The sequence below is a fragment of the Faecalibacterium sp. An121 genome (assembly GCF_002160915.1).
GTDB lineage: Bacteria > Bacillota > Clostridia > Oscillospirales > Ruminococcaceae > Faecalibacterium > Faecalibacterium avium.
The window spans coordinates 1-57,671 of sequence record NZ_NFLM01000006.1 but is presented as its reverse complement, the minus strand read 5'-3'; the positions used below and the strand labels follow the sequence as shown (position 1 = coordinate 57,671).

48 protein-coding genes, 2 tRNA genes and 7 pseudogenes (1 of these 57 running past the window's edge) are annotated in these 57,671 nt (G+C 54.3%); 52 read left to right on the top strand and 5 right to left on the bottom strand.

Going from position 1 to position 57,671, the window contains the following annotated elements; translation table 11 throughout:
- Both B5E66_RS04760 and B5E66_RS04755 read left to right on the top strand, forming a co-directional pair.
- A protein-coding gene (locus B5E66_RS04760) for an aminopeptidase (protein ID WP_087229356.1) crosses the window boundary here: on the top strand, window positions 1-1,334 show its 3' portion. Its footprint begins 70 nt before the window's first position; 1,334 of the gene's 1,404 nt are visible here — the last part of the coding sequence; the start codon falls outside the window, past its left edge; it ends in the stop codon at window positions 1,332-1,334.
- A 60-nt stretch (window positions 1,335-1,394) separates the two neighbouring features.
- On the top strand, window positions 1,395-2,537 hold the full coding sequence (locus B5E66_RS04755) for an SLC13 family permease (RefSeq protein WP_087229353.1): 1,143 nt from the start codon (window positions 1,395-1,397) through the stop codon (window positions 2,535-2,537).
- 119 nt (window positions 2,538-2,656) lie between these two features.
- Here the strand turns inward: B5E66_RS04755 and B5E66_RS04750 are convergent, their stop codons facing one another.
- Window positions 2,657-3,481, bottom strand: a complete 825-nt coding sequence (locus B5E66_RS04750; protein ID WP_087229350.1) for a polysaccharide deacetylase family protein — start codon at window positions 3,479-3,481, stop codon at window positions 2,657-2,659.
- 165 nt (window positions 3,482-3,646) lie between these two features.
- Between B5E66_RS04750 and B5E66_RS04745 the strand changes: the two genes are divergently transcribed.
- The 19 genes and pseudogenes from B5E66_RS04745 to B5E66_RS04655 form a co-directional block, all read left to right on the top strand.
- Window positions 3,647-3,729 (top strand) — tRNA-Leu (locus B5E66_RS04745).
- A 343-nt stretch (window positions 3,730-4,072) separates the two neighbouring features.
- Window positions 4,073-4,146: transfer RNA gene (locus B5E66_RS04740), tRNA-Arg, on the top strand.
- Between the two features lie 469 nt (window positions 4,147-4,615).
- The gene (locus B5E66_RS04735; RefSeq protein ID WP_087229347.1) at window positions 4,616-4,909 is read left to right on the top strand and encodes a hypothetical protein; all 294 of its coding nucleotides are present in this window, start codon (window positions 4,616-4,618) and stop codon (window positions 4,907-4,909) included.
- Window positions 4,902-5,120, top strand: a complete 219-nt coding sequence (locus B5E66_RS04730; RefSeq protein ID WP_087229344.1) for a hypothetical protein — start codon at window positions 4,902-4,904, stop codon at window positions 5,118-5,120. The genes B5E66_RS04735 and B5E66_RS04730 overlap by 8 nt, the downstream gene beginning before the upstream one ends.
- 81 nt (window positions 5,121-5,201) lie before the next feature.
- Window positions 5,202-5,960: a BRO family protein gene (locus B5E66_RS04725; RefSeq protein ID WP_087229341.1), complete on the top strand. Its 759-nt coding sequence runs from the start codon at window positions 5,202-5,204 to the stop codon at window positions 5,958-5,960.
- Window positions 5,961-6,018: 58 nt separating this feature from the next.
- Complete coding sequence (locus B5E66_RS04720) at window positions 6,019-6,897, top strand: DUF6017 domain-containing protein (RefSeq protein WP_087229338.1); 879 nt, start codon at window positions 6,019-6,021, stop codon at window positions 6,895-6,897.
- Window positions 6,898-6,931: 34 nt separating this feature from the next.
- The gene (locus B5E66_RS04715) at window positions 6,932-7,759 is read left to right on the top strand and encodes a ParA family protein (RefSeq protein ID WP_087229335.1); all 828 of its coding nucleotides are present in this window, start codon (window positions 6,932-6,934) and stop codon (window positions 7,757-7,759) included.
- A complete protein-coding gene (locus B5E66_RS04710; RefSeq protein ID WP_087229332.1) occupies window positions 7,716-8,633 on the top strand; it encodes a ParB/RepB/Spo0J family partition protein in 918 nt (305 codons plus the stop codon). The genes B5E66_RS04715 and B5E66_RS04710 overlap by 44 nt, the downstream gene beginning before the upstream one ends.
- Window positions 8,634-8,684: 51 nt before the next feature.
- Complete coding sequence (locus B5E66_RS04705) at window positions 8,685-9,137, top strand: hypothetical protein (RefSeq protein ID WP_087229328.1); 453 nt, start codon at window positions 8,685-8,687, stop codon at window positions 9,135-9,137.
- 93 nt (window positions 9,138-9,230) lie between these two features.
- On the top strand, window positions 9,231-9,701 hold the full coding sequence (locus tag B5E66_RS04700; RefSeq protein WP_087229325.1) for a PcfB family protein: 471 nt from the start codon (window positions 9,231-9,233) through the stop codon (window positions 9,699-9,701).
- Window positions 9,698-9,994: pseudogene (locus tag B5E66_RS04695) on the top strand (VirD4-like conjugal transfer protein, CD1115 family); the annotation flags it as partial. The gene B5E66_RS04700 and the pseudogene B5E66_RS04695, both read left to right, overlap by 4 nt.
- Window positions 9,995-10,026: 32 nt before the next feature.
- Window positions 10,027-11,901, top strand: a complete 1,875-nt coding sequence (locus B5E66_RS04690) for a recombinase family protein (protein WP_073113131.1) — start codon at window positions 10,027-10,029, stop codon at window positions 11,899-11,901.
- Window positions 11,902-11,979: 78 nt separating this feature from the next.
- Window positions 11,980-12,195 (top strand): transposon-encoded TnpW family protein, encoded by a 216-nt coding sequence (locus B5E66_RS04685; protein WP_002584971.1) that lies wholly within the window; start codon window positions 11,980-11,982, stop codon window positions 12,193-12,195.
- A 134-nt stretch (window positions 12,196-12,329) separates the two neighbouring features.
- The gene (locus B5E66_RS04680) at window positions 12,330-12,632 is read left to right on the top strand and encodes a hypothetical protein (RefSeq protein ID WP_002584970.1); all 303 of its coding nucleotides are present in this window, start codon (window positions 12,330-12,332) and stop codon (window positions 12,630-12,632) included.
- A 168-nt stretch (window positions 12,633-12,800) separates the two neighbouring features.
- Window positions 12,801-13,634, top strand: a complete 834-nt coding sequence (locus B5E66_RS04675; protein ID WP_002584969.1) for a methyltransferase domain-containing protein — start codon at window positions 12,801-12,803, stop codon at window positions 13,632-13,634.
- 121 nt (window positions 13,635-13,755) lie between these two features.
- Complete coding sequence (locus tag B5E66_RS04670; protein ID WP_002584968.1) at window positions 13,756-14,061, top strand: DUF3847 domain-containing protein; 306 nt, start codon at window positions 13,756-13,758, stop codon at window positions 14,059-14,061.
- A 239-nt stretch (window positions 14,062-14,300) separates the two neighbouring features.
- A complete protein-coding gene (gene mobQ, locus B5E66_RS04665; protein WP_131743550.1) occupies window positions 14,301-15,815 on the top strand; it encodes a MobQ family relaxase in 1,515 nt (504 codons plus the stop codon).
- A gap of 14 nt (window positions 15,816-15,829) precedes the next feature.
- A complete protein-coding gene (locus B5E66_RS04660; RefSeq protein ID WP_002584966.1) occupies window positions 15,830-17,731 on the top strand; it encodes an AAA family ATPase in 1,902 nt (633 codons plus the stop codon).
- 86 nt (window positions 17,732-17,817) lie between these two features.
- Window positions 17,818-19,287 (top strand): annotated as a pseudogene (locus B5E66_RS04655) (VirD4-like conjugal transfer protein, CD1115 family); the annotation flags it as partial.
- A gap of 37 nt (window positions 19,288-19,324) precedes the next feature.
- Here the strand turns inward: B5E66_RS04655 and B5E66_RS04650 are convergent.
- Window positions 19,325-19,897 (bottom strand): TetR/AcrR family transcriptional regulator, encoded by a 573-nt coding sequence (locus B5E66_RS04650; protein WP_087229316.1) that lies wholly within the window; start codon window positions 19,895-19,897, stop codon window positions 19,325-19,327.
- 120 nt (window positions 19,898-20,017) lie between these two features.
- Here B5E66_RS04650 and B5E66_RS04645 point away from each other — a divergent pair, with 120 nt between their 5' ends.
- From B5E66_RS04645 to B5E66_RS04555, 20 genes and pseudogenes are all read left to right on the top strand, one after another.
- Window positions 20,018-20,947, top strand: a complete 930-nt coding sequence (locus B5E66_RS04645; protein WP_087229313.1) for a poly(ethylene terephthalate) hydrolase family protein — start codon at window positions 20,018-20,020, stop codon at window positions 20,945-20,947.
- An 11-nt stretch (window positions 20,948-20,958) separates the two neighbouring features.
- Window positions 20,959-21,093, top strand: coding sequence for a hypothetical protein (locus B5E66_RS13510; protein WP_255396627.1), 135 nt, complete (start codon window positions 20,959-20,961; stop codon window positions 21,091-21,093).
- The gene (locus B5E66_RS04640; protein ID WP_242958089.1) at window positions 21,090-22,082 is read left to right on the top strand and encodes an alpha/beta hydrolase; all 993 of its coding nucleotides are present in this window, start codon (window positions 21,090-21,092) and stop codon (window positions 22,080-22,082) included. Before B5E66_RS13510 ends, B5E66_RS04640 begins: the two co-directional genes overlap by 4 nt.
- 197 nt (window positions 22,083-22,279) lie before the next feature.
- Window positions 22,280-22,432 (top strand): annotated as a pseudogene (locus tag B5E66_RS04635) (Maff2 family mobile element protein); the annotation flags it as partial.
- A 364-nt stretch (window positions 22,433-22,796) separates the two neighbouring features.
- A complete protein-coding gene (locus B5E66_RS04630; RefSeq protein WP_087229303.1) occupies window positions 22,797-24,758 on the top strand; it encodes an RNA polymerase sigma factor in 1,962 nt (653 codons plus the stop codon).
- A gap of 18 nt (window positions 24,759-24,776) precedes the next feature.
- Complete coding sequence (locus B5E66_RS04625; RefSeq protein WP_087229300.1) at window positions 24,777-25,445, top strand: hypothetical protein; 669 nt, start codon at window positions 24,777-24,779, stop codon at window positions 25,443-25,445.
- 145 nt (window positions 25,446-25,590) lie between these two features.
- Complete coding sequence (locus tag B5E66_RS04620) at window positions 25,591-27,111, top strand: OmpA family protein (RefSeq protein WP_158098329.1); 1,521 nt, start codon at window positions 25,591-25,593, stop codon at window positions 27,109-27,111.
- A gap of 700 nt (window positions 27,112-27,811) precedes the next feature.
- Window positions 27,812-28,768 carry a MobV family relaxase gene (gene mobV / locus B5E66_RS04615; protein WP_342394995.1) on the top strand — a complete coding sequence of 319 codons (957 nt, stop codon included), beginning with the start codon at window positions 27,812-27,814 and terminating at the stop codon, window positions 28,766-28,768.
- A gap of 13 nt (window positions 28,769-28,781) precedes the next feature.
- Window positions 28,782-28,976 (top strand): hypothetical protein, encoded by a 195-nt coding sequence (locus tag B5E66_RS04610; protein ID WP_087229291.1) that lies wholly within the window; start codon window positions 28,782-28,784, stop codon window positions 28,974-28,976.
- Between the two features lie 5 nt (window positions 28,977-28,981).
- A complete protein-coding gene (locus tag B5E66_RS04605; RefSeq protein WP_242958088.1) occupies window positions 28,982-30,649 on the top strand; it encodes a recombinase family protein in 1,668 nt (555 codons plus the stop codon).
- A 197-nt stretch (window positions 30,650-30,846) separates the two neighbouring features.
- Window positions 30,847-30,930 (top strand): annotated as a pseudogene (locus tag B5E66_RS04600) (Maff2 family mobile element protein); the annotation flags it as partial.
- A 264-nt stretch (window positions 30,931-31,194) separates the two neighbouring features.
- Window positions 31,195-32,061, top strand: coding sequence for a VirB6/TrbL-like conjugal transfer protein, CD1112 family (locus B5E66_RS04595; protein WP_087229285.1), 867 nt, complete (start codon window positions 31,195-31,197; stop codon window positions 32,059-32,061).
- Window positions 32,062-32,091: 30 nt separating this feature from the next.
- Entirely contained in the window at window positions 32,092-32,484 is a 393-nt protein-coding gene (locus B5E66_RS04590; protein WP_087229282.1) for a PrgI family protein, read from the top strand.
- A gap of 31 nt (window positions 32,485-32,515) precedes the next feature.
- Window positions 32,516-33,379 (top strand): annotated as a pseudogene (locus B5E66_RS04585) (VirB4-like conjugal transfer ATPase, CD1110 family); the annotation flags it as partial.
- Window positions 33,380-33,620: 241 nt separating this feature from the next.
- Complete coding sequence (locus B5E66_RS13095) at window positions 33,621-33,857, top strand: hypothetical protein (RefSeq protein ID WP_158098328.1); 237 nt, start codon at window positions 33,621-33,623, stop codon at window positions 33,855-33,857.
- A 79-nt stretch (window positions 33,858-33,936) separates the two neighbouring features.
- The gene (locus B5E66_RS04575; protein WP_087229279.1) at window positions 33,937-35,733 is read left to right on the top strand and encodes a reverse transcriptase domain-containing protein; all 1,797 of its coding nucleotides are present in this window, start codon (window positions 33,937-33,939) and stop codon (window positions 35,731-35,733) included.
- A 119-nt stretch (window positions 35,734-35,852) separates the two neighbouring features.
- Window positions 35,853-37,334, top strand: a pseudogene (locus B5E66_RS04570) (VirB4-like conjugal transfer ATPase, CD1110 family); the annotation flags it as partial.
- Window positions 37,331-39,088: a C40 family peptidase gene (locus B5E66_RS04565; RefSeq protein ID WP_087229276.1), complete on the top strand. Its 1,758-nt coding sequence runs from the start codon at window positions 37,331-37,333 to the stop codon at window positions 39,086-39,088. The pseudogene B5E66_RS04570 and the gene B5E66_RS04565, both read left to right, overlap by 4 nt.
- A 12-nt stretch (window positions 39,089-39,100) precedes the next feature.
- Window positions 39,101-39,373: a DUF4315 family protein gene (locus B5E66_RS04560; protein WP_087229273.1), complete on the top strand. Its 273-nt coding sequence runs from the start codon at window positions 39,101-39,103 to the stop codon at window positions 39,371-39,373.
- The gene (locus tag B5E66_RS04555) at window positions 39,357-40,100 is read left to right on the top strand and encodes a DUF4366 domain-containing protein (protein WP_087229270.1); all 744 of its coding nucleotides are present in this window, start codon (window positions 39,357-39,359) and stop codon (window positions 40,098-40,100) included. Before B5E66_RS04560 ends, B5E66_RS04555 begins: the two co-directional genes overlap by 17 nt.
- A gap of 55 nt (window positions 40,101-40,155) precedes the next feature.
- Here the strand turns inward: B5E66_RS04555 and B5E66_RS04550 are convergent, their stop codons facing one another.
- Window positions 40,156-41,088, bottom strand: coding sequence for an Abi family protein (locus B5E66_RS04550; RefSeq protein WP_087229267.1), 933 nt, complete (start codon window positions 41,086-41,088; stop codon window positions 40,156-40,158).
- A gap of 153 nt (window positions 41,089-41,241) precedes the next feature.
- Here B5E66_RS04550 and B5E66_RS04545 point away from each other — a divergent pair, with 153 nt between their 5' ends.
- From B5E66_RS04545 to B5E66_RS04510, 9 genes are all read left to right on the top strand, one after another.
- Window positions 41,242-43,332 carry a DNA topoisomerase 3 gene (locus B5E66_RS04545; protein ID WP_087229599.1) on the top strand — a complete coding sequence of 697 codons (2,091 nt, stop codon included), beginning with the start codon at window positions 41,242-41,244 and terminating at the stop codon, window positions 43,330-43,332.
- Window positions 43,332-43,814 carry a YodL domain-containing protein gene (locus B5E66_RS04540; protein ID WP_087229264.1) on the top strand — a complete coding sequence of 161 codons (483 nt, stop codon included), beginning with the start codon at window positions 43,332-43,334 and terminating at the stop codon, window positions 43,812-43,814. The genes B5E66_RS04545 and B5E66_RS04540 overlap by 1 nt, the downstream gene beginning before the upstream one ends.
- The gene (locus tag B5E66_RS04535; protein WP_446718501.1) at window positions 43,814-44,023 is read left to right on the top strand and encodes a transposon-transfer assisting family protein; all 210 of its coding nucleotides are present in this window, start codon (window positions 43,814-43,816) and stop codon (window positions 44,021-44,023) included. The genes B5E66_RS04540 and B5E66_RS04535 overlap by 1 nt, the downstream gene beginning before the upstream one ends.
- Before the next feature lie 9 nt (window positions 44,024-44,032).
- Window positions 44,033-44,581: a hypothetical protein gene (locus tag B5E66_RS04530; RefSeq protein WP_087229257.1), complete on the top strand. Its 549-nt coding sequence runs from the start codon at window positions 44,033-44,035 to the stop codon at window positions 44,579-44,581.
- A 790-nt stretch (window positions 44,582-45,371) separates the two neighbouring features.
- Window positions 45,372-45,725 (top strand): TnpV protein, encoded by a 354-nt coding sequence (locus tag B5E66_RS13335; protein WP_242958087.1) that lies wholly within the window; start codon window positions 45,372-45,374, stop codon window positions 45,723-45,725.
- Window positions 45,653-52,858 (top strand): DEAD/DEAH box helicase family protein, encoded by a 7,206-nt coding sequence (locus tag B5E66_RS04525; RefSeq protein WP_242958086.1) that lies wholly within the window; start codon window positions 45,653-45,655, stop codon window positions 52,856-52,858. The genes B5E66_RS13335 and B5E66_RS04525 overlap by 73 nt, the downstream gene beginning before the upstream one ends.
- The gene (locus tag B5E66_RS04520) at window positions 52,855-53,598 is read left to right on the top strand and encodes a DUF3849 domain-containing protein (RefSeq protein WP_087229252.1); all 744 of its coding nucleotides are present in this window, start codon (window positions 52,855-52,857) and stop codon (window positions 53,596-53,598) included. The genes B5E66_RS04525 and B5E66_RS04520 overlap by 4 nt, the downstream gene beginning before the upstream one ends.
- Window positions 53,598-53,927: a plasmid mobilization protein gene (locus B5E66_RS04515; RefSeq protein ID WP_087229249.1), complete on the top strand. Its 330-nt coding sequence runs from the start codon at window positions 53,598-53,600 to the stop codon at window positions 53,925-53,927. The genes B5E66_RS04520 and B5E66_RS04515 overlap by 1 nt, the downstream gene beginning before the upstream one ends.
- 105 nt (window positions 53,928-54,032) lie before the next feature.
- On the top strand, window positions 54,033-54,317 hold the full coding sequence (locus tag B5E66_RS04510) for a hypothetical protein (protein ID WP_087229246.1): 285 nt from the start codon (window positions 54,033-54,035) through the stop codon (window positions 54,315-54,317).
- Here B5E66_RS04510 and B5E66_RS04505 read toward each other — a convergent pair.
- Window positions 54,306-54,860, bottom strand: coding sequence for an SLOG family protein (locus B5E66_RS04505; RefSeq protein ID WP_087229244.1), 555 nt, complete (start codon window positions 54,858-54,860; stop codon window positions 54,306-54,308). The genes B5E66_RS04510 and B5E66_RS04505 overlap by 12 nt on opposite strands.
- A 145-nt stretch (window positions 54,861-55,005) precedes the next feature.
- Here B5E66_RS04505 and B5E66_RS04500 point away from each other — a divergent pair, with 145 nt between their 5' ends.
- Window positions 55,006-55,236 (top strand): helix-turn-helix domain-containing protein, encoded by a 231-nt coding sequence (locus B5E66_RS04500; RefSeq protein ID WP_087229241.1) that lies wholly within the window; start codon window positions 55,006-55,008, stop codon window positions 55,234-55,236.
- 137 nt (window positions 55,237-55,373) lie between these two features.
- Here B5E66_RS04500 and B5E66_RS04495 read toward each other — a convergent pair whose 3' ends face one another.
- Window positions 55,374-56,414: a PD-(D/E)XK nuclease family protein gene (locus B5E66_RS04495; RefSeq protein WP_087229238.1), complete on the bottom strand. Its 1,041-nt coding sequence runs from the start codon at window positions 56,412-56,414 to the stop codon at window positions 55,374-55,376.
- 180 nt (window positions 56,415-56,594) lie between these two features.
- Here B5E66_RS04495 and B5E66_RS04490 point away from each other — a divergent pair.
- A pseudogene (locus B5E66_RS04490) lies at window positions 56,595-57,548 on the top strand (relaxase/mobilization nuclease domain-containing protein); the annotation flags it as partial.
- Window positions 57,549-57,671: the final 123 nt, after the last annotated feature.

Genomic DNA, 57,671 nt, shown 5'->3' with positions numbered 1-57,671 from the left:
AGGACGCCCAGGTGCGTCAGGCTGCCGCCGCTTTTGGTGAGGGCTACAAGGATTTCCTGACCCGCTGCAAGACCGAGCGGGAAGTGGCTGTCTACGCCGAGAAGGCCCTGCAGGAAGCGGGCTACCAGCTGTACGATGACCGCAAGCAGTACGCTGCCGGCGACAAGGTCTACTGGATCTACCAGGGCAAGACGGTGCTCTGCGGCACCATCGGCACCCGCTCGATGGAGGAGGGCTTCCACCTGGTCATCGCCCACATCGACAGCCCCCGGCTGGACGTCCGGCCCAACCCTCTGTATGAGGCTTCCCACTTCAGCTACCTCAAGACCCACTACTACGGCGGCATCCGCAAGTACCAGTGGGTCACCATGCCGCTGGCCATCCACGGCGTGTTCACCCGGGCCGACGGTACCACCGTCACCCTGCAGGTGGGCGAGGACGCAGGGGATCCGGTGTTCTGCATCACCGACCTGCTGCCGCACCTGAGCGCCGAGCAGAACAAACGCGAGCTGTCCGACGGCATCCGGGGTGAGGAACTGAATATCCTGATCGGCTCGGACGCCGTGGAGGATGAGGACGTCAAGGAGAAGGTCAAGCTGAACACCATGATCCTGCTCAACGAGAAATACGGCGTCACCGAGAAGGACTTCACCCGCGCCGAGCTGGAGATCGTCCCCGCCAGCCCCGCCCGCGACATCGGCTTTGACCGGTCGATGGTGGGCGGCTACGGCCAGGATGACCGGGTGGACGCCTACGCCGCCCTGAAGGCCGAGCTGGAGGTCAAGGACCCCGCCTTCACCACCATCTGCGTTCTGGCAGACAAGGAGGAGATCGGCAGCTACGGCATCACCGGCATGGGCAGCGCCTACACCTTCGACTGGCTGCGCCAGCTGTGCCGGATGCAGGGGGCCGATGAGATCCGTGCCTTCCGCAACAGCCTGTGCCTGTCGGCGGACGTCACTGCCGCCTACGACCCCACCTGGTCCAGCGCCTTTGAGCCCCAGAACGGCACCTATGCCGGCCGGGGCGTGGCCTTCTTCAAGTACACCGGCAGCCGCGGCAAGAGCGGCGCCAACGACGCCACCGCCGAGCAGATGGGTTACCTGACCCGGATGATGGACCAGGCCGACGTGGCCTGGCAGATCGGGGAGCTGGGCCGCATCGACCTGGGCGGCGGCGGCACGGTGGCCACCGAAGTGGCCCACCAGGGGATCGCCGTGGTGGATATCGGCGTGCCCGTGCTGTCCATGCACTCGCCCTTCGAGGTGGTCAGCAAGAACGACCTGTACATGGCTTACCGCGCTTTCAGCACCTTCCTTGCGGCAAAGCAGTAAAAGTTCAACAAAACGGGGGAGCGGCGCGGTCAGTGCCGCTCCCTTTTGCGGGTGGGAATCATGACAAAGTTGATACGATTCATCAAACAGGAGGCCGTCCTTTCGGTGGCGGCGGTCCTGGCGCTGCTCTCGGCCTTTTTTGTACCCCCGGATGGGGCGTATCTCGGCTACATCGACTTCCGTACCCTGGCCATCCTCTTTTCGCTGATGACCGTGATGGCCGGGCTGCGGCAGCAGGGGATCTTTGACCGGATGGGCCGGGCCCTGCTGGCTCTGACGGGCAGTACTTTGCAGCTGGTCCTGGTGTTGGTGGGGCTGTGCTTTTTTGGCAGTATGTTCATCACCAACGATGTGTCGCTGCTCACCTTCGTGCCCTTTACCTTTGTAGTCCTGAACAGCCTGAGCGCCGAGGCGCGGGAAAAACTGATCCTGCCGGTGGTGTGTATGCAGACCATCGCGGCCAACCTGGGCAGTATGCTGACCCCCATCGGCAACCCCCAGAACCTCTATCTGTATGGCCGCAGCGGCATGGGGATGGGCGCCTTTGTGGCCCTGATGCTGCCCTATACGCTGGCCTCGCTGGCGCTGCTGGCCGGCTGGGCGGTATGGCTCTGCCGGGGCGGCAGTCCGGTCCGCAAGGGGACCGGCGGCCCCTTCCTGGCCCCGCAGCAGAGCGTTGCAGCGGACGGGCGGATCATCTGGATGGATGCGGCCCTGTTCGTGGTCTGCCTGCTGGCGGTGGTGCGGGTGCTGCCCTATCCGGTGGCGTTTGGAGCGGTGCTGGCGGCTACGCTGCTGGCGGACCGGGCCACGTTGGGCCGGGTGGATTACTCCCTGCTGCTGACCTTTGTGGCCTTTTTCGTCTTTATCGGAAATCTGGGCCGGGTGGAGGCTTTTTCGGACTGGCTGCGGCAGATCATCGCCGGACGGGAGGTGCTGGTGGCGGTACTGGCCTCCCAGGTCACCAGCAACGTGCCGGCGGCGCTGCTGCTGTCCGGTTTTACCCAGGATGTGCAGGCTCTTATCATCGGCACCAACCTGGGCGGTCTGGGTACCCTCATCGCGTCGATGGCCAGCCTGATCTCCTACCGGCAGATCGCCCGGGAGGAGCCGGCAGGGAAGGGGCGTTATTTTGCCCTGTTCACCCTGTCCAATCTGCTCTTTTTGGCGGTGCTGCTGGCGCTGTGGGCCATCCTGGCTTAGGATGGATCGGTAACGCCCTTCTGCCAAAAAGACATAGCAACAAAGAACGCCGGGCTGTCTGTGGGCAGTCTGGCGTTTTTTTTGCTGCGGGGGAGGGCGGCGGGTGGATGCAGCTCCTTTCAGCCGGTTCTGCCGTACAGCTGGGATACGGTGCAGAAGGTATAGCCGTTTTCCTTGTACCAGCGGATGATAGAAGGCAGCGCCTGGGCGGTGGTGGCCGTGGTGGCCGAATCGTGCATCAAAACCACACACCGGTCCAGCCCCTGGCTGCCCTCGGTCACATTGCGGCAGACCGCGTCGGCCGAGAGCTTTTGGCCGGTGGCATCTTCGGCGCAGACGTTCCAGTCCACCCAGCGCAGGCCCTGCTGCTCGGCCTGCTCCTTGAGCTGCTGCATGATGCCGCTGCCGCCGTATTTGTGGCTGACCGTGTTGGTGCTGCCCCCGGGGAACCGCAGGCAGCGGAGTTCTTCGGCGTCCACATAGGGGGCCAGGCGCTGGCGCAGCAGCTCGATGTCGGCCCAAAAGGCGTCGGCACTGCGGTAGATGTCGCTGTACTTATGGGAGGCGGAATGCAGGGCAATCTCATGACCCGCCTGCTGGGCCTGCTGCACCAGAGGCAGGTACGATTCGTTGGATTCGCTGGCCACTACAAAAAAGGTGGCGGGCACCCCTTCCGCGGCCAGAGCCTCCAGTACGGCGGGGGTGGTGCGGCTGGGGCCGTCATCGAAGGTCAGGCAGACCAGGCGCTGGGGCAGGGGCTGGCTTTGCGGCGGCGATGGCTGAGAGATGGCTGCGGGAAGAAGGCGGACGCTGGGCGCCGGGGCCTTCCCGGCAGAGGGACGCGCCGACAGCGCCGCGCCCAGGGCAAACCCCGCCGCTGCACAGGCGGCGCCCAGAAGAAGGCAGCACGCCGCAAAACGCCCTTTGGCAAATGAAAACTGCATACCAAAAGCCTCCTTATAAAAAGATCCAGTATCAGGATATGAAGGAAAGAAAATTCTATGAAAGCCTATAAAATCGCTTTCACGCCTTGACTTTGCGCCGGCGGTGTGATATTATATTCAAGCAGTTCAGCGCACGGTGCTTTGACGGCACCGCAAGACAGATATGCGAGGGTGGCGGAACTGGCAGACGCGCACGTTTGAGGTGCGTGTGGGTAACCTTGAGGGTTCAAATCCCTTCCCTCGCACCACAACGGGTGCTCTTGCAGCGTCAGCTGCAAGGACACTCGTTTTATTGTAATAAGCAGCGACTTTGTCTTCGTAGCTCAGCTGGATAGAGCACTCGCCTCCTAAGTGGTAGACGGTCAAGGACCTCTTTCCGCTGGGAAAAATGCAGATGGCAGTTCAAAATCTATCAAGCGCACCCCCGAAAAACCGGCTTCTGACGGCTGAAAGAGGTGCAAAAAAGCCCAAAAACTGGAAATTCGGCACCGGCTGGGACGGCTGAAAAGCCTCCAAAGGCAAAAAACACAAAATAAAGCGAAAACCGAAAACCAGTTAAGATTCAAACAAAAAATCATCAAAAAGCTATAAGTCTCCGTAGCTCAGTTGGATAGAGCGCGAGCCTCCTAAGCCCGAGGCCCCCGGTTCAAGCCCGGGCGGGGACATTCCTTTACGCGGAAAATTGGTAAGACGAGAAAGTCTTGCTCCAGTTTTCCGCGTTTTTTGTTGGGAAAACCAGGTTTTTCCAGCCCAAAACGGGAACGAGGCTAAATTTTAAAAAAGTTCTTAGCCGAAAACCAATGAAAAAGGGCCTGGGCCTAGAAGGAATTTTCGAGGTCCTTTTTCAGGCCGGACTAAAAAAGAACAAAGCTCCAATTCCCAACGATGTCATTTAACGATCATCCACCAAAAATTGGAAGCCCAAACAGGAAAAAATGGAAGATGCTTCCAGAAATGCGAAAAAACCTGCATCGGAAAATTAGCTCCCAGCCTATAGAAATCAGAAACATCCAGGAGACTGACGGCTTTTTTGGTCGGTCTTTGCGGAATATACATAGCGGCTCTGACTTGCCAGGGTATGGCAGATCAGGGCCGCTTTTTTTGTTTCCCGATACAATGAAAGGAGTCAGTACTATGGAAGATCGGAACTACATCATGATCGACGGTGTTCGCTACCACGCAGACCGCCCGGCCGACTGCCGGTTCTGCCAGTTCTGGAAAAACAGGAGGCGGGGCTGCATCCTGGGCAGAGAGAACTGCTACTACCTGGCCCAGGTAGTCATTACCGAAGAAGAACGGAAGTGTGAGGGCTGCCGGTACGCGGTGGGCACCCCCTGCGTCAGTGCCTGCTGCTATAAGGACCTGGAACGGGACCTGTGGAAGCAGCGTGAAGCAAAAGCAGCGAGGAGGAAGAACGGTCATGGGTAAGAAAACGGGAGACATCCGCCGAGCGGAGAAACTGGTTCAGAAAAAAGAGCGGCAGACCAAAAAGGCCAAGAGGCCGGCCTGCTGCGGCAGCTGTGAATACAACCAGCCCAACTTCAAGTACAGAACCTGTCTGTTTGTCCGGTGTCCGATGGACAAGACCCGGAGGACGCTGCGGGACAAGCCGCTGCGCAAAGATAAGTTCTCGGCATAACGGAAGAATGGACGGCCCCTTCGGGAAGGAGCGAAGGGGGCCTCTTTGATGAACCAGCAACAGAGTAAAGGAGACTCAGTTATGGAAAACATGATGGCCAGCTTCAGCAGCAAAGAGTTCGGACAGATTCGCGTGATTCAGGAAAACGGCAAGTGCCTGTTCTGTGGGTTGGACGTAGCCAAGGCGCTGGGCTACAAGAACAACCGTAAAGCTTTAACTGACCACTGCCGGTGCGTAACGAAACGTTACGCACCGCATCCCCAGTCGCCGAACAAGACCATTGAGATGGCGTTTATCCCTGAAGGCGATGTTTACCGGCTGATCGTTCACAGCAAGCTGCCCACTGCGGTGCGGTTTGAACGCTGGGTGTTCGACGAGGTCCTCCCCACCATCCGCAAGCACGGCGGCTACCTGGGTGAATCGCTGCTGGAGCAGATCGAGAGAGACCCGGAAATCCTTTTCCGCTTTGCCGACGCCCTGGTCAAGGAGCGGAGGGAAAACAAAGCGCTGCGGAAGGAGCTGCTGAACCTGAAGCCCAAGGCAGAGTTCTACGACGCCTTTGTGAATCCGGGTGACTGCACCAACATCCGGGCCACGGCCAAGGAGCTGAATGTGCCCGAGCGGCTGTTCTGCAAGTATCTTCAGCATAAGAAGTATCTCTACCGTGCCCCTGCCGGAAACCTGATGCCCTACGCGGGACCCTTCCGTCGGGGCTTTTTCATTGTTAGGGACTTCTACAACCGGGATACCGGTTTCTTCGGCTGCTACACCCTGTTCACCCCGGCCGGAAAAGATGAGCTGCGCCGGCAGCTGGCCGAGATTGAGGCATGGCAGAGGTAAGATTGCCTCCCTGCCCACAGAATGACAGACACGGATGAACTAAGAAAGGAGAAACATCATGGCGAACTACTTCACTGGCGGACAGGCTGACCTGTTTTCTTTCTATCGGCTGCCCAAGATCCTCATTGCCGACCCGCGGTTCCGCGGGATTTCGGCAGAAGCCAAGATTCTGTACGGCCTGCTGCTGGACAGGATGAGCCTGTCGGTGAAAAACGGCTGGCTGGATAGCACTGGCCGGGTGTACATCATCTTTACCGTTGAAGAAATTATGGAGAGCCTGGCCTGCGGCAACAAGAAGGCGGTGGGCCTGCTGCGGGAGCTGGAAGAAAAGGCCGGTCTGATCGAGCGCAGGAGGCAGGGCCTGGGGAGGCCCAATCTGATCTATGTGAAAAACTTTACAGAAGTGTCGGAAAGCCACTTCCAGAAGTGTCAAAACGACACGTCCAGTGGTGTCATTTCCACACGGCAAGAGGTGTCAAAAGGACACGGTAATAAGACGAATCAGAATAAGACTGAGATGAGCGAGACTGATCCCTTCTTTTCCGGCTCAGACGCCGGAATGGAAGCCGAAGGGAAAGACGACCGCGCTCTGTATCAGGATTATTTTTCTCAGGAACTGGGCCTTGATGCTCTGATGGAGGCCAACCCCGAAGACGAGGATATGCTACGGGAGATGCAGGAGCTGCTGGTGGATACCGTGTGCAGCCATCGGAAGATGATCCGAATCGCAGGAGATGATAAACCGGCTGAAGTGGTTCGAGGCCAGCTGATGAAGCTGAACAGCGACCATATCCGTTTTGTCCTGATGTGTCTGAAAGAAAACACCACCCAGGTGCGGAATATGCGGCAGTATCTGCTGGCTTCGCTCTACAATGCACCCATGACCATGCACAGCAGCTACGCGGCCCGGGTGCAGCACGACCTGAACGCAAAGTAACCGGCACCTGCCGGGTGTGAAAGGGGGTGATGATTTGGCCCAAAAAGCAACCGTAATCGCCATAACTAACCAGAAAGGCGGCACTGGCAAGACCACGACCTGCGAAAATCTGGGGGTGGGCCTTGCCATGGAGGGCAAAAAGGTGCTGGTGGTGGACGTAGACCCACAAAGTTCGCTTACCATCAGCATGGGCTGGCCCAAACCTGATGAACTAGAAACCACCCTTTCCACCCTTATGGGCAAGGTTTTGGAGGACAAGCCAATCCAGCCCGGAGAAGGAGTCCTCCATCACGCAGAGGGTGTGGACCTGATCCCGTCCAGCATCGAGCTGGCCGGGATGGAAGTGGGCCTTGTGAATGCCATGAGCCGGGAAAAGGTCTTGAAGCAGGTGCTGGAAGTCAACAAGCGATCCTATGACTATATTCTGCTGGACTGTACCCCCAGTCTCGGTATGCTCACGATTAACGCTTTGGCCGCAGCAGATAGTGCCCTGATCCCGGTACAGGCACAATATCTGCCCGCCAAGGGCCTGGAGCAGCTGCTACAGACCATCAGCAAGGTGCGAAGGCAGATCAACCCGCGATTGCGGATTGAAGGCATCTTGATGACCATGACCGACAGCCGAACCAGCTTTGGAAAGGAGATCGACGCCTTGGTCCGGCAGGCCTATGGGGGCAAAATCAAGGTATTTGCCCAGGGAATACCCCGGTCTGTGCGGGCAGCGGAAACCAGTGCCGAAGGCAGGAGTATCTATGCCCATGACCCCAAGGGGAAAGTGGCGGAAGCCTACCGGGCACTGACGAAGGAGGTGCTGCAAAGTGCCGAAAAACGGCGCAAACATCAGCTTGACCAGCTACGATGACATTTTTTCTACCGAAGAAAGCCGCCAGACCGAGCAGATTCAGCAAATCCCCATCGCAGACCTGCATCCCTTCAAAAACCACCCCTTCAAGGTGCTGGATGATGAGGCCATGCAGCGGACGGTGGAGAGCGTAGCACAGTTTGGCGTGTTGGCCCCGCTGGTTGTCCGACCGCGGGAGGAAGGAGGCTATGAGATTATTTCGGGCCACCGGCGGCAGCACGCCGCCGAGCTGGCAGGGCTGAAAACCCTGCCGGTGATTGTACGCAACATGGATGATGACCAGGCAGTGATTCAGATGGTGGACAGCAATTTGCAGCGCGAGAGCATTCTGCCCAGTGAGCGGGCTTTTGCGTACAAAATGAAGCTGGAAGCCATAAAAAATCAAGGTGCTAGGTCGGATTTAACTTCGGCCCAAGTTGGGCCGAAGTTGACAGCCGCAGAAAAAATAGCCTTGGATAGTGATGACAGTAAGTCTCAAGTCAAAAGATTTATTCGCCTCACCAATCTGATCCCCGAACTTCTGGAACTGGTAGACCAAAAGAAAATATCCTTCAATCCCGCTGTGGAGCTGTCGTACCTGACAACCTCCGAGCAGCGGGATTTTTTTGAGGCTATGCAGGATACCCAGAACGCTCCTTCCCTGTCCCAGGCCCAGAGAATCAAAAAACTGAGCCAGGCTGGACAGTGCAGCTACGATGCCATTTTCGACATCATGGGCGAGGAGAAAAAGGCTGAAATGGACCGTGTGACCATTAAGAACGACGTTCTGCGCAAGTATTTCCCCAAGTCCTACACCCCGCGTCAGATGGAGGAAACCATCCTGAAGCTCCTGGAACAGTGGCAAAAGAAACGTCAACGCAGTCAGGAACGCTGACCGGCTGGCAAAACAACCAGAACACAACTTGAAAATTTGGAGGTAACGCCTATGGCAACCAAGAAAACCGCAGCCACCATCACTACCCGGCAGATTTACGATAAAGTCTGCGCCATGGAAAAAATGCTGAAAGCATGCCTGGAAGGTCCGCCCCCGGCAGAGGAAGAAACCAAGCCCTATCTGGCCGCCGCGGCTCCCGATCTGCCCCTGTCTGTCATCCGTCTGGCAGATGCCCCGGACATCCTGCCCTGCTTCGATGAAACCGATATGCTCTACGGGTTCAAAGACATCCCCGTTATGATGAGCTACTGCCCGGAGCAGGTTTTGCGGATCGGAGAGGAATACTATCTGACCGGCCCCATGATCTTTTTCAGGATTGATGAAAAGGGATATACGGTATCCCTCACGGTGGATGATCTTTACCGGGTGGCAGAATTCCTCAAAGATCACACCGTCATCCTGATGACCGGCCCGGACAGCTTTATGGGCATCCGGCTGGACTGACCATGTGGGCGGGAATGGCACATTTTGCGGCAGGAACCTGGTTTGGGTTCCTGATTGCAGCCCTGCTGCAGGCCAGAAAGGATGGTGAAGCCCATGCAGGAAGATATAGAGAACAGAACGATCAACTTTGCCATCAGCACCACCAAACTGACGGGGAGGACACTTCTGGCGGCAGCGCGTAAATTCTTGCAGTGGAGAGCGGGCAAGGCGCACAGCAAGCCGGTGGGCAAACAGAGCGTCAAGCAGCTGCTGCGGCAGGATCAGGGAGCCACCAACATCGAGATCGAGAAAACCGGCATCCGGGACTTCAAGCGGATTTTGGACAAGTACGGCGTGGACTACGCTATCACCAAGAACCACGACACCCCGCCGCGGTATGTGGTTTTCTTCAAGGCGCGGGACGCCGATACCCTGACCGCAGCTTTCAAGGACTACTCCGCCAAGCTGGTCAACAAAGAAAAACGCCCCAGCGTTCTGGAGCGTTTGGAGCAGTTCAAGGCCCTGGCTGCTGAGTTGGTGCCTGGCAAAATGAGGGAAAAGAGACAGGAGCGTGCCGACCGATGAACCAGAACACAAAACGATTGGTAATCCTGAACCTGCCCTATATCCTGATGGGTCTGTATGCCACCAACCTGGGCTGGGCCTGGCGAATGGCGGCGGGTGCTGACATGACCGAAAAGATGCAGTCTCTGATGACCGTTCTCCCGGATGCACTGGGGCGGATTATTCCCAGCTTCCACCCGCTGGATTTGCTGGTGGGGCTGTGTCTCGGCGCAGGGCTGCGGCTGGCGGTCTACCTGAAAGGCAAGAACGCCAAGAAGTACCGCCACGGCAGCGAGTATGGCTCGGCCCGCTGGAGTGCATAATTTTAAGTGTAAAGGAAGCCTATATGGACGCACAGGAGGTTATGCACATGACTGATTATAGTAAAATTACAGCCCTTTACTCCCGCCTTTCCGTGGGCGACGAGGACAGGGACGGCGGTGAGAGTAACTCGATACAGAACCAAAAAATCTTTTTGGAGAACTACGCCAGAGGGCAGCACTTAACCAATATCCGGCACTACATTGACGATGACGAAAGCGGCAGATTTTTTGACCGTTCTGCCTACTCCCGCATGATGGACGATGTAGAGAACGGGAAAATCGGTGTCTGCATTATGAAAGACCTGACACGCTGGGGGCGTGACTATCTCCAAGTCGGCAATGCGATGGAGATATTCAGACGGAACAATGTGCGCTTTATCGCAGTCAACAACGGGATAGACAGCGAAAAGCCCGATACATTGGAGTTTGCGCCCTTTATCAACATCATGTCGGAGTGGTACGCAAAGGACATCAGCAAGAAAGTAAAGACCGGCATTAAGACGAAGGGCATGAGTGGAAAGCCGATTGCCACCGAAGCCCCCTATGGCTATGTCAAATCCCCGGACAACAAGGATTTTTGGATTATCGACGAGGAAGCCGCCGGAGTTGTTCGTTTGATTTTTCGCCTGTTTCTGGACGGAAAAAACCGAAACCAAATTGCCGTATATCTCACGCAGGCGCAAATCCCAACGCCCACATTCTACATGAAAGAGCGCGGGCGGGGAACCTGTAAAAACAGGGCGCTCAATGAGGCCAACCGCTATAAGTGGAACAAAGCCACCCTGACCCATATCCTCACACGGCAGGAGTATTGCGGTGATGTTGTCAACTTCAAGACCACAAAGCACTTCCGCGACAAGCGGAACCACTATGTAGACCGGAGCCAATGGCAGATAACCGAAAATGTGCATGAGCCGATTATTGACCGCACCGACTTTGAAACCGTACAGCGGATTTTGGAAAATGCGCCCGTCAAACGCCCCAACGGGGACGGGGAAATCCACCCTTTGTCGGGCTTGCTTTTCTGTAAGGATTGCGGTGCGAAAATGCACATTCGCATAGATTATCGGAATGGCGGCAAGCGTCATGTTGCCTATTGCAGCGAGTACCACAAGGGAAAAGCCAAAAACCCCAAATGCAATTCCCCGCACATCATTGACGCGGATTTGCTCATGCAGACCATCGCGGAAGTGCTGAAGAAAATCGAGGACTATTCTATCAGCAACTGGGCGGAATTTGAAGCCTTAGTGAAAAAGAACCTTGCCATGCAGCAGACCGACAAGACCAAGAAACAGCAGAAGCGTATCCCGCAAATCACGACGCGCCTTGAACAGATTGACAAGGTGCTGAACAAGCTCTATGAGGACAACGCCCTCGGCACGATCCCGCAAGACCGCTATGAGCAAATGTCGCAGAAGTATTCAGAAGAATACTATGCGCTGAAAGCGGAGCTTGCCGAGCTGCAAGAGCAGCTATCCGCTTTTGAGAACGCGGGCGGACGGGCGCAGAAGTTTTTGAAGCTGACGGAACGCTACGCTGCCTTTACCGACCTGACCCCCGCCATTCTCAACGAGTTTATCAGCCGGATTGAAGTGCATGAGCGCGACAAGAAAAGGGCAAAACAAGCCATTCAGCACATCGGGATATATTTCAACTATATCGGCAAATTTGAGAACGAAGTGACACAGCTTACAGAGCCAACGGAGCAGGAAATCCGGCAAATGCGGGAGGAAATCGAAGAAGCCAAAAAGGAAAAGAGCCGCGCCTATCACCGGCAGTATTCAAGGGAGTACCGGGCGCGAAACCTTGAAAAGCAGCGGGAGTATGACCGTATCAAGGCGCGGGAATACCGGGCAAGGAGAAAGGCGCAGACCGCCGCCGCACAGCCCGCACAGTAAAACAGAATAACCGACAACCAAGAGGGATTTTCCGGCTACGGGAAGTCCCTCTTTTGCGCCCGGAGAAAGGAGCCGCCTATGACAGAACAGAACGGGACGCCCACCGCGCCCCGGAACCCCGACAGTATTATCACGACGCAGAGAAACGGGCAGACTATTGTTGCGGAGTTATTTTTCAATCACAGCAGCACAGAAACATTCCGCGACAAGCTGCTCAAGACGATACTTGCCGACAGTTCGTGTTTATCTGCGTCTGACGGTCAAGAGCCGGAAAAATCGGAAATCTTGCGATAACAGCCGCCCCGACGATACATTCCACGTCCGGGCGGTTTTTATCGTCAAAAACGCCGTTTTCTCCAAGTCAAGAGCCGGAGAAAACACCCGAAAAATGCCCCTATTGCGTAACAGGGGCACAGAAAGGAGTTTGCATGAGAACAGGGCTTACCAAGCAGGAAAAGACCACCGATATTTGGTTTGACGAGAAAGACCCCCTTATCCATATCCGCACCCACAACACCGCCTTGAAAAAGCGTCTGCTTGCATACAGCCGCCGTTATCCGGCGATCTGCCAGCAGACTGACGCAGACCCGGAAACGGGCTGCATGGAGTTTGACATTGAGAAAGGCCGCTTCTCTTTCCGTCTGACCGCCCCATACAGCGAGGAACGGCGGGCGGTATGCCAGAGAGAGCAACGTCGCCGACAGGCTGAAATAGAGTTGAAATGTTCATAGTTTTGTGCTATACTTTTTCTAAAAGCAGAGTAATACTGCGGAATTGATTGGAGGACAACACAATGGTTACATTTATGAGATTAAGATAAAACCGCGAGTTATGTTGCGGTTATCCGTATTGCATAACTCGCTTATTGAAGCAGAGATGTAATTACGGAGGAAAAACAAATGAATAATAATTTATCACGCTTTGCAGACAGCAAGGTTTATTTTCAATGCCCAATTTGCACAAAATCAATGGATATACAAGGCAATAGCCTAATTTGTAGACATGGACATTGCTTTGATATTTCAAGATATGGGTATGTAAATTTGTTGTTAAAATCATCGCCCAAAACCAACTACAGCAAGCGGTCTTTTGACAACCGGCACCAAATTTTGGAGTATGGCATGTATGATGTTGTGTTGGAGAAAATCATACAGTTTATTTCTGATACGCCATCTATAAGAAACATTTTAGATGTTGGTTGCGGCGAGGGTTTCTATGCAAGGCAGATACAGCAAAGAACAGAACGAAACATCTTTGCCTTTGACTTGTCAAGGGAGGCAATACAGATTGCATCAAAAAAAGACAAGCGCAAAGCAGTGAAGTGGTTTGTTACTGACTTATCAAAAATCCCTTTGAAAGACGGAAGTATGGATTGTATTTTAGACATATTTTCGCCTGCACACTACAAAGAATTTCAGCGATTGCTATCTCCTAACGGATATGTTGTGAAAGTAATTCCTACGAAAAATCATTTGAGGGAAATCAGGACTAAAGTGCAAGCACACTTGAAAAATCCAGATTATTCAAATGAGTCTGTCGTTGAATATTTTGAGAAATATCTTAAAACCATTTCAAGAGAAACGGTTTCAGCCACCGTACAGTTGTCATCAGAACAAAGAATGTCGTTTATTGAAATGACGCCGCTTCTCTTTTGCGTTGAAAAAGATTGCGTTGATTGGCGTACTCTCACACATTTGACAATCGAAGCTGATGTTTTAATAGGAATGTATTAAAGGGCGTATTGATATTTAATATTCCCATTTATTGAGCAGAACGGAGTAAACCAAACACCCTAATCAAAAGGACAGCCGAGGAAATCGACTGTCCTTTTTCTATGCCGACAGGTAGAAAGGAGTGACCACCCATGACGAAACCGAGAGAAAAAAACGCGAGGAATTGCAAGCCGAGATTGAGGACGGGAAGAAGAAAATCCGGCAGCTTGAAAATCGGGAAAAGGTGTTGCGGCAAAAGTTATCCCAAGAGGAACGCAGGACGCGCAGCCATCGGCTGATCGTCCGGGGTGCGGTCTTTGAGAGCATTGTGCCAGAAGCAAAGACCATGACCGACGAAGAAGCCGCCGCCTTTCTCCGGCTTGCCCTGACGAGCGAGGAAGCGCGGGGCTATCTGAAAAAACGCACCGAGGGCGGGAAAAGCGAATAATCCCTTTGGTACAAAGGGCGCACTTATACACCCTTACGGGTGCGTGCGCTCTGCCGAGGGCTTGTCGGCACAGAGAGAAAGCCGCTTGCTTCCCTCTCTGACCGACATTGGCGGCTTTGCCGCAACAAGGGGCTGCACCCCTTGCGCCGCTTACGCGGCTATCCCTGCACACCCACAAAAACAGTATACCCGCCTTTGGCGTCTGTACCATTTTTGCGGGTTTTCATTTTATCCGGGAGGTGATACCCATAGCCATCTATCATTGTAATATCAGCATTGTCAGCCGGGGCAAGGGCAAATCAGCCGTTGCCGCAGCCGCCTACCGAAGCGGCGAAAAGCTGACAAATGAGTGGGACGGAATGACACACGACTACACCCGCAAAGGCGGTGTTGTCCATACGGAAATTATGCTGCCACCCCACGCCCCGCCCTCTTTCTCTGACCGTTCAACCTTGTGGAACAGCGTGGAGCTTTACGAGAAAGCCGGGAACGCCCAGCTTGCCAGAGAGATTGACGCGGCGCTCCCCATAGAGTTATCCAGAGAGGAACAAATCCGACTTGTCCGGGAATACTGTTCCTCTCAATTTGTTTCCAGAGGAATGTGCGTTGATTATGCCATTCACGACACCGGCAAGGGCAATCCCCATTGTCACATCATGCTTACCATGCGCCCCCTTGACGAGCGCGGCGCATGGGCGGCAAAGTCCCAAAAGGAATATGACCTTGATGAAAACGGCGAGCGTATCCGCTTGCCAAGCGGCAGATACAAGACGCACAAAGTTGACCTGACCGGCTGGAACGACAAGGGCAACGCCCTCTTGTGGCGTAAGGCATGGGCGGATATTTCAAACGCCTACCTTGAACGAGCCGGAAGCCCGGAGCGTATCGACCACCGCAGCAACGCCGAGCGCGGCATTGGCGAGATACCCACCGTCCACATGGGCGTGGCGGCTTGCCAGATGGAGAAGAAAGGTATTGCCACCGAGAAAGGCGAACTGAACCGGAATATCCAAAAGGCAAACCGCCTTATACGGGAAATCCGAGCGCAGATTGGAAAGCTCAAAGAATGGATTGCCGACCTGTTCAAAGCGTGGGAAACCGCCCCGGAACAGCCGCAACAATCCCCCGGCCTTGCAAATCTGCTGATGAAGTATTTGAGCGTTCAGAGAGAAAAGAGCCGGAAGTATTCGCAGCGTTGGCAACAACAGCACACAGCCGATGAACTGAAAACCATAGCGGCAGCGGTCAACTATCTGACCGAGCATGGTATCTCTACCCTTGATGAGCTGGACGCAGCCCTTTCCTCTGTCAGCGAACAGGCCGACACTATCCGGGCAGGAATGAAAACCGCCGAGGAACGCATGAAGAAGCTGCAAAAGCTGATTGAATACGGGAAGAACTACACCGAGTACAAGCCCGTTCACGATGAGCTGAAAAAGCTGCAAAACGGCTGGACAAACAAGCGCGACAAGTACGAGGAAGCCCACCGCGCCGAGTTGACCCTATGGAACGCAGCAAGCCGCTATCTCCATGCAAATCTGCCGAAAGGAACAAAGACCTTGCCTATTGCGGAATGGGAACAGGAATATGCCGACCTCAAAACACAGAGGGACAGCGATTATGCCAAACTGAAAGATACCCGCGCCGATGTTTCCGAACTTCAAAAAATCCGCAAATGCGTGGATATTGCACTCCGCGCCGACCAGCCGGAGCAGACACAGACCCGCACAAAGCGGCACGACATAGACCGATGAAAGGAGTGAGTTTTTTGTACTACACCCAAGAACAGATAGACCGGGCGAACCAAGCCGACCTTGTTTTGTTCCTGCAATCGCAGGGGGAACCGCTGGAACGCGCCGGACAGGAATACCGATGGAAACGGCACGACAGCTTGACCGTCCGGGGCAACAAGTGGTATCGCCACAGCCAGAGCAAGGGCGGCGGCCCCATTGATTTTGTCATGGAGTTTTTTGGCAAGAGTTTTACCGAAGCCGTTGAACTTCTCACAGGAGAAAAGGGAGCCGCACCGCCGCCGGATAGACCAAGCTCCGCGCCCCTCTCCGACTTCCGGCTACCGCCCCGCAGCCCCGACAACCGAACAGCGAGGAACTACCTCACAGCCGCCCGCCGCATTGATGAAGATGTGACGGGCTTTTTCTTTGCCAGCGGCGATATTTACGAGGACGCAGCCCACCACAACGCCGTATTTGTGGGGCGGGACGAGGACGGAATACCGCGCTACGCCCACAGCAAGGGAACGGCGGGAAACTTCCGCCTTGATGTGAAAGGCAGCGACAAAGCCTTTAACTTCTGCTACCGGGGCGAGGGCGAAAGAGTGTTTGTCTTTGAAGCCCCCGTTGACCTGCTTTCTTTCCTCTGCCTGTTCAAAAAGGATTGGCAGAAGCAAAGCTACCTGTCATTGGGCGGCGTGGGAGAAAAAGCCCTGCTCCGCTTTCTCTCTGACCGTCCGAACATCAAGACCGTTTATCTCTGCCTTGACAGCGACGAAGCCGGAAACGACGCTTGCAGCCGCCTTGTGAAGCTCATGCCGGAGGGCTACACCGTCCACCGGCTTATCCCTCTTTTCAAGGATTGGAACGAGGTATTGCAGCACCGGGCAGAAATCACAGACGGGAAGTATTTGCGAGAAGCGGTCTACGGCTTGAAAGAGCCGCCGCAGGAAGAAACCGTTGAGATTATCCGCATGAGCGAGGTGGACACGCAGACCGTCGAATGGTTATGGGAGCCGTATATCCCCTTTGGGAAAGTAACCATTGTGCAGGGCAACCCCGGCGAGGGCAAGACCACCTTTGCCCTACGCCTTGCCGCCGCTTGTACCAACCGCAAGCCGTTCCCCCACATGGCAGTGCATGAGCCGTTCAATGTGATTTACCAGACTGCCGAGGACGGTTTGGGCGACACCATCAAGCCCCGCCTTATGGAAGCCGAAGCAGACCTTGACCGCATTCTTGTCATTGACGAGAGCAAGCAGGGGCTTTCCCTGTCCGATGAGCGCATAGAGAGAGCTATCCGACAGACCGGGGCGCGGCTGATTATCCTTGACCCCATACAGGCGTATGTGGGCGAGAAAACCGACATGAACAAGGCCAACGAGATACGCCCCATGTTCCGCCGCCTTGCCGAGATTGCCGAGCGTACCGGGTGCGCCGTTATCCTAATCGGACACCTCAACAAAGCCGCCGGAGGACAGAGCGCCTACCGGGGTTTAGGCTCCATCGACTTCCGCGCCGCAGCAAGGAGCGTCCTGCTGATCGGGCGCGTGAAACGGGAACCGAATGTGCGCGTTATCGTCCATGACAAATCTTCTCTTGCGCCGGAGGGTAAGCCCATAGCCTTTTGCCTTGACCCGGAAACGGGCTTTTCGTGGATAGGCGAGTATGACATTACCGCCGACGAGCTGCTGTCCGGCGCGGGCGGCAACACCGCCACCAAGACCGAACAGGCGGAACGGCTGATACTTGACCTGCTTGCAGACGGGAAAGAGCTTGCCAGCGAGGACCTTGTAAAGGCCGCAGCCGAAGCCGGAATATCCGAGAGGACGGTACAGAACGCCAAGCGCAACATGGGCGGTGTTTTGGGCGCAAGGCGCGTCGGCGGTCAATGGTACAACTTCATCAAGAAGAAGCAGCCGCCCGAACCCGCAAGCTGAAAACGCAAAGTGCAGACCCTTTGCGCTTTGCACTTTCGCGCTTTCGCCTTGATTGTGCGTCAATAACTCCAAATAACACTTGACAAAACGCTTCATGGGGCAATGCCAAGGACATTGAGCCTTTTATGGACCCCAAGTTCGAGGAGAACATCATCCTGACCAAAACGGAACGGCTGATGCTTTCCAGCCGGCCCCCTGATCCCAAGAATGCCCGGAACAAGAACGTGCTGATTGTGGGCGGCTCCGGAAGCGGCAAAACACGGTACTTCATTCTCCCTAATCTGCTACAGCTGCATTCTTCGTATGTTCTCACCGACCCGAAGGGAACTACGATTCTTGAGGTCGGCAATGCGTTTGTGAAGAAAGGCTACCGCATCAAGATTTTTAATTGTATCAACTTCAAGAAGTCGATGCATTATAATCCATTTGCGTATATCCACTCGGAAAAGGACATCTTGAAGCTGGTGACAACCCTCATGACCAATACCCGAGGCGAAGGCAAAGGGGGCGATCCGTTTTGGGACAAAGCGGAAAAACTCTTGCTTACGTCGTTAATTGCCTATATCCACTATGAGGCACCAGAAGAAGAACAGAACTTTGCGACGCTGCTGGAATTTTTGAACGTCATGGAAGTCCGGGAGGATGACGAGGAGTATCAGAACCCGGTGGACCAGATGTTTGAGAAGCTGGGAGAGCAGCAGCCGAACCATTTCGCAGTACGCCAGTATCGTCTGTATAAGCTGGCCGCCGGCAAGACCGCAAAGTCGATCCTCATTTCCTGCGGTGCCCGGCTGGCACCATTTGATATCGCGGAACTGCGGGAGATTACCGCCTATGACGAGCTGGAACTGGACACCTTGGGTGACCGCAAAACGGCACTGTTCCTCATCATGTCGGACACGGATTCAACCTTCAATTTCTTGATCTCTATGGTGTACACTCAGCTGTTCAACCTGCTCTGCGAAAAGGCCGATGACGTGTATGGGGGGCGGCTGCCCATTCATGTGCGCTGTCTGATCGACGAGTGCGCCAACATCGGCCAGATTCCCAACCTAGAGAAGCTGGTGGCTACCATCCGCAGCCGGGAAATCTCGGCCTGCCTGGTGCTGCAGGCACAGTCTCAGCTCAAAGCACTGTACAAGGACAATGCCGATACCATTATCGGCAATATGGATAGCCAGGTGTTTCTGGGCGGCTCCGAAAACACAACCCTCAAAGAACTAGCTGCAGCACTAGGGAAAGAGACGATCGACCTCTACAACACATCGGACACCCGCGGCAACAGCCCCAGCTATGGCACATCGTACCAAAAAACCGGCCATGAACTCATGAGCCGGGATGAACTGGCCGTCATGGACGGCGGTAAGTGCATCCTGCAGCTGCGCGGTGTCCGGCCTTTTCTCTCCGACAAGTACGATCTGACCCAGCACCCAAACTATAAGCTGACCGGGGACTACGATAAGAAGAACACGTTTGACATCGAGAAGTTCCTCGATCACCGCCTGAAACTCAAACCTTCGGACACCTACGATGTAGTGGAAGCGGACGAAGAATGAAAAGCCCCCGGTTAAGGGGGCATACATAAAACTTATTTCATACCAGAGGTGGATTCTCGGTTGCATCATGGATTTTTTCTGCTTGAGATGCTGCAATCATTTGGGCCAGTTCGGTCCCGCTCTCCTGCATTCCGCGTTTGAACCATTCCACCACCCATCCGTAGAGCATATAGGCCACCGAAGATTTCAGATATGCTACAGGATTGGGCAGTTCCGGCGTGATGTCCGACTGGGCGAGGATGGTATCCAAAACGATCTGGGAAAGGCCGGCTTTGTACAGGGAAAGAAAAAATGGCGTGTGCAGCTTATAGAAGTCCAGAAGGCTGATCAGGACCTCGTTGAAGGCAGCGTGGTCTTGCGCTTCGTATTCCGCTTTCCATGCCGCGGTCAGCCGGTTTGCTTCCTGGCGAAGGACATCCTCTTTGCTGGAAAAGTTGCGGTAAAAGGAGGCTCGTCCTACACCTGCCTGTTCACAAATCTGGCTGATGGTGAGATCGGACAAATCCTGCTCCTGCATCAAATCCAAAATGGCCGCGGTAATGTGCTGAACCACATAGAGGTTGCGGCCTTCGTTGCTCATCGGTGATACATTCCGCTCTGTTTGTCTCATTTTTCTTCCTCCTGTTGACAGAAACCGGTTTTGCTGACACAATAGTAACGCCGATACAAATGTGTCTGCATCTGTGAATACTATACCCGATCATTGGAAAGAAGTCAACAAGGAAGGAATATGAAAAAAGTGTTGAAAGTAATGGGAGTCGCACTCCTGGTCATGGTGATTCTGATAGGAGTATTTCTCTTTTGGCTCACCCATAGGGATGCTTCATTAAAGGAAAACTATCGGGATGAGATCCAAACGGGAGGCGCCCTGGAAGCCTCTTATTTGAAAGATGGTCCCTATGCTGCGTCTTATTATGAAGATCCGGCGTTCCAGGTGTTTGAAAAATACGAGATCAGCTATCCCGCTGAACTGGAAACGGAAAATAAAAAATACCCTGTGATTGTGGTATGCAATGGGACTGGGTGGAAGGGGTCCCTCTCCAAGGCACAGCACAAGTTCTATGCCTCTTACGGTTTCATTGTCATCGCAACAGAGGAAACCTATTCCTGGAATGGGTTCGGTGCAGAGATGTGCATTCGCCATTTGGAAAGGCTGAACAACTATCAGAGGCTAAACGACAAGGAAAATGTTTTCTATCAAAAAATTGATTTTGACCATGTAGGGATCATCGGCCATTCTCAGGGCGGTGTTGGTGTGCTCAACGCCATTACCAATACGGAACATAAGAGCATCTACAAGGCTGCTGTGGCCCTCTCTCCGACCAATCAACAGCTTGCGGAGGCATTGGAGTGGCCTTACCATGCCGACCAGATCACAGCTCCCATCCTGCTGGTGTCAGGTGCCGGCGGGGGAGATGACTGGGTGGTGACAGGGGAAGGCCTGAAGGAAATTTACGACCAGATTCCTGGCGATAAGGTGATGATGCGGCGGACAAATACCGATCACGGCAGAACCGCCACCGCTGAGGATGGCTATATCATGGCGTGGTTTATGTGGCAGCTTCAAGATGACGAAGAGGCGGCCAGAGCCTTTGCGGGCAAAGACGCAGAGATCCAAAGAAATCCGCTCTATCAAGATATCCAAATTGATTTGAAGTAAAGGAGAAAACAATGTCTTTGCAAACGAAACAGATCGTCCTTTTGGCAGTGATCCTCCTGGCCGGCTTTGTTTTAGGACGACTTGCCGTCCGGGCGTTTCTCAATCTCCTGCTGGGCGGGACCATGTTCGGAGGGAATTTCTTATGAAGAATGCTGGAAGAACTGTAAGAAAGAGAGGAAAAAAGATGTCTGTGCTCCTTTATGCGGCAGCCTTTGCGATTGCCTTTGGTGCAGGTATAGCCAGCAAGACCGTCAAGCCCGCCTGGGCAAAAGAATATACGGTACCCAAGGATCGCGAGATCGGCACCGTTCACCGGGATATTGCCTATGGAAAAGCTCCCTCCAACAAATTCGATCTCTATCTCCCGGCAGACAACACGAAAGAAAGCTATGGATTGGTGGTCTATCTTCATGCCGGCGGCTTTACCTCAGGAGACAAAAAAGAGGATGAAGAAATGCTCCGCTGGCTGTGTTCCAAGGGGTATGTAGCAGCCGGGATTAATTATACCCTCCGGGATGAAGCACATCCGGATGCCAGCGTTTATTCCCAGTCTGTTGAAATACGGGAAGGCATTCCTTTTGTAGTCGCTGAGGCAAAAGCCCGGGGATACTCTATTGATGGGATGGCGATTGGAGGCGGCTCAGCAGGCCACTGTCTGGCCATGCTCTATGGGTATCGGGATGCCGATGCTTCCCCTGTGCCAGTAAGAATGGTGTTTGGCGCAGTAGGCCCCTCTAGCTTTTACCCGGAGGACTGGAGATGCTATGGGTTTGACCAGAATACGCAGGAGAGCAACCAGGCGGCAGCCGTTTTGTTCGGTGTTATGGCCGGAAAAGAAATTTTCCCCCAGCTGTTTGGGACACCCGCATACGACCAGGCCGTGAAAGAGATTTCCGCCTTGTTGTGGGTGGATGAAAACACTGTACCCTCCCTGATGGCCTATGGCAGCCTGGATCGTGTTCAGTCGTTTGAGGCGTCGATTCGCTTGGATGAAGCGCTGTCGGCCTGCGGCGTTCCCCACGACTACATTGTTTTGCCCCATTCCGGCCATGGGCTGCAAAATGACGATCGAGAGCTTCGGCGTTATTATCAGAAACTGGAAGAATACTTGAAAACTTATCTTCCGATCAAATGAAAATAGATTGAAAAATCTATTTCCTTTAAAGGGCAATACATATTATTTGATCCTCCCAATCTCGGGAGGATTTTTTATTATCCAGGCCCCAGGTGCACCGGCAAATCAACCCTGCTGCGGTTAGCAGCCAAAAGAATGATGATTTCAGGTGTGTACCGACCGGCCGCAAGTTCTTTTTAATTTAGGAGGAAACGACTATGGATTTTTTCAATTCGGCCATTGAGGTTCTGCAGACCCTCGTTGTTGCCCTGGGCGCTGGTCTCGGCGTGTGGGGCGGCGTCAACCTGCTGGAAGGTTACGGCTCGGACAACCCCGGCGCAAAGAGCCAGGGCATGAAGCACTTGATGGCCAAGTAGTTGTAACAAAAATGAGAAAGGAAAAGCACAATCCAGACGGGACAGATATGCCAAAAATGACGATTACAAATAAAATTTTGCTTGAAAGGAAGCCAAAGCAGACGAATCAATGAGCCATTCATCGAATAAGACAATTGCTCTTTTATAAAGTGCGATTTCAATGAATTGGATTGCGTTACAGATTGAAATTTGTTATAATTGCATAAAAAGGCGACCGTATTGTGCAAAATAATAATTTTTAGAATTCTTACAACCTGTCTGCGCGTCTGGTCGTTCTATAGATAAGAGGAACGAACTGAATGGAATCGTCTGAACTGACAGCGAGATTTTCAATCCGCAAAAGGAGGCAACAGGAAAAATGGGTCAATCCGATCAAAATATCCCGGATCTGGTTTTAAAGGCAAAGCGCGGCGATCAACAAGCCATGGAACGGCTGTACGAAATGACCTACAGCAGAGTCTATTGCACGATTCAGGTTATGGTCAAGGATGAGCAGGAGACTTTGGATCTGCTGCAGGACAGCTACATCAAAGCATTCAAGCATCTGAACCAGTTTGAAGGCACGGAAAAATTTCTACCCTGGATACAGCAGATCGCCCGAAATACAGCGAAAGACTGGCTGAAAAAGAAACATCCGGCTTTCTTTGCGGATCTGAGGGGCGAAAAGGAAACCGAATGGGAAAGCCCGGCGGAAGAACAGATCATGGACGCCAATGATGGAAGCTGGCCGGAGAAGGTTTTGGACCGGGAGGAAACCGCCCGTCTGATCCGGGAAATTCTGGACGGCCTGCCGGAAGACCAAAGAGTTGTCATCGAGATGTTTTATTATGAGGAGCTGTCTGTCAAACAGATTGCCCTGGCGCTGGATCTCTCAGAGAGCGCCGTCAAAAGCCGGCTTTTTTACGGCCGGAGAAAGATCGAGACAAAGGTCCTGGCGCTGGAGAAGAAGGGAACCAAGCTCTATGGTCTCGCTCCGATTCCCTTCCTGCTCTGGCTGCTGCGCTGCCAGGAGGAGGGAAACGTCCTTCCCGACAGGAATCTGCTTCGACAGATCCTGGCGGAAACCACTGCCGGGGCAGATGCCGCGGCGGCCCATACCGCAGCAGCCGGTACCACCGGGGCCAAAACAGCCGGGAGCGGTGCAGCAGCCAAAGCCGGTTTGGGGGCCAGAGCCTTCGGCAGTTTGGGAGCGGCCAAACTGGGGGTCATCGCGCTGGCTGCTGCCGCTGGCGTTGGCCTGGGGGCGTATGGGTTCATCCATTTGGCCCCGGGGGAAGCGTCGCAGCCTGCTTCGACGGTTGGGACATCTTCCATCGTTCAGGCCGCTGCGGCAGATTCAGACCCTTTGGCTTCCGAGGCAGCCAAAGACCCGGTGGATCAGGCACTGGAAGCATACAAAGAGATTCTTTCTCAGGCGGACAGCTACACCTATACCCAGGATTCCGTAACCCCCACCGGGCGCTATCAATACGCCCTGGTGCAGCTGGAGCCGGAAGACCCGGTGCCCACCTTGCTGCTCTCCCAGGAAACCGAAGAATATCTGTGGTTCATCCGGGTCTTCCAGTATGACCCGGAAAGCGGAACGGTCCTGGAACCGCCCGAGAGTCTGACCGAAGGGGTGGCAGAAATCGGCGGTTATCGGGGCGGCTTGGGTCAGATGGCAGATGGACGGGGGCTGCGCACCATCTCGGTCAGCGGCGGCACCGGGGCCACCGTCATTGACCGGATTACCCTGGAAGGGGAGCACCTGGTCACTATTACTGCCTGGGGTGGGAGTTTTGTCCATACGATCCCCGAGGAATTCTCCTTTGTGGAAATCCAGTGGCACGATGGAAGCGACACCGCCCCGCTGGACCGCTGGCCCGATTTTGACGGAACTTCCGGCGGAGAAAACGAAACAGAAACCAGTTCCTCCCAGTCAGCCGCTTCGCAGCCCGGCGCTGCGGCGCCGTCACTTCCGGAGGATGGGAACCGGATTGTTTTTACAGGGACGGTGGACAGCTACAGCTATCAGGAGGTGGTCAACCTCCAGGGCTGCCCGGACCCCAACGCACCCTGGACCGACACCACCCAGACCTTCCGGCTCATTGTGCTGGATACGCCGCAAGTGATGGAGCTGGAGACGGGAGATCCGTCCCCTGCCTCCCGGGCACGAAGCGGGGAAGTCCGTCTGATTGATGTTTCTCTTGCTGAAGGGCTGGAATCCTTCGACGGCCAGCATTTGACCTTCAGCATCGACCCGGAACAGACCTATTGGCCCAGCGATGCCTCCATGCCGGTGGGCCAGCCGTCCACCCGGGACGTTCATATCCTGCGCTGAAACGGAAGGAGAAAAACCATGAAACAAACTTTATCTCTGGTGCTCTGCCTGCTGCTGACGGTTTCCCTGATGACCGGCTGCGGCTCCCAAGAAAAGGCGGAAGCAGAACCGGCTTCCCAGAGCGAGGCGGCCAGCGCTGCGGAAGAAAAACCCATGGAACCGGCTGCGCCCATCAATGGCAAGGAAAAATATGACATCGACGCCACCTGCTATCAAGAAGGCTTTTATCGGGTCGGGCAGGATATGCCGGAAGGGGAGTATATGGTCCTGGCCCTGGGAATGATGGGCACCATGCGGCTGGCAACCGATGAGGAGATGGAGGACGACAGCATCCTCATGAGCGAGGTGTTCACCCATAACACCGTGGTCACTGCCTGTACCGGGGAGTTTTTGCGGCTGGAATCGGCCATTGCGGTCCCCATGGGCGAATGGCCGGCAGAGCTGGTCATCAGCGTCCCGGAAGACGGCGATGCAGTGCTGATGGTAGGCTATGATATCCCGGAAGGGGAGTACATCCTTTCTCCCAGCAGCCTGGAACGTTCGGGCGTCTATGGAGAATATACGGTTTTCTACTCCAGCCGGTATGACAAGACCCATAACGGCACCTATGTAAAGGAAGCAACCCCCATCACGCTGGAAAAAGGCGAGTATCTCTGGATCAACAACTGCCGGCTTGAGGCCGCCTAGTCGTTTGGCCGATGGAATCAAAACACTTCTGTGCAAAACGATGAACTTTTTTGTGAAGTCTGCCCGGACAGCCGTGGTTGTTCGGCAGTAGTATTTGTGTTAGTATAGAAAAAACTCCAAACCGGGTAAAAAGGAGGAATTTAAAGTGAGAAAGATTCTTGCATGGTGTCTGGCAGCCGCCCTCGTTTTGCCGCTGGCTGCCTGCGGCAAAGGTGAGCCAGCCCAATCGGCTGCCGGCAGCAAGCCGGCCGCCCCGGCTTCTTCGGCTGTTTCGGAGGCCGAAAGCCAGCCCGAAAGCGAACCTGAAAGTGAATCGGCTTCCAGTGCTGCGTCAGAGGAGGAAAAGACTGCATCTTCTCGATTGGAGCAAGAAAATGCTTCCAGCGGCGCCTCGTCGGCGGCCCGGAGCAGCTCGTCGGATATCAAGACCCTTGCAGGCGGTTCCGCGCAGGGCGGGGCGGTTTCCCTCTCTTTGGAGCAGATGACAAAAACGTTGGTGGAAAAATCCAACGTCCAACAGTGGTATTATTTTACCACGGGAGATCAGGACGCATACGAGGTGCTGCTGGCTCCGGGCGGCCAGTATGGACAGTCCATTGTTTTCCAGATTTACAACAGCCGGGGGGAAGAGCTTTGGGAAGAGAAAACCAAAGGCGACGGGTCGGTGACTGTTTCCCAGCTTCAACTGACTCCCAAAACCACCTATTATGTGGCACTTGTCCAAAGTATTGGCGGCGGAGAACTGACGTTCTGTATCTCACCCATGAGTGACGGCAAGGCAGCTGGCCTGAAGGGGACAACAGCCGCTGCCCAGGAGAAGAAGCCCACAGACACCGCCGCAATCCTGGAACAGGCTGGCGGCGATGCACAGATCCAGGCGGTTCACTTCCCGCTGGAGCAGAAAGTAAAAACGGTGGTGGAGCGGTCCAATTACCGGCTGTGGTATTGCTTCACCACAGGGGAGCAGACTCAATACGAGGTGCAGATGGCTCCGGGCGGCCAGTATGGACAGTCCATTGTTTTCCGAATTTACAACAGCCTGGGGGAACAGCTTTGGGAAGAGAAAACCAAAGGTGACGGTTCGATGACCCTTTCCCAGATCCAGCTGGCTCCCAAAACCACCTACTATGTGGCACTTGTCCAGAGTATTGGCGGCGGGGAACTGACCTTCTCCATCTCGGCGGGGAATACCCAGGGAGCCTCTGTTTCCGAAATTCAGCGCGAACCCGAGCAGTTGGAAGATCTGATCTTTGAAGAACCCTTCTCCCTGGACGAAACCCAGATTATGTTTGTGTCCAACAAGGCGGTCTTTGTGGATGAGGAGGCCGCCAAAGCGGCCCTGGCGCCGGTGGCTGAGGTGATCCTGGCCCATCCCGACCACCCCGTCCTGCTGGCGGGAACCACCGCCACCGATGGCGAACAGGAATCCTGCGTCCAGCTCTCCAGCCAGCGGGCGGAGGCGGTCAAGAATCTGTTGGTCAGCGCCTATGGTGTGCCGGCAGATCAGCTGCTGACGGTGGGTCTGGGCTATGCGGCAGACCCCTTCCCCCGGGGGCAGGACCGGGACAGCAAGGGGAACTTTGTGGAGTCGGAGGCAGTGAAAAACCGCAGAGTGGTTGTGCTGGATGCCAATGATCCCACGGCACAGGCAATCCTGAATGCATGATGATTCCCGGGCGGGGACTGCAAATCGGAATCACACGGAATATCCCATCATGCCGGAAGAATCCAAAGAAACCGCGCCAGGGTTTCGTGGCACACGACTTTCATAGAAAGTCTAGTGTGTTATACCTTTGTGCAGCAGACGGTAGCTGCGTGGGGCAGTTCCGCTCTGCTCTCCTGACAACAAGGTGCCCCTGCGGGGCAGCATAAGCGACAAAGAAAGGCTGACAGTTTGTGCCTAAAAGCACAGGCTGTCAGCCTTTTGCTGTCTGCGGAACAAAGGTATATAAAGCCCCGCCGCAGCGGCATAGTCCAAAAAAATTTTGCAGGAGTTCCTGAATGGTTCCGATTTGCACCCTGATTTACTCCTATTAGTGAAGGGACTTATAGCCTGGATAGGACCATACATAGGAGAATTTGCCCTTTTCGCTATGTACGTGCGTACAGAAGCGGTACATACGTACATAGCGAAAACCCAAAAACGCACTATATACGCAATTCTTTGCGCTCCTAAAGCGCTCATTTCACAAGCACACAGGTTCGACCAAGTTGCCATGGTGGGGTGATGCTCAAAGTGAGCACCACCTCGATCATCAAAGCCTATCCATCCACACGAATGAAAGGAGTTTGTACTATGCCCGTCATCAATACGATTGAATTGCCAAAAAGGAGGGCCGCCATTGAGCCAACCACAATACGCCATCATGCGCTTTGCCAAATACAAGGGGCCGGAGATCACCAACATCGAGGCCCATAACGAGCGCAGAAAAGAAAAGTACGCCAGCAACCCCGATATTGACCTTTCCCGCAGCAAGCACAACTTCCACCTGATTGAACCGCCCCAGCGGTACCGGGCCGAGGTCGAGCGACAGATCAGCGCCGCCGGCTGCCGCACCCGGAAGGACAGTGTCCGGCTGGTGGAAGTCCTGTTCACTGCCACACTGGAATTCTTTCAGGGCAAGAAGCTGCCCGAAATCCGGCGGTATTTTGAAGAAGCGCTCCACTTCCTGGAGCAGTATCAAGACAAAGAAACAATCATCTCCGCCGTGGTGCATATGGACGAGAAGACGCCCCATATGCACCTTTCTTTTGTCCCCTTGACGCCGGATGGCCGGCTCAGTGCCAAGGAGATTGTAGGCAACAAAAAGAAACTGAGCTGGTGGCAGGACAAGTTCTGGGAGCACATGGTCGTCAAATACCCCGACCTGGAGCGCGGCGAGAGCGCCAGCCAGACGGGCCGCGACCATATCCCGCCCCGCATTTTCAAAGAGATGACCCACCTGACCAAGCAGCGCCAGAAGCTGGATCGGTTGCTCACCGGCATTGGCCCGCTCAACGGCAAGAAGCGGGCCGCTGAGATTTCCGAATTGCTGGACAGCTATATCCCGGCTGTGGAGAAGATGCGGACCCAGCTGAAAAAGTACAGTACGGCCTTCACCAGTACCAAGGCCGAGAATGAAAAGCTCAAGAAGAAAAATAAAACGCTCTCGGAGTCCCTGGATGAGGCAACTCACGAGAGCGTTCTGAAGCAGCTGAAAGATGCCAAGCTCCAGCGAGAGTATCAGGAGGCCCTCGCGATTCTGGAGCGGATACCGCCGGAGGTCCTGGCAGAGTATGCCCATCCCAAAGGACCCAAACGTGAGAACAACCTGGATGTGTGAGGAGGTGGGGCCTGTGACCAAGAACAAGACCAAAATTTCTGTTACGTCGGTCTTTGACGGCAAGCAGGATGCGACGGATGTTTTTGTAGACCTGATTGCAAGCAAGTATCAGCAGGGGAGAAAGATTTATCTTGTGAAGGAGGAAGATTTTCGATATACTGTAGATAAGGTTCCAGATAACCGAATTCCGTCTGGATTGTGCGGGTAACGGTTATGATGAACACAATGATGTATGATGCAATGGGCGCAGCTTTTGCAGGAACGTACCGGGCAGCCATTTACTGCCGGCTTTCCAAGGATGATGACCTGCAGGGAGAGAGTGCCAGCATTGCAAACCAGCGGGATATGCTGGAGAGTTACTGCAAGCAGCAGGGATGGGAGGTTGCAGCAATCTATCAGGATGATGGCTATACGGGGCTGAACATGGAGCGCCCCGACCTGCAGCGAATGCTGAAAGCCATCGAGCGCAAACAAATCAATCTGGTCATTACCAAGGACCTGAGCCGTCTGGGACGGAACTACCTCCAGACCGGGCACCTGATTGAGGATTTCTTCCCCCGCCACAATGTGCGGTATATCGCCATGAACGACGGAATTGACACCATGCGGGAGAACAATGACATTGCCCCGTTCAAGAACATCTTGAATGAGATGTACAGCCGGGATATCTCCAAGAAGGTCCATTCCTCTTACGTGCTCAAGGCGCACCAGGGGCAGTTTACCGGCTGCCTTGCGCCGTTTGGGTACCGGAAGGACCCGAACGACAAGAACCACCTGGTGGTGGATGAAGAAACGGCTCCCATTGTCCGGCAGATTTTCCAGTGGGCGCTGGCGGGCCACGGCCCAAATTTCATCCAGCGCCGGTTGGAAGAAGGCAGAGTGCCCTGTCCGACCTGGTGGAACCGGGAACGGAAGCTGCGAAATACCCGGACCAAATGGGAAAAGAAGGACCCGATCAATGGCAAGTACGTCTGGGACTTCTCGGTCATCAAGGACCTGCTGATGAATCCCGTTTATACCGGAGCCATTGCTTCCCAGAAGAAGGTGTACAAATTCAAGATTGGCACCATCGGGGACAAGCAGCCCCAGGATTGGATCGTGGTGGAGAACCAGCATGAGGCCCTGATCGACCGGATGAGTTTTGAAATCGTCCAGGAAAAACTGAAATCCCGGCAGCGTCAGGGACAGAATGGCGAGATCAGCCTGTTCGGGGGGCTTCTGAAATGCGGGGAATGCGGCAAGGCCCTGACCATCCGGGCCACCAATGCCAAGTATCCCCAGAAAATCTACGCCTGCAAGACCTATAACGCCTACGGCAAGAACCACTGCACCCAGCACCGGATCGAGTATGATACCTTATATCAGTTGGTGCTGGAGCAAATCAGGGCTTGTGCCCAGGCCGCCCTGCAGGATGAGGAGGCCGTGAAAAGCAAACTTTCCAACAGCTGCAAGGCCGAGCAAAAGGCCCAGCAGAAGTCATTGGAACGTTCCCTCAGCAAGGCTGAGGAACGGCTCAGCGTACTGGACAAAATGGTGTCGCGGCTGTATGAGGATTTGACGATGGGCCGGATCAGCGAGGACAACTTCAACCAGATGATGGCCAAGACCCAGAAGGAACAGGCCGAGCTGAAACAGCAGGCTGCCCGGCAGCGCCGGGAACTGGCCGGTGAGATGCAGGAAGCCGGCGATGCCCGTCAGTGGACGGAGGCCATCAAGGCTTGTGCCAACCTTACCGAGCTGGATGCCATCACCCTGAACCGCCTTGTCAAGGAGATCATCGTTCATGAGCGGATTGACGAGGAGGGAACGCGGCATATTTCGGTTGAAATTCACTTTAACTTGAAGCCGCTGCCGGAGGCAACCGAGGCGATTGCCGTGTGATTTTCGGGATGTTCTGGTTCCGTGAAAGGTCTTAAAACCAGGGTTTGCGTGACATTTATGGTATGTTTCATTTCTTTGGGTATGAACCCGTTTTTCCCGGGTGGACTCCTGAAAATGTAAAACTTGCAAAAAACAACATGATAACGAGTAAAATGACACCGCCGCCGGTCGTCAGTATGATGGGTTCCAACTAGTCAGGAATCAATCAGCTGATGGCCGGCGGCGGTGTCGCCCTGATCGGCACCACCCTGGTTCCCCTGCTGAGCGGCCTGTTCGGCTGAGAAAGCCGGCCCCATAAGCCAGCAGTAATCCTGTAATCCATCTCTTTTCCCAGCGCCACAAGCGGGAACTGCCGCCCACAGAACCGGGCTTTTTTGAATTGGCCCGCGGCGTATTGGAAAAGGAGAAAACAAATCATTCATCATTTATTTCAGGAGGAAAATCACATGGAAATCTTTTCTGTTGGAACCGCTCTCTTTCAGTTCCTGGCATCTCTCATGACCCTGCTGTCCCGCTTCCCGCTGCTGGGCTAAGGAGGCTGACCCGTGGACAAGGTACTCCAGAAAATCACAGAGTGGCTTAAGGAGATACTGGTCGGCGGGGTTATGGGTAACCTGTCCGGGATGTTTGACAGTGTCAACAAACAGGTCGGAGAAATCAGCGAACAGGTCAGTTTGACCCCTGCCGAGTTCTCACCGCGGGTCTTTGAAATGGTCCAGGAGGTGTCCGAATCGGTGATCCTGCCGATTGCGGGCATCTTCCTGACCATTGTGGCCTGCTATGAGCTGATCCAGATGGTGATCGACCACAACAATCTGGCCAGCTTTGAGACCTGGACCTTTTTCCGCTGGGTATTCAAGACCTTTGTGGCCGTCACCCTGATCTCCAACACCTTCGGGATCACGATGGCAGTCTTTGACCTGGCGCAGACGGTGGTGGCAGAATCTGGCGGCATCATCGCCGGCAGCACAGCGGTGGATGATACCACGCTGGCCAGCCTGCAAACTTCCCTCATGTCACTGGAGCTGGGCGAACTGCTGGGACTTTACCTGCAGTCTTTCATCATCGGGTTCACGATGCAGATTCTTTCCATCGCCATATTTGTCATTGTGTATGGCCGCATGGTGGAAATTTACCTTGCCGTCAGCCTGGCTCCCATCCCGTTTTCTACCTTCGGGAGCAAAGAGCAGGGACAGATCGGGCAGAACTATCTGCGCAGCCTGCTGGCCCTTGGTCTGCAGGGGTTCCTGATTATGATTTGCGTGGGCATCTATGCGGTGCTCATCCAGGGAGTGTCCTTTGCATCCGATCCCATCGGCTCCATCTGGGGTGTCATCGGCTACACCGTCCTGCTCTGCTTCACGCTGCTTAAGACCAGCACCATTGCCCGCAGTATCCTGAACGCCCACTGATCCAACACCTTATCATAAAAGGAGGTATTCATGGCAGCCTATATTTCTGTCCCGCGGGACCTGACGCGGGTTAAATCCAAAGTTCTGTTCGGCCTGACCAAGCGGCAGCTTATCTGCTTCGGGACCGGCGCACTGATTGGTGTGCCGGTCTACTTTTTTGTCCGGGCCGCCGGCAATCTCAGCCTGGCAGCCCTGGCCATGATTGTGGTTATGCTCCCGTTCTTTTTCCTGGGGCTGTACGAACGGAACGGCCAGCCCCCCGAAGTGGTGGCCCGGCAGTTTTATCAGGCCCGGTTCGTCCGGCCCAAAGTCCGGCCTTACCGGATCAACAACTACTATGCTGCCCTGATGCGGCAGGCAGACGCGCAGGAGGAGGTGAACCGCATTGTTCAAAAAGCGGCAGAAAGAAAAGCCCGCGGATAAGCCTCTGCTTACCAAGGCGGAGAAGAAGAAGATCGACCGCATTGTGAAAACGGCCAGGAAGGATGACGGGATTCCCCGTACCGCCCAGCAGACCATCCCCTTTGAACGGATGTTTGCCGACGGCACCTGCCGGGTGCGGGACGGCTACTACACCCGCACCATCCAGTTCCAGGACATCAATTACCAGCTGTCGCTTCAGGAGGACAAGACCGCCATTTTCGAGGAATGGTGCTCCTTCCTGAACTTCTTTGACAGCTCGGTACACTTTGAGTTCTCCTTTGTGAATATGGCAGCCGATGCGGAGAGCTTCGAGCACAGCATCCGCATCCCGCCCCGACAGGACGGCTTCGATGACATCCGGGCTGAGTACAGCCAGATGCTGAAAAAGCAGCTGGCCCAGGGCAACAACGGCCTGACCAAGACCAAGTTCATCACCTTTGGCATTGAGGCGGCATCCATGCGGCAGGCAAAGCCCCGCCTGGACCATCTGCAGAACGATATCCTCAACAATTTCCGGCGTCTGGGTGCGGTGGCCCGTGTCCTGAACGGCTGGGAGCGGCTGCGGCTGATGCACGATCTGTTCCACATGGGCGGTGAATCCAAATTCAGATTCGACTGGAAGGACCTGCCCAAGTCGGGTCTGTCTGCGAAAGACTTCATCGCTCCCAGCGCCTTCGCGTTCAACACCCGTACCTGCCAGATCGGCGGGATGCACGGTGCCATGAGTTTTCTCGCTATCACTGCTTCCGACCTCAGTGACCAGCTGCTGAAAGACTTTCTCGGGATGGAATCCAGCCAGATTGTCACCATGCACATCCACTCGGTGGATCAGAACAAGGCCATCAAAACGGTTAAGCGGACCATCACCGAGCTGGACCGTAACAAGATTGAGGAAGTGCGCCCAGATAGGGCATTGTGTAGTGTAGCGTAAGGGACTACCCCGTAAGATAACGCGGGAAACAACCTGCCTAACCGAAAGGCGAAAGCTGAAACGGGAACAGAGCACGGCAGGAAAGCGGTAAGTCACCTAAAGACAGTTTGGTGCGACTGAACCGCCATGTTAAGCGGATACGAGGATGAAGTTGGGTTTACTGATACGCAAGTTTCTAATTTCTGTTATTTTCAGGCGGGGGAAAATGTCTGAAACCTCTGTCATGAACGCAATGGATGATGTTCCTCCATCCATTGGTTATCGCAATGTTCATGAAATCTGTAGGAGAACCTACGGCAAGGAAACGAAAGCGCATACCGACAATCCGCATTTCCCTACACACAATGTTAACTGGGGATACCCTACACAGGAACGCCTGAAAGGGCTATGGCTGCAGAGCCTGAAAATCCTGCAAGGGTACGGAGCGCTCGTAGTAGTCTGAGGCGGTAACGCTGTCCACACGGCGAAGGAGCGCAGTTATTGTGTACTAAAATGAATGTTGATTAGGGAGGAAAACCTCAATGCAACCAACAACTGAAATTTTAGAAAGAATCAGCAAAAACTCATTGGCCCATAAGGAAGAAGTATTTACAAGACTGTATCGCTATCTGCTGCGCCCGGATATTTACTATCAGGCTTATCAGCGTCTGTATAAGAATAAGGGTGCAGCTACAAAGGGTGTCAACCAGGATACGGCAGATGGTTTCAGCGAAGCCAAAATTGAAAGAATCATTCAGTCTTTGGCAAACGAGACCTATCAGCCTACGCCGGTAAGAAGAGTGTATATTGCAAAGAAAAACAATCCCAAAAAGAAACGCCCGCTGGGTGTTCCGACGTTTACGGATAAACTGGTTCAGGAAGCGCTTCGCATGATATTGGAAGCGATTTATGGGCCTCTCTTTTTGGATTGTTCCCATGGATTCAGGCCGAAAAGAAGCTGCCACACTGCTTTGAAGAAATTGAAGTATCAATTTGGCGGTGTGCGCTGGTTTGTTGAAGGAGATATCAAGGGGTGCTTTGACAATATCAACCACGAGGTACTGGTAGGATTTATCGGCAACAAAATCAAGGATGCGCGTGTGGTGAAATTGGTCTACAAATTTCTGAAGGCAGGATATTTGGAGGATTGGGTTTACCACAAAACCTACAGCGGTACTCCACAGGGAGGGATTCTCTCGCCGCTGCTGGCAAATATCTATCTGCACGAATTGGACCAATTCGTCATGAAACTGAAGGACGAATTTGACACTCCAGAAAAGGGGCAAATCACCCCGGAATACCGTGCGCTGCACAACAAAATCAAAAATCTTTGCTACCGCATTGACCGGAAACAAGGGGAGGAAAAGGAGCGTATGATAACTGAGTGCAAAGCGCTCCGCAAACAACTCCTGAAAACTCCCTGTACGGCGCAGACGGATAAAAAACTCAAATATATCCGCTATGCAGATGATTTTATCATCGGTGTAAAGGGCAGCAAAGAGGATTGCCAGTGGATCAAGAGCAAACTCGCCGAGTTCATTGGACAAACACTGAAAATGGAACTCAGTGAAGAAAAAACGCTCATTACCCACAGCAGCCAATGTGCCAGGTTTCTGGGTTTTGATGTCCGTGTCAGAAGATGTGAGAAGGTGAAGCGCAACAAGAAAGGCGCCAAAATGCGGACGCTCAATAACCATGTGGAACTTCTCGTCCCATTCGACGATAAAATCCACGAATTTATTTTCTCGAAAAAGATAGCGATACAGAAAAAGGACGGGAAACTGTTTCCCGTTCACAGGAATTCTTTACTGCGAGCCACAGATCTTGAGATTGTCACAGTTTACAATGACGAGCTGCGGGGCATTTGCAACTACTATGGAATAGCCAGCAACTTCTGTAAATTGAAGTATCTGTCTTACCTCATGGAATACAGTTGCTTGAAAACACTGGCAGCAAAGCACAAAAGCAAAATATCAAAGGTCATTGCCATGTACAAAGATGGCAGCGGCGAATGGGGTATCCCATACGAAACAAAAAAGAAATCCAAACGCCGTTATTTCGCCAACTATATGGACTGTAAAAATGCAAAAAATCCAACGGACCAGATCAGCAATGCAGCCATTATTTATGGTCAATCGGTGACAACACTTGAGAAACGCTTGAAAGCAAGGGTCTGCGAACTGTGCGGCACGACGGAAAGCGAACATTACGAAATCCACCATATCAATAAGCTGAAAAACCTCAAAGGGAAGGAACCGTGGGAAATCGCAATGTTGGCCAAACGCCGGAAGACGCTTGTGGTGTGTGAACGGTGCCATCACCTGATTCACAACCAGTGAGTTTATGCTGAACAAACAATGACAGAGCCGTATACTCCGAGAGGGGTACGTACGGTTCCCGGAGAGGGTGGCGCAAACCTGCCACCGCAAGATGGTAAGGCGGTGCCTCCCTACTCCACCAGAAGAAAGCGGTCCGCGCTGGCTATGATATTGACATTCTGCCGTCGGATTTGGCTACCTACGGACGGGATGCCAAGAACCTGCTGAAAGAACTGCAAAGCCAGAACGAGCGGATGTTCCTACTGACGTTTCTGGTGTTCAACACCGGGCGCACGCCCCAGGAACTGGAAACCAATATCTTCCAGGCTTCCAGCATCGCCCAGAAGCACAACTGCCAGCTGGTGCGCCTGGACTGGCAGCAGGAACAGGGACTCATGTCGTGTCTGCCCCTGGCCCACAACCTGGTGGAAACTGAGCGGGCGCTGACCACCAGTTCCACCGCTATCTTTATCCCGTTTACGACACAGGAGCTGTTCCAGTCGGGGCCCGGCGCACTCTACTACGGCCTGAATGCTCTCTCCAACAACCTCATCATGGTGGACCGCAAGCAGCTCAAAAACCCCAACGGCCTGATTTTGGGCACGCCCGGCAGCGGAAAATCCTTCGCAGCCAAGCGTGAAATCACCAACGCTTTCCTCTCCACAGACGATGATATCATCGTCTGTGATCCTGAGGGAGAGTACGCGGCCCTGGTGGAACGTCTGCATGGTCAGGTCATCAAAATCTCGCCTACCAGCACCCAATTTATCAACCCCATGGACATCAACAGCAATTACAGCGAAGAAGATAACCCGATTGCACTGAAATCGGATTTTATTTTGTCGCTGTGCGAACTGGTGGTGGGCGGCAAGGAAGGGTTGCTTCCTGTCGAGAAAACCGTCATCGACCGCTGTGTGCATCAAATTTACCAGGCGTACTTTCAGGACCCGCAGCCCGAGAAAATGCCGCTGCTGGAGGACCTCTACAAAGCCCTCTTGGAGCAGGAGGAAAAGGAGGCCCACCATGTGGCGACGGCTCTTGAAATCTACGTCAAGGGCAGTTTGAACCTGTTCAACCACCGCACCAACGTGGACATCGACAACCGCTTTGTCTGCTACGACATTCGGGAGCTGGGCAAACAGCTCAAGAAGATCGGGATGCTGGTGGTACAGGATGCCGTCTGGGGCCGTGTCACCACCAACCGCTACGCCGGAAAAACCACCCGGTTCTATGTCGACGAATTCCACCTTTTGCTCCGGGAGGAACAGACCGCCGCTTACTCGGTGGAAATCTGGAAGCGGTTCAGAAAATGGGGTGGCGCACCCACCGGCATCACCCAGAACGTGAAGGACCTGCTGGCCTCCCGGGAAGTCGAGAACATCTTTGAAAACTCGGACTTCATCCTCATGCTCAACCAGGCATCCGGCGACCGCCAGATTTTGGCCAAGCAGCTGAATATTTCTCCCTATCAGCTCAGTTATGTGACCCATTCCGGTGAAGGCGAGGGACTGCTGTTCTATGGCAATGTGATCTTGCCCTTCGTGGACCGGTTCCCCCAGGACCTGGAGCTGTATAAGATCATGACCACCAAGTTCTCGGACGGCACAGGTGAGGCCGGATGAAGCGCAAAAAAACCCGACTGACCTTTGTGGAGGAAAAGCAGCCTGGGACAGGTGCCCGCCCCGCAGGAGGCAAAACCCCTGGAGCCGATCAGAGCGGCAAGGCCAAAGCAAAACATTCCACCCGCGCCCCGCCCAAACGGGGCCTCAAGATGGATGCAGACAAAGCCAAAGAGCGGGCAGCACAGCTCCGGTTCGGCAAGGCTGAAATCATCGAAGAAAGCTCCAAACACCGCCGCCGCAAACCGGCTTTGGACGTGGTTCTGGCCGGGGAAACCCACAAACAGGTGGACCAGCAGAACCAGGATGAGAATACCGGCGTACAGGCTGCCCATGAAGGGGAACGTCTGGTGGAAGGCGCGGCAAAAAAGGGCGCAAAGAAGCTGAAAGATTCCAAGTACAGCCAGAAGCTGAAAGCCTCCCGAAAAGGGAAAAAGCCGGTCAAAGACCCCGACAAACCAAAGAGCCAGCCGGCGCAGGCGTATCGGGGGCAGCAAGCTGCACAGCCGCAGCCGGCATCCAACCCCATTTCCCGATGGAAGCAGCGCCAGAAGATCAAGGCTGGGTATTATGCCCGGAAGGCTGGGGGCAAGGCCGGGGGCGCAGCCGGTGAAAAAGCCGGGAGCACTGCTGCCAAAAAGGCTGCGGAAAAGGCCAAAGCTGCTGCCGTCAAGACGGCGCAGTTTGTTTCCACCCATGCCCACATGATTCTGATGGGCGGCGTTCTGGCCGTGCTGATTTTGGTACTCATTACCTTTATCACTTCCTGTTCGGTATTCTTTCCTGCTGGGACCGGCACGGTCTGGACCACCTCTTACACCGCTGAGGACGAGGACATTCTGGGAGCGGAGGAGGATTACTGCCTGTTGGAGGAAAAACTGATGGCTGAGATCGAGGCAATCCCGGCCAGCCATCCTGGCTATGACGAGTACAACTTCGATTTGGACCCCATCGACCATGACCCTTACGGGCTGGCGGCCATGCTGACGGCGATTCATGAAGCCTACACCCGGGGCGAAGTGCAGGGCACCATGACTGCTATCTTTAATATGCAGTACAAGCTGATCTTGACCGAAACCATCGAGATACGAACCCGAACCGAAACCCGAACGGACATTGATCCGGCCACCGGTGAGACCTACACCTATGAGGTGGAAGTGGAGTATGAGTGGAAGATTTTGAACATCACCCTCATCAACTACGGCATTGATTTTGTGGCCTCTAAGATGCTGTTCGGAGATGATCTGGAGCGGTATCAGATTCTGCAGGAAACCCAGGGCAACCGGCCGGAACTGTTCGGCGGATTGTCTCTGGTGATCGGTTCGGACGGCTCGGGAGAAGCGGGCATCGACTACCAGGTGCCCGCCGAGGCTCTCACCGACCCGGAGTTTGGTTCCATGCTGAAGGAAGCTGAGAAATACCTGGGCACCCCCTATGTCTGGGGCGGTTCCACCCCGGAAACAGGCTTTGACTGTTCCGGTTATGTCTGCTGGGTCCTGAACCAGTCAGGCTGGGACGTGGGCCGTACCACGGCCAATGGCCTGTGGCAAAAGGCTGCCAAAATCTCGGAACAGGAGGCCAAACCCGGCGACCTGGTGTTTTTCGAGGGCACCTATGATGTGGCTGGCGCAAGCCACGTGGGCATTTATGTGGGCAATGGCATGATGATCTCTGCCGGCGACCCCATCAAGTATTCCAATATCCATTCCAGTTATTGGGACAAACATCTGCTGGGATTCGGGAGAATCCCGAAGTGACAAGGAGGAAATATGAGCGAAAAACTTGAAAAGATGCGGGCTGACCTGGCAAAAGCCAAGGAGCGCCGCATCCAGCTGAATAACCGCATTGAGCTGCTGGAACGCCGGATTGCGGAGGCCGAAAAAGTGGAGGTGGCCGAGATGGTGCGCACCGCCAACGTCACGCCGGAGCAGTTGGCGATGCTCCTGAAGCAGGCGGCCAGTGCAGCACCGAATCCTGCGGCCCTGGCTGCCGCTGGGGTAACTTTTGACAACAAGGAGGACATGGATGAAAGCATGGAATAAGTTCTGCTGCGCCCTGGCATCGCTGGTGCTGCTGATGGGCAGTCTGGCCGCCCCGGCCTTTGCCTATGGGACGGAAACGGCGGACCCCACCCCCGCCCCGGCACCTGCTCCCGTCACGGTTCCTACCGCGGAGCCTGCGGAAGAAACCCCGGTAACGGTACAGGAAGAAGTCACTGGTCCCCTGACGCCGGAGGGCAACCTGACCCTGGTGGATGATTACCACACCACTTATTCGGATGGCTCCGGGCAGCAGTTCATTACGCTTGTGAGCAAGTCCGGGGCTTATTTCTACCTGGTGATTGATCGTGCCGCGGATGGAGACGAGACGGTCCACTTCATGAATCTGGTGGATGAGGCCGATCTGCTGGCCCTCATGGAAGAAGAAGATATTCCGCAGCCGGAACCGGAACCGCAGCCGGAACCCGAACCGGAACCCGAGCCCATGCCGGAACCTGAACCGGAAAAAGAGGAAGGCGGAGCCGGTAAATTCGTGCTGGTTCTGTTGGTGCTGGCAGGCATCGCCGGCGGTGGAGGCTACTTCTGGATGAAGCTGCAGCAGAAGAAGCGGGAGGCCGAGGAAAACAAGCCTGATCCCGACGCCGATTACCGGGAAGATGAAGAAGAAATCATTCTCCCCGACGGTGAACCCGAACCGGATGCAGCGCAGGACGAGGAAGCTGAACGCAAGGCATACCAGACCAGCGACGGTTACGAGGAAACTGAATAATCCAAACAATCAAAAACGAGGGGATGGCAAAGCCGTCCCCTCAAATTACATATCACTATATCTTATACGTCGATATTTTTTTCCAGTTTAGAGGAAAGCCCATTGCGTTCAAAAGTTCATCTTCCGCTATGTGATTTGTTGCCTTCAATAATTTGTCAATGCATTGGGTTAGAGATTTTTTAAATGTGTGAAACTCATTCGGAGAAAGTAAGTATCGGAAGGCGATGACCATAGCAAACAGATCGCGTTTTCCTAATATATAGGCATTCCCTGTTTTAGAAATGCAAAGCTTTTGATGAAGAATGGTATCAGGAATGGTGTCCTTGGTACGGTAGGAAAAAAGCCGCTCATTATGGGCACACACGTTTCTGAATTTCGTTAGTACTGTTAAATATTGCCGGAGTTGTTTTTCATTAACATGGAGGAAATTTTTACTGACTTTGGTTTGAAGGTCTGATGTCAAAAAGATATACATTTTTGATAATGAACCAAATGTCATTGCGTTCACCAGTACCCACAATGGTACATTATTATAGGTGTTTCTTTGATATTCAATATAAGGGTACTGTGTAGACTGGGATAGCCTTGTCAGCTCGGAAATCAAACGAGAGATGCCAGCCTGATGTTTGGCGATACTATTGTAGTTTGTTGGATTTAAGTATGCGCTTTGGTTTTCTCCATATTTTTCTGTAAAGTAGTAGGACAAAAGAGAACGCAGATGTTGTTCTATATGTAAGAGATATCTTAAAAACAGAGCCCGGATGTTTTCGTCGAACTCATATAAAGATACAATTTCATCAAGAGAAGTTCCACTCTTATAAATTTTCTGACCTGGAATACGGAAGATATGCTTATAGCCGGTAACAAGAGAATAGTAACCAATTTCCTGTAGCTTAGCCTTTGCTTTGACTTCGTCAGGAATAAGGATGTGTTTCTCCTCTTTTAATTTTGTGAGCTGTTGCTCATACGTCATAAAAGGTTTTGGCATATTATATCCTCATGTCAGCAAATAAAGAAAAGGAGGTCCCTTACGGAACCTCCCCTCTGGCTACGGGCCTCACAAGTTTCCGCAGCACGATCACTATACATAGTATATGCAGAAGTGTTGAAATTGTCAACAACAAATTTTGAAAGGAGAATTATTTTGCCTAAGTTGATTGTGAGCGAAAAGCCCTCTGTCGCTCAGGCCATTGGCAAGGCCCTGGGCATTACCAAACGCTGCGACGGGTATCTGGAAGGAGAGGAATTTCTCGTCAGCTGGTGTGTTGGCCATCTGGTGGAGCTGGCTCCGCCCGGCAGCTATGACCCCAAACTGGTCAAATGGTCCAAGGCAGACCTGCCTATCTTGCCCAAAGCATGGCAGTACCTGGTGTCGCCTGGAACCCAAAAGCAGTTTGAAGTCCTGCGCAGCTTGATGGCCCGGCCCGATGTGGAACAGCTTGTCTGTGCCACCGATGCTGGGCGCGAGGGGGAGCTGATTTTCCGGCTTGTCTATCACCAGTGCAAATGCAAGAAGCCCTTTACCCGGCTCTGGATCAGCAGCATGGAGGATGCCGCCATCCGGGAAGGATTCGCCCACCTGAAGCCCTCAACCGAATACGATGCTTTATACGAAGCAGCCCTTTGCCGGGAGCGTGCCGACTGGTTGGTCGGTATCAACGCCACCCGGCTTTTTTCGTGCCTGTATGGTCAGCCCCTGAACGTAGGCCGGGTGATGACCCCTACCCTTGCCATGACGGTGAGCCGGGAAGCTGCCATTGATGCGTTTCGGCCTGAACCGTTCTATCTGATTCAGCTTCGGACAGGAGGTTATATGGCATCCAGCGAACGATTCAAGGACAAGACCCAGGCCGAGGCGCTGCTGGCAGAGTGCCGGAAAGCCAGCGAGGCAGTCCTGCAAAAAAACGAACGAAAGGAGAAAACAGAACGTCCGCCCGCCCTCTATGACCTGACATCTCTCCAGCGGGATGCCAACCGGCTGCTGGGCTATTCGGCGCAGCAGACCCTCGATTACACCCAAGCCCTTTATGAAAAGAAGCTGGTGACCTATCCCCGCACCGACAGCCGGTATTTGACCGAGGATATGGAGCCGGGCCTGCCGGACCTGGTTCGTCAGACCGCTTTCCACTTCGGTGTGACCGGCGAAATCCCCATCCACGCAAAACAAGTCATCAACAGCAAAAAGGTCAGCGACCACCACGCAATCCTGCCCACCAGGAGCATGGCGAAAGCTGACCTTTCTTCTTTGCCCGCAGGAGAGGCAAACGTCCTTCGGCTGATTGCGGCCCGGATGCTGGCCGCCATGGGAGAGCCGTACCGCTATGCGGAGACCACGGTGCAGATGGAGTGTGCTGGAACCGTCTTCACGGCCAAGGGCAAGACCGTTCTGGCCGAGGGCTGGAAGGCGGTCGAGCGAGCCGTCCTTGGGGATACCTCTGAAAAAGACAAGGAAAAACTGGAACTTCTGCCCGAAGTGCAGGGTCAAGAGACTCTGCCCATCCTGGACGCCCAGCTGAAAGAGGGCCAAACATCCCCGCCCAAACCCTACACGGAAGACACTCTGCTCTCGGCCATGGAAACAGCCGGGAAAGAGCGTATGCCGGAGGAAGCCGAGCGCCGGGGCATCGGGACCCCTGCCACCCGGGCGGGCATCATCGAGAAGCTGGTCAAGAAAGGTTTTCTCACCCGTGAGGGCAGCGGAAAGACAAAGAACCTGATCCCCACTGAGAAAGGACGGGCACTGATCGCTGTCATGCCCGAAGAAATCCAGTCACCTGCCATGACCGCTGACTGGGAGCAGCAGCTCCTGCAGATCGAGCGGAGTGAATTGGCCCCCGAGAACTTTATGGACGAAATCGAACAGATGGTGGTCTCCCTGGTCGAAACCAGTGAGGCAGTGAAAGGAGCAAATGTGCTTATGAAGAACAATGGCAAGATCGTTGGCGCCTGTCCCCACTGTGGTGCAGAAGTAGTTGAACGTGAAAAGGGTTGGTTCTGCGCGAACCGGGAGTGCCGGTTTGTGATTTGGAAGGACAACGCCTTTTTCAAGCGGCTGGGCAAGCACGTTTCAGCCAAGCTGGTGGACAAGCTGCTGCGGGATGGCCGTGCCCGGCTCAAGGACTGCAAGAGCCAGCGCACCGGCAAGACCTACAACGCCTCCGTCCTGATGACCACCGGGACCGATGGCCGGCCTCAGTTCAGTCTGGAATTTGAGAATGGGGGCAACCGCTGATGCAGGACGTTTTAGAACGCTTTTTTGCTGCCGAAAGCAACGTCTACCTGATTTTGCAGCTTAAGTCTGGGCCGGAGACACGGAACGAGCAGTTTGAATCACTGGACCGGTTGGCGCAGATGGGAAAGAAGCCGGATTTGACGCACTATGAGGATGCCTATTTTGCCAACACGCCGGCATATCTTCACGGCATGGACACAGCCGAAGCGCTGGAAGAACTTTATATGCAGTTCAATCTTTATCGTCCGCCTGACTTTAAAGGACACAGCCTTTCAGTCAGTGATGTAGTCGCGCTGAAACTAGATGGACATGCCTGTGCATTTTTTGTGGACAGGATCGGTTTCAAGGAACTGCCGGAATTTCTGGAAAAGATGAAGGACACCGCCTGTTCCCGTCCGTCGCTGAAAGGGCAGCTGAAACGACCTGAAAGACCGGATTCTCCTGCAAAGGGGAAAAACCACAGAGAAAGGGATACACGATAATGAATTTCACCTATGAAGAAGTCAACCTTATGGCGCTTTACAACGCCGGCAGCCGTGAGCGGCTGATCGAAGTGTTGACCGAGATGCGAACCTATCTCACTTTTTCCGAAACGGAGCTGCGAGACCTGACCGACAGCACTCTCGACAAGCTGGCCGACATGACCGATGCAGAGTTTGCTGAGCTGGACCTGTACCCGGATTTTATTTGAGGAGGGCTTATGGCGGACGAAAAAGCGACCGAAAGTAAGTGGCAGTGCTATATCATCCCTGACCTCGCCACCTGGACGGGGGCAGCAGGAAGCAAGCCACATACACCCATCGAGTTCTATGACACCTACGAGCAGGCTGTGGCCCGGTTTCAGGAGCTGCGCTCTGAACCCTATAACAGTGAGGACCTGTCGGCGGCCCGGCTGACCTTTGGTGTTCAGCGTGAGGACCCGCCCGGCGCTGCCGACCTGCTCCAGGTCCGTCAGGGAAAAAACTTTTTGGTGGAAGATTACACGCGGATGGCATCGGTAAACCAAAGTCCCGAGGCTATGGATATTCTTCGGAAGATGCGGAAGGACCTGGGTTTTGACCGGGTTCGGGTCTATGAGCGGGATGCCTATGGGGGCTTTTGTGATCCCAAAGATATAGCATTCAGCCGTTGGAAGCATCCTCTTAAACCGATGCTGAGAAAATCTGTGCTGAAGGACCTGAAAGAAACTGGCGGCAAGACTGCACCCGCCCCGAAACCCCAACGGAAAAAAGAGAGGGGCCGGGAATAAGAGAAAGGAGGTCCCGTTATGCCCACAAAAGCCGAGCTGTATTCACAGCTTGCGTCCGATACCGCCCGCCGTCTGACAGGAAACTGGGAACGGTGGGCGGATTTTTTATCGCTGGCCGGAAGGCTGTACAAGTACCCCTATTCCGATCAGCTCTTGATCTATGCCCAGCGCCCGGACGCCACTGCCTGCGCTGAATACGATGTGTGGAACAACCGAATGAACCGGTTTGTCCGGCGCGGCTCCAAAGGTATCGCCCTGCTGGATGACAGTGGTGGCACCTCGCACCTGCGGTATGTCTTTGACGTGTCAGACACCGGCACCCGCCGAAACTCCCTGGACCCGGACCTCTGGCAGATGGATTTTACCTTCCGGGAACCGGTGGCCGAAATGCTGGCGAAAACCTATGGGGTCAGTGATCCCAACTTCGCCCAGCAGCTTGCAGATCTCTCCGGCAAACTGGTGGAGGACTACTGGGACAACAATGCCCAGGATATCCGTGACATCGTTGACGGTTCCCTGTTGGAAGGGTATGATGATCTTAACCTGGAGCTGGAATTTAAATCAGCGGGTGCCATCAGCATCACTTGGCTGCTTTTGTCCCGATGCGGCATCGACCCGGAAGGATGGTTTGACCGGGATGATTTTCAGGCGGTCTATTCCTTCAGCACACCAGAAGCGGCGAACGTCCTGGGAACGGCAGTCACGGAAAGCTGCAGTCAGGTGCTGCGGCAGATCGAGAGAACCATCAAGACAACTACCCGGCGCAGAAATATAGAAAGGAGCCAAGAGTATGAGCAGCTTAACTTATTCTCAGAACGGGGATTATCTGATCCCGGACCTGGCCCTCGATCCGGCCCCGGCCAAGCCCCTGGGCAAGTACGGACGGATGCGGCAGACGTATCTCAAAACCCACCGGCGTCTGATTTACAATCAGATGCTGCTGTCCGGGAGCCTGTTTCCGCACCTGCAGGAAGTGGACAAGACAGCACACCAGAGGCTGGAACAGATGATGCCTCAGCTGGCGAAGGACGCGGGAGCGACGGAGGAGCTGAAAACCCGGAACCCGATGCAGTGGGTGGGCCTGATGAACACCTGCAAGGCACAGGCCGAGGAAATCCTGATGGAGGAGCTCATCAACAACTGAGTTTCTTCCCCAGTGAAGCGGAGCAAATCGAACAGATCGACCGACGAGCGGAGACCGAAAAAGTCTCCGCTTTTTCTTTTTCCGGTGAGGATATTGCGCTGGCCCTGGCCAGCGGCAGCGGATTTGCCCAGGGCAAAGAGCGGATTGCGGCTTATTTTGAAGAAAACCACACCCCCAAAGAACGGGCCGAGTTTTTGAAAAACGAGTACGGCATCGGAGGGCAGACCTGGACTTTCCTGGATGGCAGCCACGGTTTCCTGGAATACAATGCCCGCGGCATCCAGCTGCGCTCTTATCCCGAGGGGCAGGAGCAGCGGTTTTCCTGGTCTGATGCGGCAAAGAGGATCGGGGTTCTGATTGCCGCCGGCAAGTATCTGGACGAGCCGAGCAAGGAAGAACCCATTTGGGAGTACAACGGCGTCAAGGAGCGCCACCCGGATAACCTCGTCCTTTACCAGATGGGGGACTTCTACGAGCTGTATGGTGAAGATGCCCGCACCGCCGCTGCCGAGCTGAACCTGAACCTTTTCAGCCGCTCCATTCCGGGCGGAGGCCGGGTGGAGATGTGCGGTTTTCCGGTGAACCAGCTGGAACAGACTGTAGAACGGCTGCGCGACAAGCACGATGTGACGGTTTCCGCCCAGCAGAAGGGCAGCGCCCAGCGCCGGGAATATACCATCCTCTCCATCGACCACGAAGCAGAGCAGGCCATTGATGCCCACGAGGCTGAGTTTGGCGCAGATGGATTCCGGGCGTTCCCGGATGAGGAAGCAATTCAAAATGCCACCATCCGGAAATTACACGAGCGATACAAGCCCATTGTGCTGGAGGCGGTCGCCCGGGATGCCAGATACGGGAATGTTTGCAGCGACGGCGACCGAGAACGCGCGGTGATTGAAGGCCGGGCGGCCATCCAGCGGGCTGTTTTGTCATCTGGCAACCGGGAACTGCTTCATCTCTATTCCCATATCCCTGAGTTCCGGCAGCGCCTGACCCGAGAAGTCGTTGATGAGACCTATCCCAAGCTCTATGAGCTGCTGCACCCCCTCTCGGATGCAGACATCGACAAGGCAATCCAGAGCTGGAATGGCAAAATCGAGAGCAAGCACGCTGTTGTCCGCTATATGAAAAACCATGCACGGGAGAAAGATACCGCCGCATGGCTGGCCCATGAGTATGACGGCAGTGATGGCAAAACCCCGTTTACAGTCCGTCCCGGAAGTCCGGTCAGGACAGAGCTGCCCTGGCCCAAGGTCCAGCGGCGGATTGCCCAGCTCATCAAAGAGGACCGTTTTTACACCCAAGTCGAACGGGATAACCTGGATGATGTGGACCCTGTTTCGATCCGGGAATCGCTGGCTGACCGCGGTATCGTGAATGGCCAGGTGGTGGAACCTGAAAAGTTGGACAACGATCCCTTTATCCAGCAGGTGGTGGCGGATGCCGAGCAGGCAGCCGTAGAACCTGTCGTTGATGCACCAAAGGAGGCGGAACCGGAAGCCCTGTCCGATGCAGAGTATGCCAGACGGAGTCTGGTCCCGGGCGAAACCGCCTTTGATCTGGATGACCGCCGGTTTGTGGTGGACCAGGTGGACCTGGATTCGGAGCGGATCAGCCTGCGGGATGTGACCTTTGCCCAGGCCACCGGTTTTCCCATCTTCCGCTCGGAGCCGATTTGGGTGATTCGTCAGTACCTGGAGCAGGAAGCGGCCCCGGCCAAACCTGAGAAGCCCCTGACGGCGGAGGATGTGACCGATATCCGGCTGGAGAGCAGCAGCTATTCCGCGATCTCTCGGGAAAAGGAGTATCACCTGTCCTGCAAGATCAACGGGGTGCCGGACACGCTGGTCTACACCGTATCCCAGCACGATGACGGCGAAGGTTTTACCATCCAGAGCCAGAAGGACGATATCTGGAATAAGATGTCCCGCCCGGAGCTGGAAAAGCTGGAGGATGTGCTGGCCAGAGCGGTGGAGTTTGACTACTGGAGCAAATCCATCGAGCACGCAGCAGATGCGGATGCTCTTGAAGTGGTGGCTCTGGACTACCGCTGGGCAGAAGACCTGAATCTGAGCGATGAGCAGCAGGATGCACTTTGGAGACAGATCGCGGCCCGCAGGGCGCAGCTTACCGCCCAGCCCACCTTTACAACAGAACCGGTGGCATCCTATCCGGCAGAAGAAACAAATCTTCCCTACGATGTAGTGGTCGAAAAACTCCACATCGAGCCACCTGAGCCTCCCGAACAAGAATCGCCTGCGCCTCCCGCCCGGAACTTCCACATCTCCGACAGCCACCTGGGGGAGGGCGGTCCCAAACAGAAGTTTGCCCGCAATGTGGAGGCCATCCGCACCCTGCAAACGCTGGAGTCTGAAAACCGGAACGCCACCCCGGAAGAACAGGAAACCCTGTCCCAGTACGTCGGGTGGGGCGGCCTGGCAGATGCCTTTGACCCGGACAAGGACAGCTGGGCCAAGGAGTATACCCAGCTGAAGGAACTGCTCTCTCCCGAGGAATACGCCGCCGCCCGGGCCAGCACCCTGAACGCACACTACACTAGCCCCACCGTCATTCACGCCATCTATGACGCAGTGGAGAAGATGGGCTTCCAGACCGGCAACATTCTGGAACCCTCCTGCGGCGTGGGCAACTTTTTCGGAATGCTGCCTGAATCCATGCAGGGCAGCCGCCTGTACGGCGTGGAACTGGACAGCATCTCGGGGCGTATCGCTCAAAAGCTCTACCCGGAAGCCAACATCACGGTGGCGGGCTTTGAGACCACCAAGCAGCAGGACTTTTATGATCTTGCCATCGGCAATGTGCCATTTGGCAACTACAAGGTCAACGACAAAGCCTACAACAACCTCGGTTTCTCCATCCACAACTATTTCTTTGCCAAAGCTCTTGACCAGGTGAGGCCGGGCGGCGTGGTGGCCTTTGTCACCAGCCGGTACACGATGGATTCCAAGGATTCCACCGCCCGCAAGTATCTGGCCGAGAGGGCCGACCTGCTGGGGGCCATCCGGCTGCCCAACAATGCGTTCCGTGCCAATGCCGGCACCGATGTGGTGTCCGACATCATCTTCCTGCAAAAACGTGATCGGCCCATCGACCGGGAACCCGACTGGGTGCAGCTGGGCCAGACCGAGAGCGGCATCTCCATCAACCAGTATTTTGTGGACCATCCCGAGATGGTCCTGGGTGAACTGACCACCGAGAGCACCCAGTATGGCCGGGAAGAAAGTACCGTGCTGCCCCTGGAAGGCGCAAATCTGAGCGAACAACTGAAGGAGGCCATCTCCCATCTGGAAGGCGAATACCGGGAGGCCGAGCATACCGCCCCGGACGTGGGAGAGACCGAGACAAGCCGCGACTTTTTGCCCGCTGACCCCAACGTGAAGAACTTCTCCTACACGGTGGTAGATGGAGAGGTTTACTACCGCGAAAACTCGGTCATGACCCACTTGGATCTGAATGACACGGCCAAGGGCCGGGTCAAGGGCATGGTAGAACTGCGTCAAATCGTCCACGAGCTGATTGACCTGCAGATGGAGGACGGCCCGGGTGACGCCATCCGGAAAAAACAGTCTGAACTCAATGCAGCTTACGATGCTTTTGCCAAAGAATACGGACTGCTGAACGACCGCAAGAATGGCCGCCTGTTCGAGGACGATTCTTCCTATTACCTGCTCTGTTCGCTTGAAAACCTGGACGAGAATGGCAAACTGAAAAGCAAGGCGGATATGTTCACAAAACGGACCATCCGGCCCGAACGGAACATCAGTCATGCAGCTACCCCCAGCGAGGCGCTGGCCATCTCCATCGGAGAACGAGGCCGGGTGGATCTCCCCTATATGTCCGAGCTGCTGGGCAAGCCGGGAGACTATGACAGCATCATCACCGACCTGCGGGGCGTGATCTTCAAGGACCCGACCACGGATGTAACCGACCCGGAAGCAGGCTGGCAGGCTGCGGATGAATACTTGTCCGGCAACGTCCACAACAAGCTGCGGATTGCCGAACTGGCAGTCCTAACCAACCCGGAATTTGCTCCTAACGTGGAAGCTCTGACCAAGGCTCAGCCCCGGGACCTGGAAGCCTCTGAAATTGATGTGCGTCTGGGTGCCACCTGGCTGGACCCCAAGGTGATCCAGCAGTTCATGCTGGAGACTTTCCAGGTACCGTTCTATCTGCGCCGGGCCATCCAGGTGAACTTTTCTCCCCTCACAGCCGAGTGGCAGATCGAGGGCAAGGGCAAGACCGGTATCAACGATGTGGCCGCCTACGAGACCTACGGCACCAGCCGGGCCAACGGTTATAAAATCCTGGAGGACACCCTGAATCTGAAGGATGTGCGGGTGTATGACACCATTGAGGACGTGAACGGCAAGCAGCAACGGGTGCTGAACAAAAAGGAAACCACCCTGGCCCAGCAGAAGCAGCAGGCCCTCAAGGACGCTTTTGCGGGTTGGATTTGGAAGGACCCGCAGCGCCGCGAAACCCTGGTCAAGCAGTACAACGAGCTGTTCAACTCCACTCGCCCCCGGGAGTACGACGGCAGCCACATCCATTTCGTGGGGATGAACCCGGAAATCAGCCTGCGTGAACACCAGAAGAACGCCATTGCCCATGTGCTCTACGGCGGCAACACCTTGCTGGCCCACGAAGTTGGCGCAGGCAAAACTTTTGAAATGGCGGCCTCCGCCATGGAGGCCAAGCGGCTGGGCTTGTGCCAGAAATCTCTTTTCGTCGTGCCGAACCACCTGACCCTCCAGTGGGCGCAGGAGTTTCTGCATCTCTATCCCAGCGCCAAACTGCTGGTAGCCAACAAGAAGGATTTTGAAACCGCCAACCGGAAGAAGTTCTGCGCCCGTATCGCCACCGGAGACTATGATGCGGTCATCATTGGTCACAGCCAGTTTGAGAAAATCCCCCTTTCTTTTGAACGGCAGGAGCGGATCATCCAGGAGCAGATCGACGAGATTCAGAATGCCATCTCTGAGATGAAGTACCGGGTAGGCGAACGGTTTACCATCAAGCAGATGGAAAAGACCCGGAAAAACCTGGAACAGAAGCTGGAAAAGCTGAAAGCCACCGAGCGGAAAGATGACGTGGTGACCTTCGAGCAGTTGGGTGTGGATCGGCTGTTTGTAGACGAAAGTCACAGTTTTAAGAACCTTTTTTTGTACACTAAGATAAGGAATGTGGCTGGACTGTCCACCTCAGAGGCCCAGAAGTCCAGCGATATGTTTGGAAAGTGCCGCTATATGGACGAGATCACCGGAGGCCGGGGCGTGATTTTCGCCACCGGCACCCCAGTGTCGAACTCCATGACCGAGCTGTACACGGTGATGCGCTACCTGCAGTACGGCACCCTGCAGCAGAAGGGCCTGACCCACTTCGACTGCTGGGCCTCCACCTTTGGCGAGACCACAACCAGTATAGAACTGGCCCCGGAAGGCACCGGCTACCGGGCACGAACCCGCTTCGCCAAGTTCTTCAACCTGCCCGAGCTGATGAATATGTTCAAAGAGGTGGCAGATATCAAAACCTCGGATCAGCTCCACCTGCCGGTGCCGGAAGCTAAGTTTGAGACAGTGGTAGTGAAGCCCTCGGATATCCAGAAGGACATGGTGGCCGAGCTTTCCAAGCGGGCCGCCGCCGTTCACAGCGGCGCGGTGGATGCTGCAGAGGACAATATGCTCTGCATCACCAACGATGGCCGCAAAATCGGCCTGGACCAGCGCCTTATGAACCCGCTGCTGCCGGATAACCCGGACAGCAAGCTGAACGCCTGTGTTCGCAATGTCCTGAAGATCTGGGAAGAAGGAAAGGAACAGAAGCTGACCCAGCTCTTGTTCTGTGATCTATCCACTCCCAAGGGGGATGGGCAGTTCAACGTTTATGATGATATCAAAAAGAAGCTGCTGGCAGCGGGGGTGCCCGAGAGCGAGGTGGCCTTCATCCACACCGCCGACACCGAAGCCAAGAAGAAGGAACTGTTCTCCAAAGTTCGTGCGGGCAAAGTGCGGGTCCTGCTGGGCAGCACTCAGAAGATGGGAGCAGGCACCAACGTACAAGACCGGCTGGTAGCAGTCCACCACCTGGATGTGGGCTGGAAGCCCTCGGATATGACCCAGCGCAATGGCCGCATCATCCGCCAGGGCAACCGGAACAAAGAAGTGCAGGTCTACAACTACGTCACTGAGGGTACATTTGACGCATACCTGTGGCAAACTCTTGAGAATAAGCAGCGATTTATCTCCCAGATTATGACAAGCAAAAGCCCGGTCCGATCCTGTGATGATGTAGACGAACAGGCTCTCAGCTATGCCGAGATCAAGGCATTGTGCGCTGGAAATCCGCTCATCAAGGAGAAGATGGACCTGGATATCGAGGTGTCCCGGCTCAAGGTTCTCAAAGCAGACCACCAGAGTCAGCAGTACCGGCTGGAAGATAAGCTGCTCAAGACCTTCCCTGCCTCCATCCAGCACCAAAAAGAGGTTATTGCCTGCATGAAGCAGGACGCAGAAACCGCAGAAGCACATCCCCAGGTGAAGGACGGCTTCTGCGGCATGACCATCAAAGGAATGTACTATGAGGAAAAGCTCACCGCCGGTGAACGGCTGCTGGCGGCCTGCCAGGAGCTGCCCTCGGCCGGGGCGGTGGAAATCGGCAGTTACCGCGGCTTCCCGATGGAGCTTTCCTTTAGCACCCTTCACAACCAGTTCGAGATTGCCTTCAAGGGCCAGTCCACCAACCATGTGTTCCTGGGCACCGACGCCCGGGGCAACATCACCCGTCTGGACAATGCCCTGGACAACTTCCCGGAACGGATTGAGAAGGCTGAGAACCGCCTTGGAACCTTAATTCAGCAGCGGGATGCCGCTCAGGCCGAGCTGGGCAAACCCTTCCCGCAAGAGGATGAACTGGCCGCGAAATCTGCCCGACTGGCAGAGCTGGACGCCCTTCTGAACATGGAGGAGAGCCCCAGCCAGGAAGCGCCCGGGGAAGAAAAGGCGGAGGCAAAAGAGGAAGGCCGCAAGCCGTCCGTGCTGGCTGAGCTGAAAGCCGCGGTGCCTGACCGGACACCCCGGCCCAAAACCCATGAAAAGGAGGCGGATGCCCGATGACCGATGCAGAACTGAACACGGCCCTTTATGAGAAAATGTTTGCAGAACAGGAGCAGTTCAAGGACTGGCTGCTGACACAGCCGCCTGAGAAAATCCTGGAACGCAGCTATGAGTACACTGTGCGAGAGGATTTTCTTCTTGCTCTGGAGCAGGACGATCTGACCAGAGGCCAAATCGCAGCCCTGCTGGCCACTCCCACACCGCTGGATGACCTCTTTCACACGTATGAAGCAACCGAAACGCACCACATGGAGGAAGTCTGGAGCTGCCTCGAGAGCTTGGCGGAGTACCGCAAAGCGGAGCAGGCCGTGCAGGAGGAACGGCTCAACATTTCCTGCAAGGAAGCCATTGAGAAAGCGATTGACGGCAATTATCGGGGGAACAGCCTGGATGCGAAAGCAGCGGCGCAGGAAGTTCTGGACCAGTTTGGACCCGAGCGGGTCCAGACTGTCCTTGCTGCGACGGTACAGGACAAGGACTGGGATGCCCGATTCTCCCGCGAGAATAAAGCGTGGGCGCGGACGGTGCCCATGCCACTGGCAGTAGATGGCGCGAACCGGCGGTCCCGGTGGCTGGTGGACAGCCATCCCGGACTTGTCAATCTGTTTGTGGATCAGGTCCGGGACCTGGCCCGGGAGCGGGAAAAGGAAAAGTCGTCGGTGATCCAGCAGCTGCGGCAGGAGCCGACCGTCGGTAAGGCCAAGGCAGCCCCTCCCAAGAAGCGGGAGCCGGAGCGGTAATGGAAAAGTCTGAGGTCATTATTCTGAGGGTATCTCCCGAGGAATTGAGCCGGATTCGGAAAAAGATGCTGGACGTGGGTGTCCTCAACCAAAGCGCCTACCTGCGAAAGATGGCCCTGGATGGCTACTGTGTACGGCTTGATCTGGACGAAGTTAAAGAACTGAATCGCCTGCTGCGCATTTGCAGCAACAACTTGAATCAATACGCAAAACGTGCCAATGAAACCGGCTCCATCTACAAAGCAGACATTGAGGATTTACAGAGGCGGCTGGATGCCATCTGGCAGCAGCAGAAGGAGCTTTTGACGGAACTGGCCGGCATTGAATAATAAACACGGTATAGCGAGTAAAGCTATACCGTGCTACATAGAGTCGAGAGCCTTGCAGGATAATGGACTGTCCTGTATACTGAAATCAGAAAGGAGGCAAGTTCGATGCGGATTATTTTGAGGATTTTTGTCTGGCCGGTGATTTTGCTGCTGGGGATGCTGTGCTTCCTGGGCACCATCGCATACAAAGTGGCTGCCTATGTGATCTCTCCCTTCCTTCTGCTGGGCCTTGGATGCTGCATTTACTGCTTGGTACAAGCCCGCTGGATGGACCTGGCAATCTTTGCCGTGATCGAGCTGGGCATCCTTTTGGCGCTGTTTGTCATGATCGGACTGGTGATCCATGCAGAAAATTTGCGAGATTGGATGCGTAGTCTTTTAAGCTCCTGATGAGAAAACCGGAGCCCTGGCATAGACCACCAGGGTCTCGGGATGGATGAGAAGCACGGGTTTATTGTGAGACAAAGCATAATGAACTGTGTAGCCTGTTCCACTGGATTCCTGGTTTTTGTAATCGTAGACGCCGAGCAAAACGTCGGTATGATCCACCAGATATCGGTTCCTGGCGTGGTAGCACCCGGAAAAATATCGGGGACTTAGGACAAGGACTTCACAGCTTCTCTTTAAGAGATTGGAATAGCGATCCTGATCGGCAGCCTTCCAGCGTCGTTCCTGACCTTCAAAGGGGATGATGCAATGGAGCTGCAGGTCGGGATTTTGCCGTTTCAGAGAAAGAACGGCTTCTCCGGCCCAAAGATCTAACCCGAGGGCGCAGCCGGAATAGAAATCTGTAATCCCGCGATGATGAAGCCGCAGAATCTGTTTTTTCAGTACGGCTTTTAGTTGAATACAGCCGGGAGCTGACTCGTCATACTGGAAACTGAAATGGGATGGACGGTGGCCAGTAAAAGCACAAGAAGTCAGCACTGCCATAAGTTTTTTCCTCTTGGTTTAACCCTTTGCCATGTGTAAGAAGTCTGACAAGATTTCTTGCATCTTCTAAAGCTATTGTACATTGGATACACTTAGCTTGTCAATGATAGGACAAGTATCCAAAACAATAAGCTGAGGTGAGAACGTGGAGGAGTACGGAACCATTCGCATCAAGCTGGATGAACTGATCCAAAAGGCCGGCATCAGCAAGAACAAGTTGAGCCATAAGGCGGAAATGCAGCGTTCGCAGATCAACAACTATTGCAACAACGAGATCACGCGATTGGACATCGACGTGCTTGCAAGAATCTGCACTGTGCTGAATTGTGAAATTGGGGACTTACTGGAATTTATCCCTCCGGAGAAAACGAAATAAAAATATATGGGGAGCCCGGCAAAAACGCCGGACTCCCCACTTTTTGTGATATGTTCTCCCACAGATTGAGTTTGCAGAAAGATGCCATTTGGAGATGGATTCAAGTATGTGCCGGGCTATGCCGACAGAACAGCTTTTCAGATGATTTTTCCGACACACTTCAAGGCTTGCAGTGCGTTCAGAATTTTGGCCAGCTGCTGATGATAATTTGACTCGTTGTATCGGATATATCCAACAGTCATGAATGTACCATAACGGAAGGTTTTCTTTTCAAATTCGCCGTCCAGTTGGTCTCTCAGATATTCATACAGAGTCAGCCTAGCCTGAGTCGATTTTGACGGGGCAGGATTGTTTTTAGGATCGACCGAATATTTGACTGCGATAATATCGTTCTCAATCTGGAGGTACAGATTATCGCAGATGTCTTCTGTCAGACCCATGGCATCAAGTTCATCGCTCGTAAAAAGATTGCTCAACCACAAGGCCATAAACCCGCCCGAGGGGTTGGACACATATCCCCAGGAGCAGTCTTTCCCCCACAAAGGGTTTGGTCCGCTTTCCAGGTCCTTCTGCAGGTGTTTGAAAAAGCCCCTGTAGGAATCTGGGGTCCAGTCTTCGATTTTTAAAAACTGATAACTGTTTGCCCTGTATTCAATCCATTCCAGGTACTCCAGATAGTTGCGGAAGATGGGATTCTCAATGGTTTCTTGATATCGCCGGAAAATGGACAGCAAATCTTCGCGTGTGAATTCGCAGTCCACACCTTTCTCCGGTCTGGGTTGGTCAAAGATCTTATAATACACCGTAATGATATTGTCTTTGGAAAGCCACGGTTCAGATTTCAACAAAGCCTCTTTGTATCGCTCGATCTGATTATCATGGATGTTTGTAGCGACTTTATCCTCCAGGATGATCCGGAAATCGTTGAAATAAACCAATACGTCAATGTTGTCGTACTGCTTCTCTATTTTTTGAATCCGCCAATCATCGCAGTAGCCCTGCTGGTTTTTACTCCGGAGAATCCGGTTCATGAAAACCATGGCGCATTCCCGGATCTGCGGGTCGGAGTCCCATCCATCTTCGGTGAGGTGGGAGAGCAGCCAGCAAATGAATGCATCCTGGGAGAGTTCACTGGTTGCATACCGGAATAGATTGGTTACGCAAAGATTGAAACTCATAAAGACTCCTCCTTATATGTATATTTCTCTTACCCTGGAAACGTGTCACAGGGAGAATTTTGTCGGTTTGGTCTTTACTTTTTGAACCAAAAACTGCAAATTGTCGATTTGTTTCAAGTATAGCACACTGTTATTCAGCAGACAACGTCAGGCCCCAGCTTATGTGAGGAGGTGGAATCAATGGCTGCCACACGCCTAATCGCCCTGCACGTCAATAAGGGCAAGAGTGTTGCCCAGTGTCTCCGCGCCCGGACGGATTATGTGCAGAACCCGGAGAAAACGGACAATGGAGAACTTGTTACTGCCTATGAGTGCGACCCCATGACGGCAGATCAGGAGTTTCTATTGGCAAAACGTCAGTATGAGCATATCACCGGGCGGCGGCAGAAGCGTGACGTGATCGCTTATCAGATTCGGCAGTCCTTCAAGCCGGGGGAGGTAACGCCGGAAGAAGCAAATGCCATTGGCCAGGAACTGGCCAAACGATTTACCAAGGGCAAACACGCTTTCATTGTGGCCACCCATACAGATAGGTCGCACATCCACAATCACATCGTTTTCAACTCGACTTCCCTGGATTGTACACGGAAATTCCGGGACTTTCATCTGTCCTGGCTGGTTCTGTCTAAGCTCAGTGACATGATCTGCCTGGAATACAAGTTGTCTGTCATCACCCCGAAGCCCTACAGGGAACGCACAAAGTACAAGTATCCCGAACGCCTGTCCATCCGGGACCAGATCCGCGCTGACATTGATGCGGCCATGCGGCAGAAACCACAGAGCTTTCAGGAATTGGTGGGCCTCCTTGAACAGGCGGGATACGAGTACCAGGAAGGCAAGTATCCGGCCATTCGAGGGAAGGATCAAAAGAAATTTATACGCTTCAAATCTCTGGGAGAAGGATACACCCAGGGAGATCTGGCGCTCGTGTTTGCCGGACAGCGGGAACACCAGCCCCGCAAGCCGGACAAGCGAACAAAGCAGCCTGCCCGGAAGATGAACCTGCTGATTGATATTCAGCAAAAGATGACAGCGGGGAAGGGGAAAGGCTATGTCTGCTGGGCAAAAGTGTTCAACCTGAAGCAGATGTCCAAAGCACTGCTTTTTCTGCAGGAGAACGGCATCGAGAGCCTGGACCTGACCCCTTCCCCAAAAAACGGACACAAAGCAGGATAAAAAAGCCGAATAAAATGCAGAGATAAGGTGTACTGCAATCAGGCGGCGGAAGCGGCAAGTTCAGCTTCAAAACTTGCAGGC

Bases quoted from the DNA above. Each gene is read 5' to 3' on its own strand.
- B5E66_RS04685 (WP_002584971.1), top strand. From the start codon at position 11,980: ATGACAGAACAGAACGGGACGCCCACCGCGCCCCGGAACCCCGACAGT.
- B5E66_RS13335 (WP_242958087.1), top strand. From the start codon at position 45,372: ATGAGCAGCTTAACTTATTCTCAGAACGGGGATTATCTGATCCCGGAC.
- B5E66_RS04540 (WP_087229264.1), top strand. From the start codon at position 43,332: ATGCAGGACGTTTTAGAACGCTTTTTTGCTGCCGAAAGCAACGTCTAC.
- B5E66_RS04645 (WP_087229313.1), top strand. From the start codon at position 20,018: ATGAAAAAAGTGTTGAAAGTAATGGGAGTCGCACTCCTGGTCATGGTG.
- B5E66_RS04555 (WP_087229270.1), top strand. From the start codon at position 39,357: ATGAAAGCATGGAATAAGTTCTGCTGCGCCCTGGCATCGCTGGTGCTG.
- B5E66_RS04515 (WP_087229249.1), top strand. From the start codon at position 53,598: ATGGAAAAGTCTGAGGTCATTATTCTGAGGGTATCTCCCGAGGAATTG.
- B5E66_RS04625 (WP_087229300.1), top strand. From the start codon at position 24,777: ATGAAACAAACTTTATCTCTGGTGCTCTGCCTGCTGCTGACGGTTTCC.
- B5E66_RS04680 (WP_002584970.1), top strand. From the start codon at position 12,330: ATGAGAACAGGGCTTACCAAGCAGGAAAAGACCACCGATATTTGGTTT.
- B5E66_RS04535 (WP_446718501.1), top strand. From the start codon at position 43,814: ATGAATTTCACCTATGAAGAAGTCAACCTTATGGCGCTTTACAACGCC.
- B5E66_RS04640 (WP_242958089.1), top strand. From the start codon at position 21,090: ATGAAGAATGCTGGAAGAACTGTAAGAAAGAGAGGAAAAAAGATGTCT.
- B5E66_RS04590 (WP_087229282.1), top strand. From the start codon at position 32,092: ATGGCAGCCTATATTTCTGTCCCGCGGGACCTGACGCGGGTTAAATCC.
- B5E66_RS04605 (WP_242958088.1), top strand. From the start codon at position 28,982: ATGATGAACACAATGATGTATGATGCAATGGGCGCAGCTTTTGCAGGA.
- B5E66_RS04690 (WP_073113131.1), top strand. From the start codon at position 10,027: ATGGACGCACAGGAGGTTATGCACATGACTGATTATAGTAAAATTACA.
- B5E66_RS04725 (WP_087229341.1), top strand. From the start codon at position 5,202: ATGGAAAACATGATGGCCAGCTTCAGCAGCAAAGAGTTCGGACAGATT.
- B5E66_RS04675 (WP_002584969.1), top strand. From the start codon at position 12,801: ATGAATAATAATTTATCACGCTTTGCAGACAGCAAGGTTTATTTTCAA.
- B5E66_RS04520 (WP_087229252.1), top strand. From the start codon at position 52,855: ATGACCGATGCAGAACTGAACACGGCCCTTTATGAGAAAATGTTTGCA.
- B5E66_RS04565 (WP_087229276.1), top strand. From the start codon at position 37,331: ATGAAGCGCAAAAAAACCCGACTGACCTTTGTGGAGGAAAAGCAGCCT.
- B5E66_RS04575 (WP_087229279.1), top strand. From the start codon at position 33,937: ATGCAACCAACAACTGAAATTTTAGAAAGAATCAGCAAAAACTCATTG.
- B5E66_RS04630 (WP_087229303.1), top strand. From the start codon at position 22,797: ATGGGTCAATCCGATCAAAATATCCCGGATCTGGTTTTAAAGGCAAAG.
- mobV (WP_342394995.1), top strand. From the start codon at position 27,812: ATGCGCTTTGCCAAATACAAGGGGCCGGAGATCACCAACATCGAGGCC.
- B5E66_RS04755 (WP_087229353.1), top strand. From the start codon at position 1,395: ATGACAAAGTTGATACGATTCATCAAACAGGAGGCCGTCCTTTCGGTG.
- B5E66_RS04495 (WP_087229238.1), bottom strand. From the start codon at position 56,414: ATGAGTTTCAATCTTTGCGTAACCAATCTATTCCGGTATGCAACCAGT.
- B5E66_RS04510 (WP_087229246.1), top strand. From the start codon at position 54,033: ATGCGGATTATTTTGAGGATTTTTGTCTGGCCGGTGATTTTGCTGCTG.
- B5E66_RS04750 (WP_087229350.1), bottom strand. From the start codon at position 3,481: ATGCAGTTTTCATTTGCCAAAGGGCGTTTTGCGGCGTGCTGCCTTCTT.
- B5E66_RS04705 (WP_087229328.1), top strand. From the start codon at position 8,685: ATGGCAACCAAGAAAACCGCAGCCACCATCACTACCCGGCAGATTTAC.
- B5E66_RS13095 (WP_158098328.1), top strand. From the start codon at position 33,621: ATGTCTGAAACCTCTGTCATGAACGCAATGGATGATGTTCCTCCATCC.
- B5E66_RS04550 (WP_087229267.1), bottom strand. From the start codon at position 41,088: ATGCCAAAACCTTTTATGACGTATGAGCAACAGCTCACAAAATTAAAA.
- B5E66_RS04735 (WP_087229347.1), top strand. From the start codon at position 4,616: ATGGAAGATCGGAACTACATCATGATCGACGGTGTTCGCTACCACGCA.
- B5E66_RS04730 (WP_087229344.1), top strand. From the start codon at position 4,902: ATGGGTAAGAAAACGGGAGACATCCGCCGAGCGGAGAAACTGGTTCAG.
- B5E66_RS04505 (WP_087229244.1), bottom strand. From the start codon at position 54,860: ATGGCAGTGCTGACTTCTTGTGCTTTTACTGGCCACCGTCCATCCCAT.
- B5E66_RS04560 (WP_087229273.1), top strand. From the start codon at position 39,101: ATGAGCGAAAAACTTGAAAAGATGCGGGCTGACCTGGCAAAAGCCAAG.
- B5E66_RS04700 (WP_087229325.1), top strand. From the start codon at position 9,231: ATGCAGGAAGATATAGAGAACAGAACGATCAACTTTGCCATCAGCACC.
- B5E66_RS04530 (WP_087229257.1), top strand. From the start codon at position 44,033: ATGGCGGACGAAAAAGCGACCGAAAGTAAGTGGCAGTGCTATATCATC.
- B5E66_RS04720 (WP_087229338.1), top strand. From the start codon at position 6,019: ATGGCGAACTACTTCACTGGCGGACAGGCTGACCTGTTTTCTTTCTAT.
- B5E66_RS13510 (WP_255396627.1), top strand. From the start codon at position 20,959: ATGTCTTTGCAAACGAAACAGATCGTCCTTTTGGCAGTGATCCTCCTG.
- B5E66_RS04650 (WP_087229316.1), bottom strand. From the start codon at position 19,897: ATGAGACAAACAGAGCGGAATGTATCACCGATGAGCAACGAAGGCCGC.